This window comes from Bacillus sp. AFS041924, from assembly GCF_002577195.1.
Classification (GTDB): Bacteria; Bacillota; Bacilli; order Bacillales; family Bacillaceae_G; genus Gottfriedia.
Genome location: NZ_NULG01000124.1, coordinates 1 through 43,567 on the forward strand (window position 1 = coordinate 1; position 43,567 = coordinate 43,567).

Consider the following 43,567-nt stretch of genomic DNA (forward strand, 5'->3'; position numbering starts at 1 on the left):
TTTTTTCAACAGCATGAAGAAAATAAGTACTAATATCAGTACTCATTTTTCTGTTTACTGACTATCTATTAAAGTAAAGTTTTAACGATCCATAAAAAATAATTTCAATCCAATTCCTGTGAAAATTGCACCTTGTGCTAGATTGATAATTTTAGAAGATTTCTCATTTTGTAACAGTTTTTCACCTAAGCTACCTGCAAAAATCGCTATAATAGAAAATACAACTAGAGTTAATATCATAAAAGTTAATCCTAAAACGATCATTTGTAGAGGAATTGCCATACCGCTCTTGTCTATAAATTGGGGTAAAAATGCTAAAAAGAATAAAGAAACTTTTGGATTTAATACATTCATTAAAAACCCACGTCGGTATAAAGCAGGTAAAGTTTGTTTTTTAGGTTTCGTAAATGAACCTACTTCATTACTTGAACGAAATGCCTGATAAGCTAAGTAAAGTAAATAAATAGCACCTAAGTATTTTAAAATGGAAAAAGCGATATCTGATTTATATAAGATGGCAGATAATCCAATCGAAGCAGCAAGTGTATGAATTGTAACTCCTGAACAAAGGCCAAATGCTGTTGCAATACCTGCTTTTTTTCCATATGAAATACTTTGTGCCATAACAAAGATATTATCTGGTCCAGGTGCAATTATTAATAATAAAGATACACCTATAAATGATAAGTAAATTGTTAAATCCAATTAAATACCTCCTTTTATGAATTTAGTAGAATTTAATATTCATACTTTAACACATTAGTGGCACGAAATAATAGGTAAAAAGGAAAGAAGGGACTAGAAAAAGATGAAGGATGAACTTATGAGTGAGAAGGAAAAAATGATAAATGGGGAGCTATACTTAGCGTGGGATCCCCAGTTGGTTGAAGAGAGAGTTAATGCTCGACGTTTAACACGTGAATTTAATTTAACACTTGAGACTGAAAATAGTAAAAGGGAAGATCTATTAAAACAGTTATTTGGTTCGACTGGAGAGGCCTTGTACATTGAACCGACATTTCGTTGTGATTACGGATACAATATTCATGTGGGTGAAAATTTTTATGCTAATTTTGATTGTGTCATTTTAGATGTATGCCCTGTTCATATTGGAGTAAATTGCTTTATGGCACCTGGTGTACATATTTATACTGCTACACATCCACTTGATCCAGTTGAACGAGCTAGTGGAGCAGAGTATGGTAAACCAGTTAAAATTGGTGATAATGTTTGGATTGGCGGAAGAGCAATCATTAATCCAGGGGTGAAAATTGGCCATAATGTAGTGATTGCATCTGGTGCTGTTGTAACAAAAGATGTGCCTGACAATGTGGTCGTTGGGGGAAATCCAGCGCGAATTATTAAGGAAATTAAGTAAGAGAATTTTGGGGAAAGTCCTTTATAGAAAATCTCACAGTGTGATGAAAATTTACCAATGTGGAAATGGAGAGGCTATATGTTAAATCTATTTTTGATTTGCATAGTACTAAGTTTTCTTTTGTTAGTTTATATGTTTAGAGAAGCCCAATTAAATATAGTAAGAAAACATGAATTTTCTTTTTCAAATACTCCTCTTGAAAAGCCGATTAGAATATTTTTTATATCTGATATTCATAGAAGAAAAATACATTCTTCTATTATAGAGAGAATGACAAATCAAGTTGATCTTGTCATTATTGGTGGAGACTTAGTAGAAAAGGGAGTTCCTTTTAATAGAATCGAAGAAAATCTTCAAAAACTAAGTAGTCTAGGGAAGGTCTATTTTGTTTGGGGTAATAATGATATCGAAATTGAAAAGAAGGATTTACTGACTATTTTTAATAGATGGGATGTAACTGTTTTAAAAAATTCTTCTGTTACGATCAATCATTTGCAAAGAACATGGGCATTAATTGGAGTAGATGATTTGAAGACAGGGCATGTTGATATTGATCTTGCCTTTCAAGGTGTTGAGCAAGATGGATTTAAGCTTTTAGTTAGTCATAATCCAAGAGTGTTGAAATTATTAAATGAAGAACATGGAGTATCACTTGTTTTAAGTGGTCATACGCATGGGGGGCAAATTAGGATCTTTGGATATGGACCTTATGAAAAAGGAAAAACTCATATGTATAATGGTATTACACAATTAATAAGTAATGGATATGGAACAACATCCATACCGTTTAGATTAAGTGCAAGGCCAGAAACTCATTATATTGTTATTAAAAATATATAAAATCAAATAATATAGCCTGTTCATCAATTAGTAAAAGTTGTCGAAGTTCGACAACTTTTTTTTAGATTATTAAAGACGCATTAAAAAAGATGTAAATATTAGGAGAATTCAAATGATTTGTTTGAAAAAATCCAGTAAAACCATTAAAATCCCCCAAATTATAATATGTATGTTCTAATTAAGGAATAAAAGAATTTTCAACGCAACTTATCANNTGATAAGTTGCGTTGAAAATGAATGAAAAATTACGGAATTCCCCCAATACACGATATTTGTCGACTTTAGTAAAATTGTTTTAATATTAAAATCTTATGAAAATTAGTAAGGTTCTAATATTTCATGAAAATTGACTATCAATCAACATTATTAAAGGGGGAGAACGAATTGGGAAAGTACAAAATTAGAAAAGTACTTGCTAAGGCAACAATCGGTGGCTTATTACTTACTACGTTAGTTCCATATAATGTTTTGGCTGCTTCAGGCATTCAAAATACGATACTAGGATCAAGTGGTACAAGTAATCAGTCTAAACCATTAAATCTTACGACTGAGCAGTTAAATGCACTTAATAGTTTCAGTACAGAGAGTGAGATAAAAGTAGCTCCAGAAATTAATGTTAATAGCTCTGCGCCTGTTCGGGTTATTGTACAATTCAAGCAGGCTCCAGCAAAAGTGGCAGTTATTCAACAACAAGTAGCTGGAAAAGAACTTTCATTAACTGAAGCAAAACAAGATGTAAATGAAAGTCATAAACTATTTAAAGAATTTATTCTAAGAATGGTACCATCAAAAGGTGAAAGAAATGGTACCAGTCATTATTCTATGGCTCCTAATACTGATTCTTCTGCTAATTCAACGAATCAATCTGAAATTAAAATTACGAATGAATATAAGAGCGCGTTTAACGGGGTGGCGATGACACTTCCTGGTACTTATGTAAACCAGCTTTTAGAGTCAGGATTAGTCAGTAAAATTTTTAAAGATGAAGTTGTAAAGCTTGATCCAAGTGAACTAGAAGGTCCAACTAAAACTACTTCTACAAAAGCTCAAGCGAAAACGTCCGTAACAACATCTGTTAAACAACAATCTACAGTAGAGCAAAATAATTATCCGAACACAATCGAAGAGAACTCAATTCCATTACCGGGAATAGAAGACTTGCATAAAGAGGGGATTAAAGGTAATGGAATTAAAGTCGGTGTACTTGATACAGGGATTGATTACAACCACCCAGATTTATCAGATGTATATAAAGGTTATAAAAAAGTAAATGGACAAGATCCAGCTAGCATAGATCCTAATACTGTTAAAGGATGGGACTTTGTTGATAATGATGCTGATCCAATGGAGACAACTTTGGAGGATTGGAAAAATGCTGGATCACCTGTTGTTGAAGGACACACATATGAGACGTATCACGGTACGCACGTGTCAGGAACGATTGCAGCGCAAGGGAAAAACAACGTAGACTTTCCTGCTCTAGGAGTGGCTCCAGATGTTGAATTATATAATTATCGTGTGTTAGGTCCTTATGGTAGTGGAAATTCGAGTTCTATTATTGCGGGAATTGATAAAGCCGTAAAAGATGGTATGAACGTTATCAACCTGTCACTAGGTTCTCCAATTAACAATGCGTTAGCTGCAGAGTCGGTGGCAATTAATAATGCTACAATTGCAGGTGTAACTTGTGTCATTTCAGCAGGTAACTCAGGTTCAAATGAAGGGACGCTTGGTTCACCAGGAACAGCAGCATTAGCTATTACAGTTGGGGCTAGCGATTTTTCAATGAATATCCCTACAGGATCAGCAACTGTTGGAAATGAAGCGTTCAATAATATGAAGCTTTTTGGTAGAGGCTTTAATGATAATTTAAACTCGTTAGTTGGCAAATCATACCCTGTTGTTTACGTTGGTTTAGGTGGGGAAAACGATTTTAAAGATGCCAATGGACAAGCAATTGATTTAACGGGTAAAGTTGCATTAATTCAACGTGGTACGTATGGATTAGCTGATAAAGTTAAAAATGCAAATAAAGCTGGTGCAGCTGCAGTTATTCTTTATAACAATGTAGATGGTGAAATTGACTCTTATTTAGCACAAGATACTGGTCTTATACCGACTTTCCGCCTGACGAAAGCAGACGGAGAACGATTTAAAAATGCAGCAACTGCTGAATCTATTAAATTCACTAGCATTGGCTCGATTTTGACAGAAGGTAATAATCTAGCAGGATTTAGCTCAAGAGGTCCAGTTACTGGTAGTTATGATATTAAACCTGATATAGTAGCACCAGGTGTATCGGTATATTCTACTTATCCAGAATATATTCATAGTCCAGAAGATGGTATCGATTATTCATCAGCTTACGCGCGCATTTCTGGAACATCAATGGCATCACCTCATGTTGCGGGAATTGCAGCTCTTATTTTACAAGCTCATCCAGACTACACACCTGCTCAAGTTAAAGAAGCGTTACAGAATACAGCAGATAAATTAAAAGGTGACTATTCTGTGTATGAAGTAGGAGCTGGATTAGTTGATGTGAAAGAAGCAGTTCATTCAGATGTTTCGATTGAAGTTCTGAACCAGACCTTAAACTTTGATGCTGGAAGTGGTACTAATAAGCTGATTGACGATAAAACTGGATCGATTGTTTATGGTACGATCTATAAAAAAGCAACAGGTTCAAATACTGGTGTTAAAAATTTCTCTATTAAAAATAAAGGTACACAATCAAAACAATTTGATATTAGTTATGAATATTCGAAAGCGAAAACTGGTGTCCTAGACGCGGTTTCAAATAATGTAGTCATAACGACATCTACTCAATCAGTTACTGTTGATGCTGGAGCTTCTTCAAATTTAACAGCGACGATTAGTGTTCCATCAACTGCTCAATCAGGTAGATATGAAGGTTATGTGAATGTTGTGAATCATGATAATCCTACTGAGAAATATCGAATACCGTTTGCAGTACGTGCAGTAGAACTAGGGATTGGAAGCAGTTCATCTGCGAACCCGGCTGTCAGTCAGGTGAGTTGGCTGCCTGCGCACCCATTTATGGGTCAGCCAGGTATAGCATATTTAAAATACAGATTAAATAGTCCGATGAAGTCAGTTCGAGTAATTCTTTATAACAAAGATGGTCGACCATTAGGAACGACATCTAAAAATGAAGAAGTTTCAAATGCGGCAACAAAAACGCTTAATCAAGATATATGGGCAGGAATTGCTACAAATGATTACCTACCATACGTTGGCGATCCAAAGGATGAGATTGTGGATGTAAACGCACCACACGGTAAATTAACAGAAGGTCAATATTTTGCAAAATTAAGATTTACAGACATCGACGGCACAACTAAATATGAAACACCATTGCTACCGATTGTGATCGATAATAAGTTACCTGAGCTGACATTCAAGGACCATGCACCAGGTAAGGTATACGAGTTAAAAGATTCGGACTTTACAACAGAATCATATGAAGGTGTTGCGTATAATGCATTTTGGGTTCATACAAAACTTTATGATGAAGGAACAAGTAAATTAGCACCTTTTGGAATCACTCAATCAGATAACACGCTTTGGTATTACTACAACCAGAAGATATTCCCAGATGGAGATTTTCCAGTTGATTCAGATGGAAATGCGAAATTCGCTATCGAAAGACAGGATATCGAGAATGGTCCAGCTACCGTTACTCTATTCCCAATGGATAAAGCAGGAAATGCCCATCTGTTAAATGAATTTTATAATTATGCGTTTATTAAAGAAGGTTCACCTTATGTTGTTCCATCGTACGATAAACATAAATTATATAAAGATGAAACATTGACGATGACTTTAAGTTTGAACAATGTTGAAAAATTGATTTCTGGTTCATATAACGCTAGCTTCTATAATGATTATCTTAAATTTGTTGATGTAAAAGTAAATCCAAAGTTCAAAGAATATGCAGATGCAAATGGTCTAACTGTGAAAGTAGACGAACCAGTCGTTAGTCCAAACCCAGATGCGAGTAGACAAGATATCGTAAAAGTAGGTGCACATGTTAGCGGAAATGAAGGGTTTAGTGGCGACATGCCATTCCTTGATGTCACTTTTAAATTATACAATGATGAGTATAATATTCTTTACTCAAATATTAATCCAGAACTTAATACAACAACGTTTTCTTATACGAAAAAAGGTGAAACGGAAACGACAGAAATCCCTGCGTTTAACCAAATTGATAACTTTAAAATTATTCAAACTCACTCTTATGTAACGTCATATGCACGTTTACAAGGAGTAGGATCACCTTTAAAAGATAGTGGGCTTTCGAAGTTTGTAACAAGTGCCTATGCTCAAAGTTCTGATGGGAAAAAATACCCAGGAACAGTTGATGAAAAAAACTATATTGATATTCATAGTATTCCACTTTCAAATGACCCATACGATATCGTAGTTGAAGCGCCAGGCTATTTAAAAAGTATCCAAAAAGTGAAGCTAGGTACAAAAACAACTTGGGGCGAAGACGTGGGTGAAATAAAATTCATCGCAGGTGCTCAACCGCAGGCTTTAGCTGGAGAGGTAAATGGCGATGGTATAATCGATGTCTTAGATGCGAAGCAAGTATTTGATAAAATGGGACAACAGGATAATGTGAATTATCTAATTGAAGATTTTAACAAAGACGGTATTGTTGATAAAAAAGACATGCAGTCTGTTGCAAATAATATTTATAAATCAAATCCAGATGTAACGACAAAACCAAAAGAAGTAATCAAAGTTGACGGTAAAGATATGTACGCCACAGATTTCTTCAATTTAGCAAAAGTATACAGCAATGTAAACACGTTTAAAGTTGATTCAAAAAAGGCTAGCTCAGCTACACTTAATTGGTTAGCGGTAGATCCTGCTGGTGTAAACGGCGTGAAAATTCAGCAACAATCAAGTAAGGACGGTATCACGTGGCCAGATAACTTTACTTGGACGGACGCAAAACTGGAAACACCGATTACAATTAGCTCAACAAGTGCGAAAGTGACAGAATTAAGTGATAGTACGTACTACCGTTTTAGATTGGTAGTAACGGGTGGTTTGAATGGAACACTTAACGGTGGTTATTCGAACGTTATTCAGGTGACAACATTACTTTTAACACCAACAATTGATGTAATTGATGATAATGATACAACGATTACTGGTAAAGGAAATGCAAATGTTAATATTGTTGTAAAGAATGATGGCAATGTAGTAGGTACAGGGAAAACTGATGCAAGTGGTAACTATACTATTCAAATTAAATCACAAATTGCAGACAGTGTATTAACAGTAAGTGCTACTAATGAGTCTGGAAATCAAAGTGAACCAGCATCGATTATTGTATTAGACCGTACAGCACCAAACGCACCAGTCGTTAATAAAGTAACGAAAAAAGATCAAACTATAACAGGTAGAACTGAAGCAAATGCGAAGGTTATGATAAAAATCAAAAATGAAACAAGTGAAGTACAAGCAGATAAAAATGGGTACTTCAGCTTAGCAATACCTCATAGAAATTATGGTGAGTTCACTGGAACTGTCATCTCTGTTACGGCAAAAGATGCAGCAGGGAATGTAAGTGTTGCAACTGAAACAGTCGTTTTAAACAAATAGTAATAAAAATGGAGAGCCTCTGAAAATGGGGCTCTCTTTTTGATTTAAATGTCCAAATCGCAAAAAAAGCCATCTAGAAAAAAACTGGATAAAAGAAGTTTCCTATATAAAAAGGTATTTTGTTACTTTATGGCGAATAGTTTATACGTGTATTTTTCTTTGGAGGCTAGAAAAAATGAAAAAGGTTTTAGTATTAGGTGGTACGAGGTTTTTCGGAAAACGACTTGTTCATAAATTAATAGACAAAGGTTATGATGTTTCAATCGCGACAAGGGGTCTTACGGAAGATAGCTTCGGTGATCAAGTTAATCGCTTTGTCATCGACCGACGAAATCCTGAGACTTTAACTAGTTTAAGTAATCATAATTGGGACCTAGTTTATGATAATATTTGTTATACTCCAAATGAAGCGAAAGAAATTATTAAACTACTAACTAATCACGTTAAAAAATATATTTTTACTTCATCTTTAGCAGTATACGATACTGGATTAAATCATGTGGAAAGTGACTTTGATCCATTCATTTATCCAGTTGAGTATAACAAAGATAATGAATATTCTTATGCGGAAGGGAAACGCCAGTGTGAAGCTGTTTTATTTCAGGAAGCAAATTTTCCAGTGTTTGCAGCTAGATTTCCAATCGTATTAGGACCAGATGATTATACTAAGAGATTGCTTTTCCATGTTGATAAAATTTCAAATAATGAAGAAATGATTATTTCTGATTTAAACAAAGAGATGACCTTTATTGATTCTGATGAGACTGCTGAGTTTTTACTTTGGTTAGGCGAAAATGAATCGATTAAAAGTGGTCCTTTTAATGCGTGCTCAAATGGTAGTATTCCATTTAAAGAAATCGTAAACCTTTGTGAAAAGGAAACGGGAATAAAGGCTATTATCAGCTCTAGTGGACCTATCCAACACCAGTCACCATTTGATGCATATAGCAATCAATCTTTGAGCAATGAGAAAGCAAAAAAAGAAGGATTCCAATTTTTAGAAGTACATGATTGGATGAAGAGATTGATTCATCATTATTGTTCACGGTAAAATGTTCACAAAATATTCGAAAAGTAAAATTCCGAATTTCTGGAATTTCCAGGTTTTCGGAATTTTATTGGAGTGGAATTCCGAAACTTCGGAAAAACTCCATTAAAAATAGTTTGAAAATTATAAATTACCCTAATATTATTAGTTTTATAAAATAAATAAATATAGTGTAGACAAAGTCCTAAAAAAATTTTGATGTTCAAACTGATTGAAAACGTTTGTCTTTCGAGGCNNTACCCTAAACGGTAATGAGCACCGGAAGCAGACGAAGAAAGATGAAAGCGGGCGTTTGGCGGGCAGTCTGAACAAAATCCAATAATAACTTGGCATACTATTTGCTTAAATAAGAGCAGAGGACAATCTGTTTGAAAGGAGCAAAATACAGTAAATAGTGGAATTTAAACTAGTTTACTAGTTTGAATGAAAGCGTTGTCAAAAAGTGCCAATACGTAAAGATAACAAGGAGGTTATTATGGAAATCTTAATTATTTTATTAGCATTAGGACTTTTAATGTTTGTTGCTTATCGCGGGTTTTCTGTTATTTTATTTGCACCAATTTGTGCTTTATTTGCAGTACTTTTAACTGAACCAAGTTATGTTTTTCCGTTCTTTAGTAATATTTTTATGGAAAAAATGGTTGGTTTTATTAAGCTATATTTCCCTGTGTTTTTACTTGGAGCAATATTCGGTAAAGTTGTTGAAATGTCAGGAATTGCTGAATCAATCGCAAAGACGATTATTCAAGTAGTTGGAGCAAAAAGAGCAATTTTAGCGATTGTATTAATGGGAGCAATCCTAACATATAGTGGAGTAAGCTTGTTTGTTGTTGTATTTGCTATTTATCCATTTGCTGCAAACTTATTCCGTGAAGGGAATATACCAAAACGATTAATTCCAGGAACAATAGCACTTGGTGCGTTCACGTTTACGATGGATGCATTGCCTGGTACTCCACAAATTCAAAATGTTATTCCGACTACATTTTTCAAAACAGATATTTATGCTGCACCATTTTTAGGTATTCTTGCAGCAGTCTTTGTACTTGCATTTGGTCTTTGGTATTTAGAATCTAGACGTAAAAAAGCAGAAAAAGCAGGTGAGGGTTATTTAGGGTTTAATGGAGAACTAGCTGCTGCACAGGAAACTCAACCAGAAGTTCCTTCATTAACGACCAATACTCCTACAACAGTTTTAAAACAGATTTTAGCATTTGTTCCACTATTATTAGTTGGATTTTCAAATAAATTTTTTGTTGTTTCATTCCCAAAATGGTATCCAAATGGATTTGACTTTAAATCAATCGGACTAGAAGCTTTTGGGGTTGTTCAAATTCCTGCAGTTGTTGGTATTTGGTCAGTTGAATGTGCTCTAATTATTGGGATTCTTTCAGCGATGATTTATGGCTATAAGAATATCCGTACAAATCTAAAGACAGGTATGAATGCAAGCATTGGTGGAGCACTACTTGCTTCGATGAATACTGGTGCTGAATATGGTTTTGGTGGAGTAATCTCTGCTTTACCTGGATTTGGAATGGTAAGTAAAGGGATCTCTCATACATTTACCGATCCATTAGTAAATGGAGCTGTGACAACTACAACATTAGCGGGTATTACAGGTTCTGCATCAGGAGGTATGGGTATTGCATTAAGTGCAATGTCAGACAAATACATTGAGGCAATTAATAAATACAATATTCCGCCAGAAGTTATGCATCGCGTTATTTCGATGGCATCTGGTGGTATGGATACTTTGCCACATAACGGTGCAGTCATTACATTATTAGCTGTAACTGGTTTAACACATCGCCAGTCATATAAAGATATTTTTGCTATAACAATTATTAAAACAGTTGCAGTATTCTTTATCATTGCAGTATTTAAACTAACAGGACTTGTTTAAGTACGTTAAACTACTAATCTTACTTTTGAAGGGAGCAAAATAATGGGCAAGAATAAGGTAATTACTTCAGTTGAAGAGGTTGTTTCACAAATTCATGATGGCGCTACTATTATTGTAGGTGGCTTTGGTCTTTGCGGTATTCCTGAAAAAATGATTTTAGCATTACGAGATAAAGGGACAAAGGATTTAACAATCGTAAGTAACAACTGTGGAGTTGACGATTGGGGACTTGGACTTCTACTCGCAAATAAACAAATTAAAAAAATGGTTTCTTCATATGTTGGTGAAAATAAAATTTTTGAAAAACAGTTTTTAAGTGGTGAGCTTGAAGTTGAGCTAGTTCCTCAAGGGACTTTAGCAGAGCGTATTCGTGCAGGCGGCGCTGGAATCCCAGGATTCTACACAGCTACTGGCGTAGGAACTCCAATTGCAGAAGGAAAAGAACATAAAGTATTTAACGGTAGAACTTATTTATTAGAAGAGGGAATCGTAGGTGACTTTGCATTTGTTAAAGCTTGGAAAGCTGATAAACAAGGAAATCTAGTTTTTAGAAAAACTGCTCGTAACTTTAATCCACTTGCAGCAATGGCTGGAAAAATTACAATTGCAGAAGTTGAAGAGCTTGTAGAAGTTGGGGAAATTGATGCTGATGCAATTCATACACCGAGTATTTATGTACAACATGTATTCCACGGTGAAACATACGAAAAACGAATTGAACGTAGAATGACTACAGGAGTATAGGAGGCTAATAACATGAAAGATATTCGTCAATTAATTATTCAAACTGCAGTTAAAGAAATTCAAGATGGCATGTACGTTAACCTTGGAATTGGACTACCTACTTTATTAGCGAACTATCTTCCAGAAGGCATTGAAGTAATGCTACAATCTGAAAATGGTTTACTAGGAATTGGACCTTATCCAACAGAAGCTGAAATTGATGCTGATTTAATCAATGCAGGAAAAGAGACAGTAACTGCAGCTAAAGGAGCTTCTTATTTTGATAGTGCTGAATCTTTTGCCATGATTAGAGGAGGTCATATCGATTTAGCTATTTTAGGAGGTATGGAAGTCTCTGAAACTGGTGATCTAGCAAACTGGATGATCCCTGGGAAAATGGTAAAAGGTATGGGCGGTGCGATGGATTTAGTAAATGGCGCTAAGAAAATCGTCGTTGTCATGGAACATGTTAATAAATATGGTGAGAGTAAAGTTAAAAAAGCTTGTACTTTACCTTTAACTGGAAAAGGCGTAGTTCATAGATTAATTACTGAATTAGCAGTTTTTGATTTTACAGAAAAAGGTATGGTTTTAGTAGAGTGCGTTGGAGGGGCAACGATTCAAGAAATTACTGAAAAGACAGAAGCTACTTTTACAATTAGCCCAAAATTATTAAATAATGTGAACTAGTCTTTTAAGGGAGGCAAACAAATGCAGCAAATGCTTTCTGAGAAGGTTGCACTAATAACTGGTGCCGGTAGTGGAATTGGCTTCGAAATTGCTAAAACCTTTGCAAAACAAGGAGCATCAGTTGTGTTAACCGACTTAAATGAGGAAAATGTTCAAAAGTCAGCTTCTTCATTACAAGAGTTAGGTTATCATGCGATCGGTTATGCATGCGACGTAACAAATGAAGAACAAGTAGTTGACACGATTCATAAAGTAATCGATCAATTTGGTGAATTACATATTTTAATAAATAATGCTGGTTTACAATACGTATCATCAATTGAAGATTTCCCTACTGAAAAATTTGAATTACTTGTTAAGGTTATGTTAACAGCGCCTTTTATCAGTATTAAACATGTATTTCCAATCATGAAAAAGCAAAAGTATGGACGAATAATTAACATGTCTTCGATTAATGGATTAATAGGATTTGCTGGTAAAGCAGCATATAATTCGGCGAAGCATGGAGTAATTGGTTTAACAAAGGTGGCTGCATTAGAAGGTGCTTGTGATGGGATTACAGTTAATGCAATCTGTCCGGGTTATGTTGATACACCACTAGTTCAAAACCAATTAGCTGACTTAGCAAAGTCAAGAAATGTACCACTTGAAAGTGTAATTGAAGAAGTAATTTATCCATTAGTACCTCAAAAAAGATTACTTTCAGTAAAAGAAATCGCAAACTATGCAGTATTTCTTGCTAGTGAATACACTGGTGGGATCACGGGTCAAGCAAATGTAATAGACGCAGGATACACAGTACAGTAGGTCAGGAAAAGAAGGCAGGAATAACTTCCTGCCTTATCCTTTCCTAAACACCTTAGTTCCTGCTTTTAAAGTGAGGTATGGTATGAATAGCATGATAGAGAGCCTTCCACTTGGTTGGATTCAAGAGATTATAAATCTTGCAACTGAATGGATTGTTGTAGTTAACCGCGATGGAAAAATTTTGTATATGAATGAATCGTATTGTGAGTTTGTTGGGCGTACTTCTAATGAAGTAATTGGTATGGCAGTTGAAGACGTTATTGAAAATTCAAGAATGCATATTGTGGCTAAAACTGGTCAGGCAGAAGTGGCAGAAATACACCCAATAAAAAATACGGAAATGGTAGCAAATCGTTATCCACTTTATGTAGGGGATGAATTAGTAGGTGCTGTCGGAACAGTAATGTTTCGAAATGCTCAAGAGTGGATTGAGTATTCTAAAAAAGTAGAACCACTAGTAGAAGAATTAAATTATTATAAAAGAAAATTTGAGAAAGAGTTAAGTAGTAAATATAGCTTCAATCAATTAATTGGTGAAACACCTGTTTTCAACGCTGTAAAAAATTTGGCAGCACAGGTATCCGCAAGTTCATCTGCAATTTTGCTTTTCGGAGAATCAGGTACTGGTAAAGAATTATTTGCACACGCAATTCACGATGCTAGTCCAAGAAGAAATTTTCCGTTTGTACGAGTGAATTGTGCTTCAATCCCAGAACACTTACTAGAATCAGAGCTTTTTGGTTATGAAGAAGGTGCTTTTACAGGTGCAAAAAGAGGTGGGAAAAAAGGAAAGTTTGAAATTGCGAACCGAGGAACGATTTTTCTAGACGAGATTGGTGATATGTCTTTGCATATGCAAAGTAAATTACTGCGAGTACTTCAAGAAAGAGAAATAGAAAGAATTGGTGGAAGTTCTCCAATCTCCATCGATGTACGAGTTATAGCTGCTACTCATCGAAATCTTGAAAAAATGGTTGTATTAAAAGAATTCCGTCAGGATCTGTATTACCGCTTAAATGTAATTAAAATAGACATTCCTCCACTTAGATCAAGGATAAATGATTTACCTCTCATAGCAAATTCGTTACTAAAAAAACTCGAAAGGAAATTTCATAGAAACGGTATTCAAATTTCAAATGAAGTTTTTCAAATTCTTAAGTCACATCATTGGCCAGGAAATATTCGAGAACTAGAAAATGTACTTGAGAGATGCATAAATGTCCTAAATGGTAAAGTGATTACACCAAAGCAATTACCTCTCTATTTATATGAAAATCCAACCAATCAAAAAAATACATTTGAATTAGAAAAAGATGCATCTCAATTAAATAATCAAAAATCCTTAAAATCGTTAAAAGAAATGATTGAAGAGACAGAAAGGGAAGCAATTAAGAGAGCTCTAATTGAATCTCAAGGAAATAAGATTGAAGCTGCGAAAATGTTAGAAATAAGCAAGTCTACATTTTATGAAAAATGCAAAGCTTATAACATTAAAAATTAATTCGTTAAAAATGGTTTGGTTCATAAGGATAAAATAAAAAGGGGGAAATAAAATGCGTGAGAATGTTGTAATCGTTAGCGCTGTTAGAACTGCAATCGGAAATTTTAGTGGTACATTGAAAGATATAAGTGCGGTAGAACTAGGTGCTAAAGTGATTAAAGAAGTGATTAATAGAGCAGGTATTGAAGAGAATCAGGTTGATGAAGTAATAATGGGAAATGTACTTCAAGCTGGCTTAGGCCAAAATCCAGCTAGACAATCAGCATTAAAGGCGGGACTTCCAAATACAGTCTCTGCCATGACAATTAATAAAGTTTGTGGTTCAGGGTTAAAATCAGTCCATTTGGCGACTCAAGCGATTTTAGCTGGAGATGCTGATATTATCGTTGCTGGTGGTATGGAGAACATGAGTCAAGCTCCTTATCTACTCAAAGGTGCAAGAGATGGCTATAGAATGGGTAACCAAAAAGTTGTTGATAGTATGATTGCAGACGGACTTTGGTGTGCATTAAATGATTATCACATGGGAAACACTGCTGAAAACTTAGCAGTTCGATATGAGGTTTCTAGAGAAAAGCAAGATGAGTTTGCGGTAAATAGTCAACAAAAAGCTGAGATTGCAATTAAGGCTGGTAAATTTGAAGCTGAAATTGTTGCAATTGAAATTCCACAAAGAAAGAAGAATCCAATCATTTTTAAAGAAGATGAGTATCCTAAATTTGGTGCTACAGTAGAGAAAATTTCAACTTTAAGACCAGCCTTCGATAAAAATGGAACAGTTACAGCGGCAAATGCTTCGGGAATAAATGATGGCGCAGCTGCAGTTGTATTGATGAGTGAAAGTAAAGCAAGAGAACTTGGTATTAAACCGTTAGTAAAAATTAATGCGAATAGTAGTGCAGGCGTTGATCCGAGTATTATGGGAATTGGAGCGGCCTTTGCAGCTAAAAAAGCAATTGAAAAATCATCGATTGATTTAAGTGATATTGGCCTGATTGAAGCAAATGAAGCATTTGCAGTGCAATCGCTTTCTGTACTGAAGGAAAGCGGATTTGATGAAAATATAGTCAATGTTAATGGAGGGGCGATTGCATTAGGGCATCCAATTGGTGCAAGCGGGACTAGAATACTAGTTACATTGATTCATGAGATGAAGAGAAGGGAAACGCAATATGGTCTTGCAACGCTCTGTATTGGTGGCGGAGAAGGTGTTGCAACAATTATTGAAAATTGTTTTGAGTAAAGAATCATAAAAAAGCGGTAGGGCAAAATTTGCTCCTACCGTTTTATTTCTGTTTAGATAATTCTTACTGAAATAACGCCCTCAATCTCTTTTAATAATTGTTCGACTGGCTCGTTGATTGTTTCATCAAGGTCAATCATTGTATAGGCAAAAGCACCTTTACTACGGTTAAGCATATCAGCAATATTTACTTGATAGTTTGCTAGTAAACCTGTAATTTGACCGACCATATTTGGAATGTTTTTATGTGCGATCGTAATTCTCTTTTTCCCTGTATAAGGTAATTCTACATTTGGAAAATTAACTGAATTCTTTATATTACCTGTTTCCAAATAATTTTTTAATTGTTTAGCAGCCATACGCGCACAGTTCTCTTCTGATTCAGTTGTTGAGGCTCCTAAATGAGGAATCGGAATAACATTCTTCATACCAATTACCTTTTCATTTGGGAAATCTGTCACGTAAACTCCTACAGTACCGTTGTTTAGTGCATATTCTATAGCAGCATCTTCCACTAATTCTGAACGTGAGAAATTAAGTATTCTAACTCCTTTTTTTACGACTGATAACAGCTTTTCATTCACAAATTCTTTTGTTTCAGCTGTTAGTGGTACGTGAATCGTTATATAATCACATGTTGAAAAAATATGCTCCAAATTATCGATTCGCTGTACATTTCTAGATAAACGCCAAGCTGTTTCGACTGAAATATAAGGGTCATAACCATAAACTTCCATATCTAATGCAAGAGCATCATTTGCCACAAGTGCACCAATTGCTCCTAATCCAATAATTCCTAATTTCTTGCCTGCGATTTCTGTTCCAGCAAATTCTTTTTTACCAGCTTCTACAATTTTGGACACATTTTCTTCACCAAATAAAGAACGAGTCCATTCAATCCCTTCAATAATTCGGCGTGAAGAAAGAAATAAACTTGTCAAAACTAGTTCTTTAACTGCATTTGCATTTGCACCAGGCGTATTAAATACAACAATTCCTCTTGAAGTACATTCATCAATTGGAATATTATTTACGCCAGCTCCGGCCCTTGCGATTGCCTTAACACTGTTTGGAATGCTCATCTCATGCATACTATGACTTCTTAAGAGAATTCCATCTGGTTCAATTAAATCATTGTTAATGCTATAGTTTTCCAAAGGAAATTCTTTAATACCGTGCTCAGAAATATTATTCAACGTTTGGATTTTTATCATCTTACTATCTCCTCTAAAATTTTCTTTTCAAATCTGCTCATAAATTGAACTAATTTCTCAACGCCCTCTATTGGCATCGCATTATAAATACTAGCTCGCATTCCTCCTACAGATCGATGCCCTTCTAGATTCACAAGTCCAGCTGTATTTGCCTCAGCAAGAAACTGTTTATTTAATTCATCAGTAGTTGAAGTAAATGGGATATTCATAAGTGATCTGCTCTCTTTTTCAATTGGAGAAGAGAACAAGTCAGATTGATCGATAAAATCGTATAATAATTGAGCTTTTAATAAGTTATTTTGATGAATACTAGATAAACCGCCAGATTCTTTTATCCATTCTAAAACTAACATCGCTACATAAATACTAAATGTCGGTGGTGTATTATAAAGTGAAGATGCTTCCATATGTGTTTTGTAGTCGAGCATTGTTGGACAAAGTTTATCTGCATGACCAATTAGATCATCTCGAATAATAACAATCGTTAATCCTGCAGGGCCGATGTTTTTCTGAGCTCCAGCATAGATTAATCCGAATTTAGAGACATCAATTGGTTCGGAAAGAATATTTGAAGAAAAGTCTGCAACTAAAGGTGAAATTGTTTTAGGGTAAGTAGAGTATTTTGTCCCTTCAATTGTATTATTTGATGTAATATGTACAAAATCATATGATTCGCTTACATCTAAATCTTCTAAATTAGGAATATATGAAAAATTTTTATCCTCAGAAGAAGCGATAACATCAACAGCCCCATATTTTTTTGCTTCGGAAATTGCTTTTTTAGACCAAGATCCTGTATTAATAAAAGCAGCCTTTTTATACTTTTTTAATAAGTTTAGTGGAACCATTGAAAATTGAGTAGAAGCTCCACCTTGTAAAAACAATACTTTATAGTTTGTTGGAATTTCTAAAATTTCGCGTAATAAGCTTTCGCAGTTTTTAATAATTCCTTCAAATACAGTTGAACGATGACTCATTTCCATTACCGACATTCCAGCTTTTCCGTATGAAACAAGTTCATTTTGTACTTTTTCCAATACTGGCAGTGGTAAGACAGAGGGACCAGCAGAGAAATTAAACACACGGTTCATCAAAATCATCCTCACTTCTTATTTTTTTAATATTCTAACTTTAAACTACCGCCATTCGTTGGTCAATAAAAGATGAAATAAAATAATAAAAATTTCACAAAATGATATAATTTTCAAATTATATAGAGGGTCGTAAGTAATGGCAGTAAAGGAATTAGAAATTAAGTCGATGTACTTCTTCTATTACTCCCAGTATATTCTTAGTCCTGTTTTACACTTGCTTAAAAAATGAATAGTTTATGATAATAAAGGTAAATTTAAGGATTATATATTATTTAGTTAGGAGATTAAATGTTTTCTAAATGGTTTAATAATCCAGTTTACTTTCGTTATGCTTTTTATATTTCATTTGCTGTTACTTTGCTATTTAATCTAACTTGTTTTGAAAAAAGTGATAATTTTTATTTTATGTACATGCTTGTTACAGTCATATTTGGCTTCGGTTTTTATAAACGTTCTAATTGGATTATTTTATTAGTTGTTACAATTATAGCTCTTTGTAGATTTTATTTAGTTCCCCAGTCTGCACATATTTTTAGTTACTTAATTACATATTACTTAATCATGTACATATCAGTCGGTTTTATGAAGCAATATCAAAAGTAAAAAGTGGATCTTTGGAGTTAATCTTAGCACTTGCAAAGGCACTAGATTCTAGGGACAAATACACTGTGCATCATTCTGAATGTGTTGCTAATATTGCTTATAATATTGCAAAGAAAATGAAATTAAGTAAAGGTCTTTGTACAGTAATCCATCAGGGGGGATTATTACATGACATTGGTAAAATCGGGATACCGGAACATATTTTACTTAAGAACGAGAAATTAACTGACGAGGAATATAATACAATTAAACAGCATCCCGTTATCGGATATGACATAATCAAGCATATTGCCATTTTTAATGAAAATGGCATATTTGATATTGTTCTATATCATCATGAACGATACGATGGGAAAGGTTATCCAGAAGGGCTAAAAGGTGAGCAGATCCCATTAACGGCAAGAATTGTAGCAATAGCAGATAGTTATGATGCCATGATCTCAAATCGCTCATATCGTAAAGGGATGCCTGTAGAAGAATGTTTAAAAGATATAGAAAAGTTTAAGGGGATCCAATTTGATCCTAAGATTATGGATGTATTTCTTAGCTTATTTAATTCTGAGAATGAAATAATTCAAAAAAAGTAGCCTTATTGATGAAGGCTACTTTTTTGTTGTACCAACTTGGAATAGGTTGATTATGATCCCCTAAGATCGTTCGAACCCTTTTCAACATTGATTCAATTAAATGTGGTGTAGTCTTGTAGCTGACTGTAAAAAAGGAACCTTTTGTATTATCCGATTGTTTAATTTCAAAAGTACACCTCCGAATTTATTACTTATTATGTAGATTTTTATATGTTCATTTTGTAAACTGTTGATTTTAATGGTTTTGATTAAACTAACTAAAAATAAAATTAGATTGGAACGTAAGGTGCTCGCCTTATGGAAAGCCAGCCAGCATCCTGGAGCGGAGATCAACGCACCAATTTCTTTAAAAACAACTAAGAGTTAGAAATATTTTGTAGAACTGTAACGTTTGACTGTATACTTTCTAAATTATATAATAGTAATACTATCTATTTAAAATGGGGAGGGTTGTCACTTGGGATCGAGTATCGCATTGGAGAGTTAGCTGAAATAGCTCAAGTTTCAAAAAGAACAATTGATTATTATACAAAATTAGGGTTACTAGAAGCAAAACGATCAGAATCAAACTATCGATATTATTCCACAGAGGCAATTGAAACTCTTAGATTTATTGAACACTGTAAAAAAATGAGAATATCCTTAGAAGAGATAAAAGATTTACTGCAAACTAATTATAATCAAAAAAATTGTGTTTTTGAACAAATTCAACAAATATCAAATCAAATGATTGAACTTGAAGCTAAATTAGCTCAATTAGTTCCTGTAATATCTGACATGAATGATTGTGATAAAAATGCTTTAGTAGATTCATTGTCTCATCATACATTTCCGTTATTTGAGACCTTAAAGCATTTTGTAAAATAATAATTAATTAAATTTAAAACTAAACAATTTATAGGCTATAAAATATGTGCGTTTTACTAAATTATGGTAATCTATTAAGTAAGTAAAATAATAATTTTATATTTTTGTAGATTGAAATTCTCAGGAGGTGAATACTCGAGTAAGATACTCGAGTTCGTCATTGGACATAGTTAACTTGTTTATGATTGCAGTTTTAATCGCACTTACAGCTTTTTTCGTAGCAGCAGAATTTGCGATAGTGAAAGTTAGATCAAGTAGAATTGATCAACTAGTAGCCGAAAAAAAGAGAGGTGCATTAGCTGCTAAAAAGGTTACGACGAGTTTAGATGAATATTTATCAGCTTGTCAATTAGGTATTACGGTTACAGCTTTAGGATTAGGTTATTTAGGTGAGCCAACGTTTGAGCATCTTATACACCCAGTCGTAGAATTTCTTGGATTAAACGGTACAATCGCTACAACAATTTCGTTTATTTTAGCTTTTTCATTTATGACATTTATTCACGTTGTAATTGGTGAGCTAGCTCCAAAAACGGTTGCTATTCAAAAAGCTGAGTCACTTACATTAATACTTTCTACTCCACTTATTGTATTCTATAAAATAGCTTATCCATTTATTTGGGCTTTAAATGGTTCTGCAAGATTTTTTACAGGATTATTTGGCATTAAGCCAGCTTCTGAATCAGAAGAAGTTCATACTGAGGAAGAATTAAGAATCATTTTATCAGAAAGCTTTGAAAGCGGAGAAATTAATCAAGCTGAGTATAAATATTTAAATAATATTTTTGAGTTCGATAACCGACTTGCAAAAGAAATTATGGTCCCTCGTACTGAAATTATCGGTTTATATGCAGAAGACCCAATTGAAGAGCAAATTGAAATAATTAAAAATGAAAAATATACTCGTTACCCTGTGTTTGGTGAGGATAAAGATGATATTTTAGGTATGGTAAATGTTAAAGACTTTTTTATCCGTTATCTAAATGGAAAAGTTGAAAAATCATACGATTTCGCAAACTCTACTCGTCCAGTCATTCAGGTTATTGAAACGATAGCAATCCATGATTTATTATTGTTAATGCAAAAGAAACGTATTCCACTTGCAATCTTATATGATGAATACGGTGGTACTGCAGGATTATTAACAATGGAAGATATTCTTGAGGAGATTGTTGGAGAAATACGTGACGAATATGATGATGATGAAAAACCAGCAGTCCAACATATTTCAGAAACGCATAAGATTGTAGACGGAAAAGTATTAATTACTGAAATTAATGATTTATTCGGACTTTACGTTGAAGAAGATGATGTTGACACAATTGGTGGTTGGATTCTAACTCAAAATCATGATATCCAACAAGGTGAATCTGTATTATTTGAGGACTATGAATTTAAAGTAGTTGAATTAGATTCACATCAAGTTAAATTAGTTGAAATAAAAAAAAATGAGTTTGTAGAAGCGATAAAATCATAGATCATATTAAAAAGAAGGGATAAGGATTCTTAATTCCTTCTTTTTTAATGGTACTTTGTACAATTATTCACAAAAACTTAACAACTCGGAACTTCAATACAGTTTCATTTGTTATAAAATAAAGTTGTAAGGTTGATTTGTGCAGAAGTATTATTTTCTTCCGTATTGTAGAAGACAAGAAGATAATCTTCTAATTGTTAAATACTAACTATTTCAATCAGCTTATTTTTAATCGTTTCGTACAATACCTCATTTTTCCCCTCTACTTTTTAAAGTATGAGGTCTTTTTTTTGCATAATTTTTCCTAAATTGAATACATATAAAGTACATATTTGTAAAGGATTGTCGATAGTTAATAATTTAAAAAACTTGAAATAGGGGTGTGAAGTGCTTGTCAGATGCTCCCTCGGGTAATGGTATAAAATTACTTTTTAACTTTATTAACCGACTTTTTTTTAGAAAATCAAAGGATCGTAAAAATGTGGATTCTCAAGAAGAACATCATTTAATTCAGAGCTATTTATTTGATGTTGATGAAGAACTATCTAAATTGTACGAAGATGACCTATTATTAAGAACGATGACGTTTAAAGAAAAAAAAGTAAGTGATATTTTAACACCCCGAACAAAGGTTGTTGCAATCGATATAAATGAATCCGTAGATTTAATATGGGATTTATTTTTACAAGAAAGATACTCCAGAATTCCAGTTTATGAACAGGATATGGATCATATAATCGGGATAATTTCCGAAAGAGAATTTTTAACGAAATTAGTTCAAAAACAATCAGTTAATATTCGTGAACTAATAAGAGAGCCTGTTTTTGTGATGGAATCAATGAAAATTTCTACGGTATTACAAATTCTTCAGAAACAAAATGCGCATTTAGCAATTGTTGTAGATGAATTTGGTGGAACTTCGGGAATTGTAACGCTTGAAGATATAATCGAAGAATTAGTTGGTGAAATTAGAGATGAGTTCGACGAGTTAGAGGATGATTTTTTCCAAATAAATGAGAATGAATACCAATTCCAGGCCTCAATTGACCTCACAAGTTTTTTTAACCAATTTAATATAAAAAAACCTAGTAGTAGGTATTTAACATTAGGCGGATGGTTATTTGAAAGTTTTAAACACATTCCAAAAAATGGAGAATTTCTACAATATAAAAATTTAACGTTTATTATAAATGAAGTTCAAAATAGAAGGATTCAAAGTGTTATTGTAAAAATAAATAACCAAAATTTGCAAAGTAAACTCGGTTCTTAGGACCGAGTTTTTTCTTGAGTTTTATTGGAAGATAGAAGCCTAAAATTAAGAAATCGTTCATGAAATCCTATTGGAAATCAGCCTCGCGTCATAGCTTCCTAAAGGAATGTAATATTCAATCATAAAAAAGAATTAAAAAGCTAAAATGAAAAATAATAAAAATATAAGATTTTTTTGTTGTAATTTTTTAATACATGCAATATATTTAAGACACACAATTCAAAACAAACAATTCCGATAAGGTTAAGGGAGATTAAAGAATGAATATTAAGAAAATTGGTTTAACATTAGGTTCGTTAGTTTTAGCAGCAGGTTTTATGGCAGGCTGCAATTCAAATAAAAAAGAAGAAACAGCTATAGGGAAAGATTTATTAACGCAAGTGAAGGATAGTGGAGAGTTAAAAGTTGGTACTGAAGGTACATATGCACCTTTCACGTTCCATGATAAATCTGGAAAGTTAACTGGTTTTGATGTTGATTTAACAAATGAAGTTGCAAAACGTTTAGGTGTAAAACCAAAATATTTTGAAACTCAATGGGATGCAATGTTTGCAGGTTTAGATGCAAAACGCTTTGATATGATTGCGAATGAAGTGGGTATTAGACCAGATCGTGAGAAAAAATATTATTTCTCTGATCCATACATTACATCATCAGGTGCACTAGTTGTTAAAGCAGATTCAAAAGTTACATCATTTGATGAAATTAAAGGATTAAACGCTGCTCAATCATTAACAAGTAACTATGGCGATTTAGCTAAAAAATATGGTGCTAAATTAGTTGGGGTAGAAGGCTTTAGCCAAGCAATTCAATTAATTGAAACTGGACGTGCTGATGTTACAATCAATGATAAATTATCAATTCAAAACTATTTAAAAGAAACTGGTGACACAAAAGTTAAAATTGCAGCTTTAGAAAATGATGCTTCTAACAGTGGATTTATGTTCCGTAAAACGGATGATTCATTAGTAAAAGCTGTTAACAAAGCACTTGAAGATATGAAAAAAGACGGAAAGTATGATGAAATAGTACAAAAATGGTTCGGTAAAGATGGACTTAAATAATATACTCAGTCAAGAGTGGATTGACAATTTAACCATTGCGAAGGATTCTTTCCTTCCAATGGTTAAAACTGCTTTAATTGGTACTATTCCATTAACGATTATTACATTTATTGTAGGTATAGTTTTAGCATTTGTTACCGCGCTTTTCCGTCTATCAGGTAATAAATTCCTAATTGGAGTAGCCAAATTTTATGTCTCAATTATTAGAGGGACACCTCTATTAGTGCAATTATTTATTATTTTTTATGGATTACCTTCAATAAATGTAACAATTTCGCCTTATATTTCTGCTATTATTGGCTTTTCATTAAGTGTTGGTGCATACGCATCAGAAATTATTAGGGGATCAATTCAGTCGATAGATAAGGGGCAGTGGGAAGCTTCTTACTCGATTGGTATGACATATAATCAAACATTAAAACGAATTATTATTCCTCAAGCTGCGAGAGTTTCATTACCGCCGTTATCAAATACTTTTATTAGTTTAGTAAAGGACACTTCTTTGGCCTCATTAATATTGGTAACTGAGATGTTTAGAACAGCTCAAGAAATAGCTGCAACTAATTATAAATTTTTAGTTGTCTATACAGAAGCTGCAGTCATCTATTGGATAATCTGTTTCTTCCTTTCAATTATTCAGGGTAGATTAGAAGCTCGAGTGGAACGTTATGTTGCTAAGTAATGGAGGAAGGAAATATGATAAAACTAGAAAATATTAAAAAAAGCTTTGGTGAATTAGAAGTATTAAAAGATGTTAGTCTAAATGTAGAAAAAGGTACTGTTACAGCGATTATTGGCCCATCAGGTTCTGGGAAAACGACATTTTTAAGATGTATTAATGTTTTGGAACATCCGACAGATGGAAAAATTACAATCGATGATCAGTCGATAGATTTTTCTAATAAAGTTACTAAAAAAGAAATTATTTCTTTAAGAAGTAAAACAGGAATGGTTTTTCAACAACATCATTTATTCCCTCACTTAACAGCGTTAGAAAACGTTATGGAAGGTTTAGTAACTGTACAAAAAATAAAAAAAGATGTTGCGAAAAAGAAAGCAATTGATTTACTAACTAAAGTAGGATTAGAAGAAAAAATTAATTTATTACCACATCAGCTTTCTGGTGGTCAACAGCAACGTGTGGGTATCGCTAGAGCATTAGCTTTAGAACCAACTGTCATTTTATTCGATGAACCAACTTCAGCATTAGATCCAGAGCTTGTACAAGAAGTTCTTAAGGTAATGAAGGAATTAGCTGAAGAGGGAATGACAATGATTGTCGTAACGCATGAAATGAGATTTGCTCGTGATGTTGCGGATGAAGTCATTTTTATGGATGGCGGTTATATTATAGAGCAAGGTCACCCAAGTGATGTTTTAGAGAAACCTAAGCATGCAAGAACAAAACAATTTTTACAATTAATACAGTAATACTACAATATAATAATTTATAAATTAATATAGAAAAAAAGCACTAGGCCATGGTCTAGTGCTTTTTTAATCCCCAAAAAGGAGAAAAACAAAATAAAATGTTATTTCCAAAATTTACATTAGCTAAACATACATATGTTAATCGAATAGAGTCATACTATCATTACACTACTTAAGGAGGTGAGACAACATGGCAAACAACAACAGCTTAGTAGTAAATGGTGCACAACAAGCATTAGATTCTATGAAGTATGAAATCGCTTCTGAGTTTGGAGTAACTTTAGGTCCTGATTCTACAGCTCGTGCTAACGGTTCTGTAGGTGGAGAAATCACTAAACGTTTAGTTCAAATGGCTGAACAAAGCTTAGGTGGTTATTCAAAATAATAACATGGATAAAGGGATGGAGATGAATCTCCATCCTTTCTTAATGAAGGGAAAGAAAGTGGGGGGATCTAAAATGGATGGCATTTGTCCACTATGTAATGGGATTGAGCATTATAAATTATCATGTCCCATTTGTGAAAATCATAGTGAAGATAAAGGTAGAGCAGTTGATTATGATGATAAATATAGTCCATATTTAGATTATGATATTTCAGCAAAAGTTGATGGATTAACCGAGCAAAATTCAAATCAGTATTGTACACATATGTTTAATTGTCCAGATTGTAATGAAGGCTTCCTAAAAATTATAGAGAAAATAAAATAACGCAGTACCAATACAAATGGTACCGCGTTATTTTATTTATTAATTATCGAATACGAGCTTCAGTTTCTTTATCAAAGAAATGAACTTTGTTCATGTCTACTGCTAATTTAATTACTTGACCATGTGTAAATGTTGAACGTGCATCTAATCTTGCAACTAAAGTATGTCCTTCAAAATTAGTATATAGCATTGATTCTGCTCCTAAAAGCTCAGCTACTTCAATTTTCAAATCAAGAACAGTACCTTGAGATGCTTCGATAAATACTGGTTCATCATGTAAATCTTCCGGACGTACACCTAAAATAACTTCTTTTCCAACATATCCTTTATCGCGTAATGTTTTCATTTTCCCTTCAGGTATAGCAACTTTTTTGCTTCCTAAGTTAAAATGACCATCTTCAACTTTACCTGAAACAAAGTTCATTGCAGGAGAACCAATAAATCCACCAACGAATACGTTTTCTGGGCGATCGTAAACCTCTTTAGGAGTACCGACTTGTTGAATAATACCATCTTTCATTACAACTAAACGTGTAGCCATTGTCATAGCTTCAGTTTGGTCATGCGTTACATAAATAGTTGTTGTTTGAAGACGTTGATGTAATTTTGAAATCTCAGAACGCATTGCAACACGTAATTTTGCATCAAGGTTTGATAATGGCTCATCCATTAAGAATACTTTTGCATCACGCACAATTGCACGCCCAAGAGCAACACGTTGACGTTGTCCACCTGATAAAGCTTTTGGTTTACGAGATAAATATTCCTCAAGACCTAAAATACGAGCTGCATCTTTTACACGGCGATCAATTTCTGCTTTGTCAAATTTACGTAATTTTAATCCGAAAGCCATATTATCATATACAGTCATATGAGGGTATAGCGCGTAATTTTGGAATACCATTGCAATGTCACGATCTTTTGGTTGAACGTCATTTACACGCTTTCCATCGATAAAGAAATCACCTTTTGAAATATCTTCTAAACCAGCGATCATACGAAGAGTAGTTGATTTTCCACATCCAGACGGACCAACGAATACGATAAATTCTTTGTCTTCGATATGAAGATTAAAATCTTTTACAGCCGTTACATTATTGTCATAAATTTTATAAATATGATCTAATTTTAATTCTGCCATTGATACTACCTCCAAATAGTTGTAATCGGTTTCATTAATTAAATTGTAAACATTTAAACGTCTTCCTACAATGGCAAAGGTACACAAAAAAAATAGCCTCCTTTGTACAAGGTGCACAAAAAAAGCTATTGTTAAGTTTCACTAGTTAATTCAAGTAGATGAATTGCTAAAAAAATAACAAGTCCATCCTCAAAATGCTTTAAATCGATACCGGTTTGTTCAGAAAATTTATCAAGTCGGTATTGAACAGTATTACGATGTAAAAAAGCTTTTTTTGAAGTAGCTGTGACATTTAAATTTTGTTGAAGATAAATTTTTACAGTTGAAAGAATTGGATCATCAATTTTCATATCATTCAAAAATAGATTAGGTAATTCCTTCTGTAGTTGTTCTGGTAAAAATGAAAGGATGTAATGAAGCATTTCTTTTGAAAACCATAGAATATGTTTTTGTCTTTTTACAGATAAAGCTTTTTTAAAACATTGATGCTCAATGTCAAAGTAAAGATATAAATTCGCTAATGGGGAGTACCGTTTACCAACTAAAAAAGTTACATCATGGTATAAATCAGCTGCAATGATCTCTTGCATATGCTCGAGAAATTCTTTATTAAATGGTTGATCGTTTATTTTTTCAATAATGACGCCTTCCTTTGCAGAGTTCCAAACTACTATTACCTCTTTATGAAAGAACGCATTGATTGCTTCCTCAAACTCAACTTTATGTGTGAATAACTGATTACTATAAAAATGGATAAATCGAATAGAGGAAGGGAGTTCATTTTCATTTTCGAAGAATAAAGGGTTATGTCCTTTATTGAAATATAAATATTGAAACCACTCGCTTTGTGCAGATGGCATCATGATTGTATTCGATTCTAATTTTGTAAAAAGACATTCTAATAGGTTATTTTGTTCTACTGTTAATGAACCTGTTTTAATTCCGAAAATTTCTTGATTCTCAGTAGAAAACCAAGAGTAATCCATATATGTATTTTGATCAGGCGTGACTGAAACGGACTCTTCACCAAATAAAGACTTAATTTTATCAATCATATTTTTTACCTTTCGGAGCATTATTTCATTTAAGTTTATCACTGTTAGTTAAAATAAAAAAGAACAGTAGTTAATCACCTACTGTTCCAGACTGCTCGCTAAACGGTCGCTTTTTTCATTACTACGCATGTCTGCGGTACTCATCACCGTTTAAGGTAACTACGCTTCTTATCAGTTTCGCGCCTCAAAAGACAAGGGATTTCAACCAGTCTTTAAATCAACATTTTGGAGCGAACGACTAATGATTGAAATTCGAAAGTTCATAAAATAGATGAATTAAGTTTTCAAGTCCTTGTTCTTTTATTGCAATCTCGTCAAAGACCATTGGTTTAGAGTTTATTTCAAAAATATAGTAATGTTCGTTTTGAATGCCAATATCCATAGAGAATTCAAAAAAATGAGCATCATCTTTATTTAAGGCAATTCCTGTTTGTTTGACAATTTCCTGTAATAAAGAAAAATTTAATTCAAGCGGTAGTTCTTCAATACCAATAATGGTGCCACCTCTAGGTACATGAGTTGTAATGCCATTAAATGTACCTACTCTTACTCCGATACCAGAAAGAATAAAATTATTTTCTTTTTTGTGTGCAAGAATACGAAGATCAAACTTTCTCCCATCTGGTAATTCGCTTACTATGCCTTGTTGACAAATAAAATCCTCGTTTAAGGAGTTAAGGAATTTCCAGCAATCATTAATTGATTTCACTAATTCTACATGAAATGCATTTCGGATGATGACCGTATTATCACTTTTCAAAGAAAGCTTGAACACGCCAAATCCTCTTGATGAATTATGCTTCTTAATATATAGAAATTTCCATTTTTTCAAATAGAAAGATAAATCTTTTTCGCTTGTTAATTCGATTGTCTTAGGAATATAACTTTTTAAAAAGTCATTAGTGGATAAAATTGAAGTTGTTTGTATTTTTGAGAGATAGGATTCATTAAAAAAAGGAATGTTTAATGCTGAAATTTTTTCACGAAACTCTTTATAATCATCATTCGATTCATACTGGACAGATGGAATTCGATTATAAATTACATCTGGTAAAGGTGAAAATAATTTAACCCACTTTTTTGATTTGAAACAAAACGTATAACATTTTATAGAATGATTAGAGAGGGCGGCAGGGGTTAATATTATTGGAATACCGCCTTTTGATAGAACTTTCTTACATATTCTTTTAAAGGTTTTGATATTTCCGCTAAAAGGAAGTCGATCCTCATTTGTTAATATACCGACGATTGGGCCTAAATGTATACCGGCTTTTTTTACCTGAAATTGAATCGTATTTGAAGCATCGTCCTGAAATGGTAGTATCGGTAGTTGATTATGACCTATGGAACATCTTGATTCAATATCGTCATGTGACCATGTATTTGTCTCAAGATGATAAAAAACGGAGATCATTTCATTGAAACCTCGAGTTCATTTCCTTTTTTGGATAAATGGGTAGCGTATTCCAAAAAAAGTTTTTTGATCTGTTTGTCGTTTTCTTGGAAGCTTGGGTTTGAAAAGATTGATCTTCCAGGTTTAGAATTCGCTTCAAAAAGCCAGATTTTTTCATCTTTATCAACGCCTATATCAAATCCTATTTCTCCTATATAGCCATCTACTTGACGATCTAAAGATTCACTAATTTTTAAAGCTGCCGTTGATAATTTTTCATGTATCCTTTTAGCCTTTTCTGAATCAAATAATTCTTCAAGAGTTTTGACTCGACCGCCATTATTGATGTGAGTAGTGGTACTACCCTTTCCTGCTACTTTTGCGGCAATAACTGTTACATGCCATTTACCGAGAGCATCTTTGTTTGTATGAACTCGGAAATCGACAGGCTGATGCTCGTATCGAATTAGTGAAATGCCTTGCTGCACAATAAAGTCATGTAACTTCATACTACGAAAAACATGACTAATTAAAGATTGGAGTGATGAGAATTTTTGTAGTTTATTTGTTTCAAAATCCCGATACCTACAGTAATAAATTCCTTCTTCTCTCTGGTACCGAATTAAGATTACTTTTGAACCGAGACTACCATTTTCAGGTTTAACATAAACAAATTGATATTGCGATAATAACTCTTCAATCGTGTCAAAATTATGGAATTTCACTGTTTTAGGAAGATAATGAGCAACTGATTCCTCATTTTTTAATTTTAAATATAGGTCCCATTTATTAAAGAATCCAGGATTGAACCATGGGATTTTATAATCTTTTTCCAGTTTTTGACGTACACGTTTAATTGATTTATGAACTTCAACTTTTCTATTTGGTAATCGATTATAAATAACTGTTGGGAATGGGACGACCTCTTTGGTCCATCTTTTATTCGTAAAGAAATACCCTTGAATTGTTTCATGTTCCCAATCAATACCATGGGTACCAAATACGAAGATAAAGCTATTTTTATGATTATTTTCCGCAATTAAGTTTGCAAACATAAAGCTACGATCACCAATTGGACGGAGAAGTGATTCTGTAAAGCCAGCAGTAAAAATGCCAACTAGAGGTCCAAGCTGTAAAGTATTTCCGATAATAATGGGTTCAATTGAACCTTCAAAAGGTATACAGAGCATTTCAACTAAATGCTCTGATATTGCGATGATTTTGTGAAGTGTATTCATCGTAACTAGTTGACAAGGGTATTTTTTTTGACCGAAAGCAATATATTCAATATTTCTTGATGTAGTAAGTTCTTCAGGTATACATACTAAGTTTTTACTCTGTCGATGTGTAACGATTTTATAAACTTCATTCATTATTTAATTTCACTTCTTTCACTTTTAGATTTCGATTGTAAGTGTAGACAATACTGAATTGGTGCTGAGTACAGCTTATGTTGGATGGAAGGGTCAGTTTGTAGTAGAACCTTTCTTCCAGGTTTTGAATTAACGTCTAAAATCCAGATTGCTTGATTAGAATCAATTCCTAAATCTAATCCTATTTCAAATAACGGTAAAAAATTCTTTTCAAGGGTAATCGGCAATTGTTTACAAATAGTTTCAATATCTTGCTGTAAAATTAGGGCTGTTCTTTGATTGAATTGAGTAATCCACTTCTCAAACGAAACGGCATTACTGCCTGAACTTAAATTGGCAACAATTGAATTAGGCTGACCAATGCGAATACCACTACCAACTGTTTGCCACTCACCTTTTTCATTTTTTTGTAAAAGAATTCGTAAATCAAATGCTTCGCGTGATTTTGTTTGAAGGTCTAAATAGTTTTGATAAACATATCCCTTTGATTCAACAATCGGTTGTAACCATTCAAAAAATTCATCTCTTGTTTCGAAAACCGTTTCAACAACTTCCTTTTGTTTTTGAGTTGAAACACTAATTGAATATGCACTTAAAGTAATAAAATAAATATTGATTCCTCTTGATCCATGGATCGGTTTAATAACGAGCTTACGTGTTTTTCTAAGTTCTTCAAAAAATACAGCTAAATGTAATAATTTTTTTGTCTTAGGGATGTATGGATTTAAACTTTCATCAGTCGCAAGTGCCTGATAAGTTTCCCATTTTCCTGGTAGTCCATAACCTAAAAAAGTAATGTCTTTACGTTTTTTTAGCCAATCAACAATAGGTTTTGCTTGCTTACTTTTAATACTAGGGGAATAGAAGCAGCGATCATAAATATAATTAGGAATTTCAAATGTTGTTTTCTCCCATTGTTCTGTTTCTGCTATATACTTCCAACCCATAATTTCTTCTGTAGCTGGTTGAATATTAAAAGGGGTAAATTGAACGAATTCATAACCAAGTTTACTTGCTTCTTTCGCCATATGCTGTACGTATTCACCTTCTTGTCTTTCTTTAAGAGATAAATAACCTATTCTCATTCTTTTCACTCCTTGTACTTATAAATATGATTGAACAAGAGAAAAAATAGCTTTTGTTGAAGGTCTAATTTTTTGAATTGGGTCTGATACTTGCAAATCCTTAGATGGCTTCGAATTTATTTCGATGACCCAAGGGTTAAATTGATGATCTATAGCGAGATCCACACCAAACTCTGCGAATAATCCATCAAAGGAGGAGTCAATACAAATACAGCATTCGATAGCTAACTCTATCAATAATCTTTTAAAGTGGATTCGCTCTTTTTTTGGTAAATATTGACTTAAAAATTCATCAATTTTTTGAAGGTCTCCTCCGCGAGCTAAATTACTTACAAACTGTGTTGGATGACCAATCCTTGCTACAGTTGAAGTTACTTCCCATTTATTAAACTTATTTTTATGACATAAAAATCTAAAATCAACAAGTCGATCATCTTTACTGATTAAAGCTAAACCTTCTTGTATGATAAAAGATCGTTTACTTAATTGTTGTTTTATTGGTTGAAAGAGCTGAGATATTGTTTGGTATTCTGTTTCACTTTCAGCGCTTTGACTATTTTTTAATCGGTACAAATCTTTATCTTTTGTAACCTTAAAAATATTTCTTCCTTGACTACCATGAATTGGTTTTATAAAAACAGAATCATATTTTTGAATAAAATTTCCTAATTGCTCGGCTGAGCAGCATTCCTCTGTGTATGGTACGTAAGGTTTTATATAGGCTATATCAATTAGCGCTTTAAACACTTCAAGTTTATTTAAGAAACGCGCATTAAAAAAAGGTATTTGCTGATTTATTAGCGAAGAATTAAGTAATTTAAACTCATTAGTACGTTCTAGCCTTCTAGAATGAATACGGTTATGAATGACCGTAGGGGGAGGAACATTCATTAAAATCCAGCCATTATCTGACCGTTTATAACCTTTTAATTCATTTGTTAATAGTTTTTTAAATGTAGTGACATAGAAATTGATATCAGAGTCTCCGCATAACTCTGATAGTTCTTCACAAAGTGTGGTTATGGAACCGAGCGGATTTAGTGATTCCTCATTTATTGAATCAGTGACAATCGCAAAAGATTGTTTTTTTTGATTTTTAGGAAAAGATTGCAACATTTCTCCTCCTTTCCAAAATAATGTCGTTGTATACTATGTGATATTCGCCTAGTTGGTGAATGTCTTAAGGAAATTTTTAGGGAATAAAGTTAGATTTGTTTTTGAAAGACTGACATATAATAGAATGTTTGCTATAGTGGAGATACAAAAGTTTATAGGAGGTAGTAACATGGCAGTAAATATTTATGATATTGCATACTCACTACAAAATGCTTTTAAGGAGCAACCAGAATTTAAAAATCTACAATCACTATACTCTCAAGTATTAGCTGATCCAAGTGCGAAACCTTTATTTATGGAATTTCAAAACTTCCAAAAAACAATGCAACAAAAAATGTATCAAGGTGAACCAGTTACTCCGGAAGAAAATGCTAAAGGACAAGAAATTGTTGCAAGAGTGTCACAAAATCCTTTAATTGCAAATTTAATGCAAACGGAACAAAGACTAAATTTAGTCATTCAAGATGTAAATAAAATTGTTATGAATCCATTAGAAGAATTTTATAAATCTTTACTTGAACTTTAATACTTAGGGCAAAGAAGAGCATAAGCGCAGGAAAATCAGGGGAAATAAGGAACAAAGAGGTATCTTAAGTCTATTTTCACCTGGTTTAAGCTGTTCTTCAATCTTGCTCAAAATTTAAGAGAGACTTCATTGAGATGGAGTCTTTTTTAGTATAGGAATGGATATAATACAGCCTACAATGTTCTAATTAAATGAAGCATGTCATATATTCTAGTAAGGTATTTCTTCGCGAAATGGGGGAGATTAAGTGATTTATAAGTTACTTGCAATTAATATAGATGGTACTTTATTACAATCAAACGGAAAACTCTCAAAAGAATCGAAAGAAGCTGTTGAATACGTTCAAGATAAAGGGATTTATGTTACCTTATATACAAGTAGAAATTTCCAGGCTACAAAAAAAATCGCAAAAGCTTTAAAGGTTAATAACCTTTTGGTTTCGCACTCAGGTGCCTTTATCTCTTCTAAGCTTGATGAGCCATTCTTTGAAAAAAGGATTGAAGAAGAAGAAGCTTATGACATTGTTAAAAAACTAGAAAAATATGATTGTAATATTCGATTATCACATGAGCATTTTTCAATTGGAAATCGAAAAAAATTACAGTCAAACTTAGTTGCTAAGGCAGTTCTATCAAATGCGGATCCTGTATTTTATCCAATCCAATTTGTTGAATCACTTTCAGATAGTATTCTGGAAAATTCAATTTCTCCGCTAAAAATAGAATGTTATTTCTCTGATGAAGTAGAGAAAAACAAAGTGAAAGAGGAATTAGCTTCAAAGTATCCACATTTAGATTGCTTGTGCGATGAAGATAAGAAAATTGAAATCGTCCGAAAAGGAATTTCAAAATATTCAGGATTAAAACGACTAGGTGAACATCTAGGAATTTCATATCATGAAATGGTTGTAATCGGAGATAATTATAGCGATTTACCGTTAATCGAGCATGCAGGTTTAGGAGTTGCAATGTCAAATGCTCCTGTTGAGATTAAGAAAGTTGCAGATTGGATTACAAGATCAAACGATCAAAATGGTGTTCCATATATGATCAAGGAACATTTTAGGAAACAATTCCCACTACCATTTTTAAAAACACATTTAAAAATCGAAAAATAAATAAAAGCCTGGCTTTCAAGAGAATTCTCTTCGAAAATCAGGCTTTTTTAGTATATTTTAATTAATTGACCTAGTTACTCTTTAATTTTATACTTAAGTGATAACTTAAAAAGGTGATAAAAAATGAAAATATATATTAAAGGTTTAGAGGATATTCGTTTTCAAAGACCGTTAGAGCTATTAGCTCAATTATTTTTTGAAGACTGTGCTGTATCGTTAGAAAAATTAGATGCAGATCTAGAAGTAAGTTTTGAGTTAGATGAGCTAAATAAACATGTCTCGGGTAAATTAGAATCCGGGTTCCAAGCAAATACAAACTATGTAGATGGTAAAGATGAAAGAGAATCATTTAAATTTAAAAAGAAAGCAGTTAACTTTGTCTTTTTATCATTACTTCAAGAGCATACTGGAATTCAACAAAAGTGGGGGATATTAACTGGTATTAGGCCAACGAAACTCCTTCACTCAAAGCTTAAAGCTGGTATGGCAAAGGAAATGGCTCATGAAGAACTACGAAATGATTATTTAATTCATGATGAGAAAATTGAATTAATGCAATCAATTGTAGATCGTCAATTGAAGGTAATACCTGATTTATATAATTTGCAAAATGAAGTAAGTATTTATATAGGAATCCCATATTGCCCAACAAAGTGTGCGTATTGCACTTTCCCAGCCTATGCTATTCAAGGTAAACAAGGTGCGGTAGATTCATTCTTATATGGATTACATTATGAAATGGAGAAAGTCGGTGCATTTTTAAAGGAACGCGGGATTAACATCACAACCATTTATTATGGTGGCGGTACTCCAACTAGTATTACAGCCGAAGAAATGGACTTACTATATGCTAAAATGCACGAATCTTTCCCGAATATGAAGCAGGTTCGTGAAATTACGGTTGAGGCTGGAAGACCAGATACAATTACACCAGAAAAATTAGATGTATTAAATAAATGGAATATTGATCGAATTAGTATTAATCCACAGTCGTATATTCAAGAAACCTTAAAAGCGATTGGAAGACACCATACTGTTGATGAGACAATAACAAAATTCCATTTAGCTCGTGAAATGGGTATGAATAATATCAATATGGATTTAATTATTGGTTTACCTGGAGAAGGTTTAAAGGAATTCCAGTACACATTAGATGAGACAGAAAAATTAATGCCAGAATCGTTGACTGTTCATACACTTTCATTTAAACGAGCTTCAGAAATGACGCAAAACAAACAAAAATATAAAGTGGCTGATCGAGACGAAGTACAGCAAATGATGAATGAAGCAACTGTTTGGACGAAAAATCATAATTATCATCCATATTATTTATATCGCCAAAAAAATATATTAGGTAATCTTGAGAATATTGGATACTCAGTAGATGGTCAAGAAAGCTTATATAATATATTAATTATGGAAGAAGAACAAACAATAATTGGATTAGGCTGTGGCGCATCTAGTAAGTTTGTAAATCCTGAGACTCGTCAAATAACACGATTTGCAAATGCAAAAGATCCTAAATCATATAATGAAGGTTACGAGCATTATACAAATGCGAAAATCAAAATTTTAGATGAGTTATTTTCAAAAAGTAATGAGTCAAATTAATAAAAAATAAAGGAAATTCCCCTTACCATGTTTAATGTTTAAGTTAACAATGAATTTAAGGGGGATTTTTGTATGTCTATTTCGAACACGGCAGACCATGTTTTATTAAGAAAAGAAGGTCGAGTTGCAACTGTTGTATTTAATCGACCTGAAGTATTAAATGCAATGAATGAAGATACATTCAGACAGTTTCGAGATGTACTGGATGAAATTGCTAACTCAGAAGTCGATGTAGTAGTTCTTTGTGGAAATGGTAAAGGCTTCTCTTCTGGTGGAGATTTAAAATCTATGCTAAGTAATACAGATGAAGCTGCTTTTGGTCCAGTAATGGATTTAATTTCAGAAGTAGTAGTAAAATTATATACTTTACCTAAAATCGTTATTAGTGCGATACATGGTCCAGCTGCTGGTATTGGTCTAAGTTTTGCTCTTTGTAGTGACTTCGTTATAGCGCACGAATCAGGTGTACTTGCAATGAACTTTATCGGAATTGGTTTAATTCCTGATGGTGGTGCACATTACTTCTTAGAAAAACGATTAGGTGAAGCAAAAGCTAAACAACTGATTTGGGAAGGTAAAAAATTAACCTCAGCACAAGCATTAGAAATCGGTTTAATTGATGAAATCATTAGTGGTGACTTTGAACAAGAAATTAATGAACGAGTGAAGTCAATACTTCACAAGCCTGTAAGTGCAATGATTCAAACGAAACAAATTTATTGCAAAGGTAATTTAGAAACATTAAAAAATGTCCTATTATTTGAAAAAGATGGACAAAGTGCAATGAGAAGAACAGTGGATCATCAAGAAGGTGTACAAGCATTTTTGCAAAAAAGACTACCGGTTTTCACTGGTAAATAAGTAAGTGAAATCGACCAAATCTGGTCGATTTTATTTGTGCGAACGAAAGAATAGAAGTGTAAAGAATAAGTTTAAATCTGCAGTTAAAAATTCTTCTTATATAATTATTGAAAATCTATTTTTCCTATAGTAATTTTAAAATTATTAAAGAAATCTTCAATTTTTTTACGAAATAATTAATTTTGTGATACAACACTTCAAGTTTTTCACCACACATGGTAGAATGATAACATTCTCATTTTTGGGAGAGGGTTAGAATGAATAATTTACAAAGTAATTCACGAGCAACTACAAGAGCAAAAAGAAAAAAAGGTAAACTTATTTTATTTGGATCAATTGGAATCGTACTTATACTACTCACATTTGTTTCGTATTCCATTTTTTCGCCGAATGATGATAAAGCAGGATCTGGGTTAAATGATTATGCCTCAGCTAAAGACAGTAAAAATAAAGATAATAATGGTGTAAAAGAAACTTCAACAACTGTTCAAACAATTGAAGACCCATCGTCCGAAGATAATGACAATAGCTCAATTGCACCGGAAGCACCAGAACAAACTGGTGTGAAGCATGCTACAAGCTATGATTCTAAATCGCAAGACTGGCAGGAGATGCTACAGGCAATCTCTACTGCTACTAGAATAGATCAAAGCAATATGACTGTATGGTTTTTAGGTAGCGATAGAAGTAACCCAGGTGGCTCGGTAGGAACTGTATCAGAAAAGACAAATGGTTCGCAAAAATATCGTGTATATCTCATATGGGATGGCTCTAGCTATAAAGCAACAAAAGTTGAACCTGCTTCATAAAGTTTGCACCTAAGGTAAATCCTAAGGCTGTCGAGAAATATTCGACGGTCTATTTTTTTACATTAAGGGAGTTATAAATTTGCAGCGACGATGTAGACTCGATGTATTTGCAAATTTTTGGAATTAAGTAAAAGTGAGTGAAATCAATACAGATCCTAAAAGTTCACAACGTTCTACTTGAAAAAGTATTTCCACGCCAATCAGGGGTTCAATCGGTTGAGACTTGGATAAGTACGATAAACTTGACTGGGGTCTACTTTTACAAAATGGTTAAAACTAAAAGAAGCTGCGACTAATGTTCGCAGCTTCTTTTTAAGGGTGAAATAAAAGTAATTTACCAGTTTGGCTAATGCAACGGTGAGTTTTATCAAGTGCACCGATTTCCGAAAGCTTTTCTGTACCAATATTTTTTGCTTCTACGTCAGAATTAGCTTCAAACTGTTCATCTACGATTGATTCTCCATTTTTTTCAAAAGCAGTTATTCGATATGTTGCCATGTTCTAGACCTCCTTGATCAGTTGCTATATTACTATTTTGGCATAGATTGAAAAGGCATGTAAAGTAATAATTAGAATTATAAAAAAATTCTGTTATAAATTTAAATGATGAATTGGTAATTTGATAAAAAGATCTTGGTAATTGTTAGATTATGTCTTAATTTTTGTATGATCATTGTTGGGCTAAGTAACTATTTTGACGTATAATAGGATAAGTAAAACGACTAATACATAATTTGAATTTCCTCTATATTTTGGTGAAATTGGTTTTCCAAAATATTTTAAGCTATTAATTTTCGAACGATCTAATTTAATTTGTTCAGTATTGCAGAGGAAACCTATACATATTGGAGGTACTTATGGATAAAAAAGTATATGATCATGAAGTTGGCGAACGATTTGTAGCATTTTTATTTGTTAAAGCAGTTACTAAAGGTGTAGCAAGTAATCAAAAATCATTTTTATCATTAACTTTACAGGATCAAAGTGGTGATATAGAGGCTAAGCTTTGGGATATTTCTTCAGAGCAAGAAGAAGCTTATGTAGAAGGCACAGTTGTAAAAGTTGAAGGTGAACTACACGATTATAGAGGGAAACTTCAACTGAAATTACGCCAAATTCGTCCTGCTAAAGATACAGACGAAGTAAATCCAGAAGATTTTTTTGCAAGAGCACCAGTTTCTAAAGAAGAATTATATGAGAAAATTACTTCATACATCAATAATATGACTAATGAAAAATTAAAAAAGCTAACGGAATATCTAGTATTAAAAAATCAAGAAGAATTCTTAGATTTTCCGGCGGCAACTAAAAACCATCATGAATTTGTTTCTGGTTTAGCATATCATGTGTATTGTATGTTGCAATTAGGAGAATCAATTGCAAACTTATATCCTTCAATAAATAAGGATTTACTATATGCTGGAATCATTCTGCATGATTTAGGAAAAGTGAGAGAATTATCTGGCCCAGTTTCTACAAAATATACTGTTGAAGGTAATTTGTTAGGTCATATCTCACTTATGGCAATCGAAATTGGTAATGCTTCGATCGAACTAGGAATTGCTGGAGAGGAAGTTACTGTGCTACAGCATCTTATTTTAAGCCATCATGGTAAGTATGAGTACGGTAGTCCAAAATTGCCATTAATTAAAGAAGCGGAAATATTACATTACATAGATAATATTGACGCAAAAATGAATATGTTAGACCGTGCACTTGAAAGAGTGGAACCAGGTGAATATACAGAGCGTATTTTCCCATTAGAGAATAGGAGTTTTTATAAACCAAAATTTTAATTTAATCATACTTTCTCCTTATTAGCCATATAATGAAGCAAATGCTTGTCTACTAAGGAGGAAGTTCAATGCCATTATTACCATTTTGGATGTATATTGTAATTTTAGGAATCTTTGTAAGTGGATTTATGGTACTATACACCTCAAAACAAGAAAGAGATGCCGATGAAGCTTTCATTGAAAAAGAGGGAGAAATTTACTTACAAAGAATTAAAGAAGAAAGAGAACGAAGAGAACAATTACTTATTAACTCTGAAATTTCATCAAATTAAAAAACCTGCCAATTTGGCAGGTTTTTTATTATGATTTTTTATTTTGGCTTTCTAAATCTTTATCTTTTACTTTAAATTTAGCCTTTTTAAGAAGTTCATCAGAGAATGCTGAGAAGTTTTCTTGACTTAGTTTAGACTCAGCGATTTTTTTGCGAGCTTCTTTTTCGTTAACAGTCTTTTTATCAGTTACTTTAATAATATGATATCCAAATTGTGATTTAACTGGTTGGCTAACTTCTCCAACTTTTAAAGCGTAAGCAGCAGCTTCGAATTCAGGTACCATAGCACCTTCTCCAAAGTAACCTAAATCTCCGCCTTTTTCTTTTGAACCAGTGTCAGTAGAATACTTTTTAGCTTCTGCTGCAAAATCTGCACCTTTTTCTAATTCTTCTTTGACTTTTTTAGCTGTTGCTTCATCTTTTACTAAAATATGACTAGCTTTAATTTCAGGTTTATATTTTGCAATCTCAGCTTTTGTTATTGTAGCTTCAGCAGCCTTTTCAGTTAATAAATCGATTTTAACACGATCTTTAAACGCTGCTTCATCTTTGAATCCGTATTGAGCTAAGAACGCTTTGAATTGATCACCATTTTGTGTTTTATACTCATTGAACTTTTTGTCAACTTCTTTATCGCTAACTTTGAAGTTTTTCTTTAAATAATCTTCAATAGCCATTTGCTTAAGCATGGCTAATCCAGCTGTATCCTTCATCTTATTATATAAATCTTTAGATGTGATATCTCCTGCATCAGTTGTAGCAACTACATCATTACTAATACCAGCTGATCCACATGCTGCTAGTCCGAATACTGAGGTAGCTAAAACTGCAGATACGATTAACTTTTTCATTTAAACATCTCCTAATAAAAATTTAAATTGATTTCTTACAAAGAAAAATTTTACTTATTAAAGTATGGAGCTTAAATCTTAATTTTTCCTTTAATTTAGGCATACCTTTTACTGGAAATTACTTCACTTAATATAACATATTTTCCTTCAATGTGACAAAGTTTATCCAAAAAAAGAATAATTTGGTATACATTTTAAGTAAATATAAATCAAATTCAAGGAATCTTGAACTAGTTTTAATTAAAAAATGAGAATTTATTAGATTAAATGTAAGAATTGGAGGGGGATAGAGGGCTTATAGATCATATAACAAAATTTTCACACCGAAATTGTTGTAATACTCACTTATCCAGTAAATTAAAGGCTTGTCATTCGTGACATTCGCCCAATCATTTAAGGCATTCGTCTATATATTATTATGAATTACTTTTAGGAGGGTGGAAAAATGGAAGGGAAAACATCACGTGAATTTATTTTAATTGTGATCCTATTTATTTTGCTAATCATAATTGGGTGTTCATGTTTATAAGCAATATGAATCTTCGAAAATGAAGGTTATTTATACATTTGCCCAGACCATTTTTTACGACACGCATAAGATAAGATATGTAGCAAAAGGAGGTGTGAATGATGGGCGTAGGATTCCATGGTGGAGGATTTGCGTTAATCGTTGTATTGTTCATCTTATTAATTATCGTAGGAGCAGCTTGCATCTAATTTGTAAATAAGACAAATATTCGACCGGAGGTATTGTACCTCCGGTTGAGTTTTTTAAAGATAATAATTTTATATTAAATTAATCTACTATTTACTTAGTGTTATTTTGAATAGTAATGAGAAGTGAGCCTGAGGATTTAAAAGAAGTATTTATGTGAAAATTTGAACAAAAGTGGCCGAAATAAAAAGCGGAAGGATTGATTTAATCTTGCCCCGCTTCTATTTTTTACAACTACAAGGACAAATCAACTCGCAATTGCCATTTTTAAAGAAGAAATTAAGGTTTTTTTATTAAACGATGATCTTCTTCAATAAATTCTTTATCTATATTACCTAATGTTGTTTCAAAAATATCCATAAAATCTTTTCCGTAAATATTACGTAAAATAGCCATAATTTCCATATTTTCTGGAAATTTACCATAAAATTCTTTTAATGGTAAAGTACCTTGAAAAACAGAATTTGTCTCTGGATCAAATTCTCCTAGTATCTCTAAAAGCATATTTTTACCTTTTTCTGTTAATTCAATATAAGTGTTACGTTTATCTTCTACTTTTTTAGAAAACACTAATAAACCACGTTCTTCTAGCTTTTTAGAGAAGTTAAAAGCAGTTGATACGTGCATTACACCAAATTTAGCAATTTCAGAAATAGACGCACCCTTTAAATGGAAGGCGATCATTAAAATATGATGTTCATTGATATTTAAATCATAGGGTTTGATCCATTGCTGCCAGTCCTTTTCAACTGACTTCCATAATGCTTTAGAAATTTGGGCAATTCTTTGACTAAAAATCAAAGCTTCTTTCATTGTGTATATTTTTTGTTCAGTTTTCATCAATTCACCTTCTTTTCTATTTAACTATCTATTTATTATTATGCCAATAATATGTGAATAAATAAAGAACTTTTAGTTAGAATTTTTAAAAATTTTCACAAAGTCGTTGATAAAATTCTACAATTTTATATTATAATTAAGTGTTATAGGTTGGTAAAAGTATGTTTATATAATAATTTTAGCGAAAGCATAGAGAGATTGTCGAAAAAATATTAATGGTAATATAGTAAATATATAATAATAATCTTTAAAAATATAGTGTAAAATGCAGAAAATAGATGGTATTTTAATGAAAAAAAGAAAAACAGGAGAATTTTATCCTCCTGTTTTTCTATTTAAATGGAAAAAATTTATTATTTTTTAATAACATTATTTTCAATTGATTTTGCCATCTCTTGAAGCGTTTCATTTGTGTATTGATCTTGGTTTGATTGCCACTTTACATCAAAGCCATCATTTTTTCCATATCGTGGTAAAATATGCATATGATAATGAAATACAGTTTGACCTGAAACTTCACCACTATTATTAATAATATTTACACCTTGAACATTAAATGTTTCTTTCATCGCATTAGCAATTAGTGGCACTTTTTTAAAGTATGTACTTGCTGTTAATTCACTCATTTCGAATATGTTTTCAACATGATCCTTAGGAATAACTAATGTGTGCCCTTTAGTAACTTGGCTTAAGTCTAAAAAGGCTAAAACATCATCATCCTCGTATACTTTTGAAGCTGGGATGCTACCTTCTACGATTTTGCAAAAAATACAATTAGCGTCATGAGTCATCTTATAACTCCCTTTCACTTTTTTCCTTATTTTAACATATGCGTTGGTTTAAGGGGAAATAGGCGTAGTAAATTAGAAAAAAACAAGAAGCAACCTACGTTTTGGAAATATACAATAGGT

The 43,567-nt window shown here is 32.8% G+C and carries 41 protein-coding genes and 3 pseudogenes; 31 read left to right on the plus strand and 13 right to left on the minus strand.

Translation table 11 applies throughout. The annotated features are described in order from the left end of the window. Nucleotides 1–81 precede the first annotated feature (81 nt). Nucleotides 82–705, minus strand: a complete 624-nt coding sequence (locus tag COC46_RS19905; RefSeq protein WP_098811645.1) for a LysE family translocator — start codon at nucleotides 703–705, stop codon at nucleotides 82–84. Between the two features lie 118 nt (nucleotides 706–823). Between COC46_RS19905 and maa the strand changes: the two genes are divergently transcribed. The 10 genes from maa (at nucleotide 824) to COC46_RS19955 (ending at nucleotide 15,779) form a co-directional block, all read left to right on the plus strand. Continuing rightward, nucleotides 824–1,378 carry a maltose O-acetyltransferase gene (maa, locus tag COC46_RS19910; protein ID WP_304362838.1) on the plus strand — a complete coding sequence of 185 codons (555 nt, stop codon included), beginning with the start codon at nucleotides 824–826 and terminating at the stop codon, nucleotides 1,376–1,378. A 132-nt stretch (nucleotides 1,379–1,510) separates the two neighbouring features. Next, nucleotides 1,511–2,218: a metallophosphoesterase gene (locus tag COC46_RS19915; protein ID WP_255294984.1), complete on the plus strand. Its 708-nt coding sequence runs from the start codon at nucleotides 1,511–1,513 to the stop codon at nucleotides 2,216–2,218. Between the two features lie 384 nt (nucleotides 2,219–2,602). After that, nucleotides 2,603–7,861, plus strand: a complete 5,259-nt coding sequence (locus COC46_RS23050; RefSeq protein WP_176545236.1) for a S8 family serine peptidase — start codon at nucleotides 2,603–2,605, stop codon at nucleotides 7,859–7,861. Between the two features lie 175 nt (nucleotides 7,862–8,036). Continuing rightward, nucleotides 8,037–8,912, plus strand: a complete 876-nt coding sequence (locus COC46_RS19925; protein WP_098811649.1) for an NAD-dependent epimerase/dehydratase family protein — start codon at nucleotides 8,037–8,039, stop codon at nucleotides 8,910–8,912. A gap of 472 nt (nucleotides 8,913–9,384) precedes the next feature. Then, nucleotides 9,385–10,815 carry a GntP family permease gene (locus COC46_RS19930; protein WP_098811650.1) on the plus strand — a complete coding sequence of 477 codons (1,431 nt, stop codon included), beginning with the start codon at nucleotides 9,385–9,387 and terminating at the stop codon, nucleotides 10,813–10,815. Between the two features lie 42 nt (nucleotides 10,816–10,857). Then, nucleotides 10,858–11,559 (plus strand): CoA transferase subunit A, encoded by a 702-nt coding sequence (locus COC46_RS19935; RefSeq protein WP_098811651.1) that lies wholly within the window; start codon nucleotides 10,858–10,860, stop codon nucleotides 11,557–11,559. 12 nt (nucleotides 11,560–11,571) lie between these two features. Continuing rightward, nucleotides 11,572–12,228, plus strand: a complete 657-nt coding sequence (locus tag COC46_RS19940) for a 3-oxoacid CoA-transferase subunit B (RefSeq protein ID WP_098811652.1) — start codon at nucleotides 11,572–11,574, stop codon at nucleotides 12,226–12,228. Nucleotides 12,229–12,258: 30 nt separating this feature from the next. Continuing rightward, nucleotides 12,259–13,035 carry a 3-hydroxybutyrate dehydrogenase gene (locus tag COC46_RS19945; RefSeq protein ID WP_098811680.1) on the plus strand — a complete coding sequence of 259 codons (777 nt, stop codon included), beginning with the start codon at nucleotides 12,259–12,261 and terminating at the stop codon, nucleotides 13,033–13,035. An 82-nt stretch (nucleotides 13,036–13,117) separates the two neighbouring features. Beyond that, nucleotides 13,118–14,536 carry a sigma-54 interaction domain-containing protein gene (locus COC46_RS19950; protein ID WP_098811653.1) on the plus strand — a complete coding sequence of 473 codons (1,419 nt, stop codon included), beginning with the start codon at nucleotides 13,118–13,120 and terminating at the stop codon, nucleotides 14,534–14,536. 52 nt (nucleotides 14,537–14,588) lie between these two features. After that, nucleotides 14,589–15,779, plus strand: coding sequence for an acetyl-CoA C-acetyltransferase (locus COC46_RS19955; protein ID WP_098811654.1), 1,191 nt, complete (start codon nucleotides 14,589–14,591; stop codon nucleotides 15,777–15,779). 53 nt (nucleotides 15,780–15,832) lie between these two features. On the opposite strand, the gene COC46_RS19960 is transcribed toward COC46_RS19955, so the two are convergent. Together COC46_RS19960 and serC are read right to left on the minus strand one after the other, a co-directional pair. Next, nucleotides 15,833–16,993, minus strand: coding sequence for a phosphoglycerate dehydrogenase (locus COC46_RS19960; protein ID WP_098811655.1), 1,161 nt, complete (start codon nucleotides 16,991–16,993; stop codon nucleotides 15,833–15,835). Continuing rightward, on the minus strand, nucleotides 16,990–18,084 hold the full coding sequence (gene serC, locus COC46_RS19965; protein WP_098811656.1) for a 3-phosphoserine/phosphohydroxythreonine transaminase: 1,095 nt from the start codon (nucleotides 18,082–18,084) through the stop codon (nucleotides 16,990–16,992). The genes COC46_RS19960 and serC overlap by 4 nt, the downstream gene beginning before the upstream one ends. Nucleotides 18,085–18,375: 291 nt before the next feature. Between serC and COC46_RS22930 the strand changes: the two genes are divergently transcribed. The 12 genes and pseudogenes from COC46_RS22930 to COC46_RS20010 all read left to right on the plus strand — a co-directional run bounded on the left by COC46_RS22930 (nucleotide 18,376) and on the right by COC46_RS20010 (nucleotide 26,096). Next, on the plus strand, nucleotides 18,376–18,690 hold the full coding sequence (locus tag COC46_RS22930) for a hypothetical protein (RefSeq protein WP_255294982.1): 315 nt from the start codon (nucleotides 18,376–18,378) through the stop codon (nucleotides 18,688–18,690). 11 nt (nucleotides 18,691–18,701) lie between these two features. After that, on the plus strand, nucleotides 18,702–19,277 hold the full coding sequence (locus COC46_RS22935; protein WP_255294983.1) for an HD-GYP domain-containing protein: 576 nt from the start codon (nucleotides 18,702–18,704) through the stop codon (nucleotides 19,275–19,277). 450 nt (nucleotides 19,278–19,727) lie between these two features. After that, nucleotides 19,728–20,144, plus strand: coding sequence for a MerR family transcriptional regulator (locus COC46_RS19975; protein WP_176545237.1), 417 nt, complete (start codon nucleotides 19,728–19,730; stop codon nucleotides 20,142–20,144). A 160-nt stretch (nucleotides 20,145–20,304) separates the two neighbouring features. Continuing rightward, a complete protein-coding gene (locus COC46_RS19980; protein WP_098811658.1) occupies nucleotides 20,305–21,621 on the plus strand; it encodes a hemolysin family protein in 1,317 nt (438 codons plus the stop codon). A 580-nt stretch (nucleotides 21,622–22,201) separates the two neighbouring features. After that, nucleotides 22,202–22,384 (plus strand): annotated as a pseudogene (locus COC46_RS23170) (CBS domain-containing protein); the annotation flags it as partial. A gap of 63 nt (nucleotides 22,385–22,447) precedes the next feature. After that, a pseudogene (locus COC46_RS23175) lies at nucleotides 22,448–22,616 on the plus strand (CBS domain-containing protein); the annotation flags it as partial. Nucleotides 22,617–22,639: 23 nt separating this feature from the next. Further along, nucleotides 22,640–22,891 (plus strand): annotated as a pseudogene (locus COC46_RS23180) (transporter associated domain-containing protein); the annotation flags it as partial. A gap of 266 nt (nucleotides 22,892–23,157) precedes the next feature. Further along, nucleotides 23,158–23,955 carry an amino acid ABC transporter substrate-binding protein gene (locus tag COC46_RS19990; protein ID WP_369700072.1) on the plus strand — a complete coding sequence of 266 codons (798 nt, stop codon included), beginning with the start codon at nucleotides 23,158–23,160 and terminating at the stop codon, nucleotides 23,953–23,955. Next, nucleotides 23,942–24,637, plus strand: a complete 696-nt coding sequence (locus COC46_RS19995) for an amino acid ABC transporter permease (RefSeq protein WP_098811661.1) — start codon at nucleotides 23,942–23,944, stop codon at nucleotides 24,635–24,637. Before COC46_RS19990 ends, COC46_RS19995 begins: the two co-directional genes overlap by 14 nt. A 14-nt stretch (nucleotides 24,638–24,651) precedes the next feature. Continuing rightward, entirely contained in the window at nucleotides 24,652–25,386 is a 735-nt protein-coding gene (locus tag COC46_RS20000; RefSeq protein WP_098811662.1) for an amino acid ABC transporter ATP-binding protein, read from the plus strand. A 190-nt stretch (nucleotides 25,387–25,576) separates the two neighbouring features. Further along, nucleotides 25,577–25,771: an alpha/beta-type small acid-soluble spore protein gene (locus COC46_RS20005; protein ID WP_056472044.1), complete on the plus strand. Its 195-nt coding sequence runs from the start codon at nucleotides 25,577–25,579 to the stop codon at nucleotides 25,769–25,771. Between the two features lie 73 nt (nucleotides 25,772–25,844). Then, nucleotides 25,845–26,096 carry a hypothetical protein gene (locus tag COC46_RS20010; protein ID WP_098811681.1) on the plus strand — a complete coding sequence of 84 codons (252 nt, stop codon included), beginning with the start codon at nucleotides 25,845–25,847 and terminating at the stop codon, nucleotides 26,094–26,096. A 43-nt stretch (nucleotides 26,097–26,139) separates the two neighbouring features. Here the strand turns inward: COC46_RS20010 and COC46_RS20015 are convergent, their stop codons facing one another. The 6 genes from COC46_RS20015 to COC46_RS20040 all read right to left on the minus strand — a co-directional run bounded on the left by COC46_RS20015 (nucleotide 26,140) and on the right by COC46_RS20040 (nucleotide 33,259). Next, on the minus strand, nucleotides 26,140–27,237 hold the full coding sequence (locus tag COC46_RS20015) for an ABC transporter ATP-binding protein (RefSeq protein ID WP_098811663.1): 1,098 nt from the start codon (nucleotides 27,235–27,237) through the stop codon (nucleotides 26,140–26,142). 131 nt (nucleotides 27,238–27,368) lie between these two features. Further along, complete coding sequence (locus tag COC46_RS20020) at nucleotides 27,369–28,292, minus strand: PucR family transcriptional regulator (protein ID WP_176545238.1); 924 nt, start codon at nucleotides 28,290–28,292, stop codon at nucleotides 27,369–27,371. Between the two features lie 238 nt (nucleotides 28,293–28,530). Then, on the minus strand, nucleotides 28,531–29,706 hold the full coding sequence (locus tag COC46_RS20025; protein WP_098811665.1) for a YheC/YheD family endospore coat-associated protein: 1,176 nt from the start codon (nucleotides 29,704–29,706) through the stop codon (nucleotides 28,531–28,533). Further along, entirely contained in the window at nucleotides 29,703–31,058 is a 1,356-nt protein-coding gene (locus COC46_RS20030) for a YheC/YheD family endospore coat-associated protein (RefSeq protein ID WP_098811666.1), read from the minus strand. Before COC46_RS20030 ends, COC46_RS20025 begins: the two co-directional genes overlap by 4 nt. After that, nucleotides 31,058–32,143 carry a YheC/YheD family endospore coat-associated protein gene (locus COC46_RS20035; RefSeq protein ID WP_098811667.1) on the minus strand — a complete coding sequence of 362 codons (1,086 nt, stop codon included), beginning with the start codon at nucleotides 32,141–32,143 and terminating at the stop codon, nucleotides 31,058–31,060. Before COC46_RS20035 ends, COC46_RS20030 begins: the two co-directional genes overlap by 1 nt. 18 nt (nucleotides 32,144–32,161) lie before the next feature. Beyond that, the gene (locus COC46_RS20040) at nucleotides 32,162–33,259 is read right to left on the minus strand and encodes a YheC/YheD family endospore coat-associated protein (RefSeq protein WP_098811668.1); all 1,098 of its coding nucleotides are present in this window, start codon (nucleotides 33,257–33,259) and stop codon (nucleotides 32,162–32,164) included. Between the two features lie 169 nt (nucleotides 33,260–33,428). Here COC46_RS20040 and COC46_RS20045 point away from each other — a divergent pair, with 169 nt between their 5' ends. The 5 genes from COC46_RS20045 to COC46_RS20065 all read left to right on the plus strand — a co-directional run bounded on the left by COC46_RS20045 (nucleotide 33,429) and on the right by COC46_RS20065 (nucleotide 38,183). Beyond that, the gene (locus tag COC46_RS20045) at nucleotides 33,429–33,785 is read left to right on the plus strand and encodes a YlbF/YmcA family competence regulator (RefSeq protein WP_098811669.1); all 357 of its coding nucleotides are present in this window, start codon (nucleotides 33,429–33,431) and stop codon (nucleotides 33,783–33,785) included. 247 nt (nucleotides 33,786–34,032) lie between these two features. Next, on the plus strand, nucleotides 34,033–34,902 hold the full coding sequence (locus tag COC46_RS20050; protein WP_098811670.1) for a Cof-type HAD-IIB family hydrolase: 870 nt from the start codon (nucleotides 34,033–34,035) through the stop codon (nucleotides 34,900–34,902). 123 nt (nucleotides 34,903–35,025) lie between these two features. Continuing rightward, a complete protein-coding gene (locus tag COC46_RS20055; RefSeq protein ID WP_098811671.1) occupies nucleotides 35,026–36,513 on the plus strand; it encodes a coproporphyrinogen III oxidase in 1,488 nt (495 codons plus the stop codon). A 72-nt stretch (nucleotides 36,514–36,585) separates the two neighbouring features. Further along, entirely contained in the window at nucleotides 36,586–37,374 is a 789-nt protein-coding gene (locus tag COC46_RS20060; protein WP_098811672.1) for an enoyl-CoA hydratase, read from the plus strand. Nucleotides 37,375–37,631: 257 nt separating this feature from the next. Further along, nucleotides 37,632–38,183, plus strand: coding sequence for a YrrS family protein (locus COC46_RS20065; RefSeq protein WP_098811673.1), 552 nt, complete (start codon nucleotides 37,632–37,634; stop codon nucleotides 38,181–38,183). A gap of 312 nt (nucleotides 38,184–38,495) precedes the next feature. On the opposite strand, the gene COC46_RS20070 is transcribed toward COC46_RS20065, so the two are convergent. Continuing rightward, on the minus strand, nucleotides 38,496–38,681 hold the full coding sequence (locus COC46_RS20070) for a YhzD family protein (RefSeq protein WP_098811674.1): 186 nt from the start codon (nucleotides 38,679–38,681) through the stop codon (nucleotides 38,496–38,498). 359 nt (nucleotides 38,682–39,040) lie between these two features. Between COC46_RS20070 and yhaM the strand changes: the two genes are divergently transcribed. Both yhaM and COC46_RS20080 read left to right on the plus strand, forming a co-directional pair. Next, the gene (yhaM, locus tag COC46_RS20075) at nucleotides 39,041–39,979 is read left to right on the plus strand and encodes a 3'-5' exoribonuclease YhaM (RefSeq protein WP_098811675.1); all 939 of its coding nucleotides are present in this window, start codon (nucleotides 39,041–39,043) and stop codon (nucleotides 39,977–39,979) included. A 68-nt stretch (nucleotides 39,980–40,047) separates the two neighbouring features. Next, nucleotides 40,048–40,251 (plus strand): sporulation YhaL family protein, encoded by a 204-nt coding sequence (locus COC46_RS20080; protein ID WP_088012129.1) that lies wholly within the window; start codon nucleotides 40,048–40,050, stop codon nucleotides 40,249–40,251. 28 nt (nucleotides 40,252–40,279) lie between these two features. Here the strand turns inward: COC46_RS20080 and COC46_RS20085 are convergent, their stop codons facing one another. After that, nucleotides 40,280–41,101, minus strand: a complete 822-nt coding sequence (locus tag COC46_RS20085) for a peptidylprolyl isomerase (RefSeq protein ID WP_098811676.1) — start codon at nucleotides 41,099–41,101, stop codon at nucleotides 40,280–40,282. A 445-nt stretch (nucleotides 41,102–41,546) separates the two neighbouring features. Here COC46_RS20085 and COC46_RS20090 point away from each other — a divergent pair, with 445 nt between their 5' ends. Then, the gene (locus COC46_RS20090) at nucleotides 41,547–41,630 is read left to right on the plus strand and encodes a YjcZ family sporulation protein (RefSeq protein ID WP_098811677.1); all 84 of its coding nucleotides are present in this window, start codon (nucleotides 41,547–41,549) and stop codon (nucleotides 41,628–41,630) included. Between the two features lie 98 nt (nucleotides 41,631–41,728). Further along, entirely contained in the window at nucleotides 41,729–41,818 is a 90-nt protein-coding gene (locus COC46_RS20095; RefSeq protein WP_097973758.1) for a YjcZ family sporulation protein, read from the plus strand. A gap of 277 nt (nucleotides 41,819–42,095) precedes the next feature. Here the strand turns inward: COC46_RS20095 and COC46_RS20100 are convergent, their stop codons facing one another. Together COC46_RS20100 and COC46_RS20105 are read right to left on the minus strand one after the other, a co-directional pair. Next, on the minus strand, nucleotides 42,096–42,656 hold the full coding sequence (locus COC46_RS20100; protein ID WP_098811678.1) for an HTH-type transcriptional regulator Hpr: 561 nt from the start codon (nucleotides 42,654–42,656) through the stop codon (nucleotides 42,096–42,098). Nucleotides 42,657–43,009: 353 nt separating this feature from the next. Beyond that, a complete protein-coding gene (locus tag COC46_RS20105) occupies nucleotides 43,010–43,447 on the minus strand; it encodes an HIT family protein (protein ID WP_098811679.1) in 438 nt (145 codons plus the stop codon). Nucleotides 43,448–43,567: the final 120 nt, after the last annotated feature.

What these genes read in the sequence shown, in the direction of transcription:
- COC46_RS19925 (WP_098811649.1), top strand. Translation starts at nt 8,037, where the DNA reads ATGAAAAAGGTTTTAGTATTAGGTGGTACGAGGTTTTTCGGAAAACGA.
- yhaM (WP_098811675.1), top strand. Translation starts at nt 39,041, where the DNA reads ATGGATAAAAAAGTATATGATCATGAAGTTGGCGAACGATTTGTAGCA.
- COC46_RS20090 (WP_098811677.1), top strand. Translation starts at nt 41,547, where the DNA reads ATGGAAGGGAAAACATCACGTGAATTTATTTTAATTGTGATCCTATTT.
- COC46_RS19950 (WP_098811653.1), top strand. Translation starts at nt 13,118, where the DNA reads ATGAATAGCATGATAGAGAGCCTTCCACTTGGTTGGATTCAAGAGATT.
- COC46_RS20080 (WP_088012129.1), top strand. Translation starts at nt 40,048, where the DNA reads ATGCCATTATTACCATTTTGGATGTATATTGTAATTTTAGGAATCTTT.
- COC46_RS20005 (WP_056472044.1), top strand. Translation starts at nt 25,577, where the DNA reads ATGGCAAACAACAACAGCTTAGTAGTAAATGGTGCACAACAAGCATTA.
- COC46_RS19960 (WP_098811655.1), bottom strand. Translation starts at nt 16,993, where the DNA reads ATGATAAAAATCCAAACGTTGAATAATATTTCTGAGCACGGTATTAAA.
- COC46_RS20045 (WP_098811669.1), top strand. Translation starts at nt 33,429, where the DNA reads ATGGCAGTAAATATTTATGATATTGCATACTCACTACAAAATGCTTTT.
- COC46_RS22930 (WP_255294982.1), top strand. Translation starts at nt 18,376, where the DNA reads ATGTTTTCTAAATGGTTTAATAATCCAGTTTACTTTCGTTATGCTTTT.
- maa (WP_304362838.1), top strand. Translation starts at nt 824, where the DNA reads ATGAGTGAGAAGGAAAAAATGATAAATGGGGAGCTATACTTAGCGTGG.
- COC46_RS20020 (WP_176545238.1), bottom strand. Translation starts at nt 28,292, where the DNA reads ATGATTGATAAAATTAAGTCTTTATTTGGTGAAGAGTCCGTTTCAGTC.
- COC46_RS19935 (WP_098811651.1), top strand. Translation starts at nt 10,858, where the DNA reads ATGGGCAAGAATAAGGTAATTACTTCAGTTGAAGAGGTTGTTTCACAA.
- COC46_RS20105 (WP_098811679.1), bottom strand. Translation starts at nt 43,447, where the DNA reads ATGACTCATGACGCTAATTGTATTTTTTGCAAAATCGTAGAAGGTAGC.
- COC46_RS20095 (WP_097973758.1), top strand. Translation starts at nt 41,729, where the DNA reads ATGATGGGCGTAGGATTCCATGGTGGAGGATTTGCGTTAATCGTTGTA.
- COC46_RS19995 (WP_098811661.1), top strand. Translation starts at nt 23,942, where the DNA reads ATGGACTTAAATAATATACTCAGTCAAGAGTGGATTGACAATTTAACC.
- COC46_RS20060 (WP_098811672.1), top strand. Translation starts at nt 36,586, where the DNA reads ATGTCTATTTCGAACACGGCAGACCATGTTTTATTAAGAAAAGAAGGT.
- COC46_RS20065 (WP_098811673.1), top strand. Translation starts at nt 37,632, where the DNA reads ATGAATAATTTACAAAGTAATTCACGAGCAACTACAAGAGCAAAAAGA.
- COC46_RS20015 (WP_098811663.1), bottom strand. Translation starts at nt 27,237, where the DNA reads ATGGCAGAATTAAAATTAGATCATATTTATAAAATTTATGACAATAAT.
- serC (WP_098811656.1), bottom strand. Translation starts at nt 18,084, where the DNA reads ATGAACCGTGTGTTTAATTTCTCTGCTGGTCCCTCTGTCTTACCACTG.
- COC46_RS20030 (WP_098811666.1), bottom strand. Translation starts at nt 31,058, where the DNA reads ATGAATGAAGTTTATAAAATCGTTACACATCGACAGAGTAAAAACTTA.
- COC46_RS19955 (WP_098811654.1), top strand. Translation starts at nt 14,589, where the DNA reads ATGCGTGAGAATGTTGTAATCGTTAGCGCTGTTAGAACTGCAATCGGA.
- COC46_RS20100 (WP_098811678.1), bottom strand. Translation starts at nt 42,656, where the DNA reads ATGAAAACTGAACAAAAAATATACACAATGAAAGAAGCTTTGATTTTT.
- COC46_RS19945 (WP_098811680.1), top strand. Translation starts at nt 12,259, where the DNA reads ATGCTTTCTGAGAAGGTTGCACTAATAACTGGTGCCGGTAGTGGAATT.
- COC46_RS20070 (WP_098811674.1), bottom strand. Translation starts at nt 38,681, where the DNA reads ATGGCAACATATCGAATAACTGCTTTTGAAAAAAATGGAGAATCAATC.
- COC46_RS20010 (WP_098811681.1), top strand. Translation starts at nt 25,845, where the DNA reads ATGGATGGCATTTGTCCACTATGTAATGGGATTGAGCATTATAAATTA.
- COC46_RS20040 (WP_098811668.1), bottom strand. Translation starts at nt 33,259, where the DNA reads ATGTTGCAATCTTTTCCTAAAAATCAAAAAAAACAATCTTTTGCGATT.
- COC46_RS19940 (WP_098811652.1), top strand. Translation starts at nt 11,572, where the DNA reads ATGAAAGATATTCGTCAATTAATTATTCAAACTGCAGTTAAAGAAATT.
- COC46_RS20085 (WP_098811676.1), bottom strand. Translation starts at nt 41,101, where the DNA reads ATGAAAAAGTTAATCGTATCTGCAGTTTTAGCTACCTCAGTATTCGGA.
- COC46_RS20035 (WP_098811667.1), bottom strand. Translation starts at nt 32,143, where the DNA reads ATGAGAATAGGTTATTTATCTCTTAAAGAAAGACAAGAAGGTGAATAC.
- COC46_RS19915 (WP_255294984.1), top strand. Translation starts at nt 1,511, where the DNA reads ATGTTTAGAGAAGCCCAATTAAATATAGTAAGAAAACATGAATTTTCT.
- COC46_RS20055 (WP_098811671.1), top strand. Translation starts at nt 35,026, where the DNA reads ATGAAAATATATATTAAAGGTTTAGAGGATATTCGTTTTCAAAGACCG.
- COC46_RS19930 (WP_098811650.1), top strand. Translation starts at nt 9,385, where the DNA reads ATGGAAATCTTAATTATTTTATTAGCATTAGGACTTTTAATGTTTGTT.
- COC46_RS20025 (WP_098811665.1), bottom strand. Translation starts at nt 29,706, where the DNA reads ATGATCTCCGTTTTTTATCATCTTGAGACAAATACATGGTCACATGAC.
- COC46_RS20000 (WP_098811662.1), top strand. Translation starts at nt 24,652, where the DNA reads ATGATAAAACTAGAAAATATTAAAAAAAGCTTTGGTGAATTAGAAGTA.